This is a genomic window from Gilvimarinus agarilyticus, from assembly GCF_000832015.1.
GTDB lineage: Bacteria > Pseudomonadota > Gammaproteobacteria > Pseudomonadales > Cellvibrionaceae > Gilvimarinus > Gilvimarinus agarilyticus.
Window position 1 is genome coordinate 3,934,131 of sequence record NZ_JXCJ01000001.1, and the last position, 57,671, is coordinate 3,991,801.

Below are 57,671 nucleotides of genomic sequence, written 5' to 3' on the forward strand. Positions count from 1 at the left end.
CGTCAGGTTAACGGTGTACTCTTCGCAGGAGGATGGAATGGTCATAGCGTCTGTATCAAAACGCATTTGGTCTGTACTGTCGATGGTAATCGAGCACTCCTCGGCCTGAACCGCTGAGCCTATCAGTGCCAGAAAACCAATTGAAAACACTTGTTTTACCGCGTTCATAAACTTCTCCTTTAAGGATTAGGAAGCAATGTTACTTCCGGTTAAAGACGGCCAATGGGTGGGTGGTAATAACGCTTAACTGTACCCGGCTACCGGGTTCGGCGCGCACCTCGTGGCTGACGCGTACCTTAACTTGAGTACCATCGTCTAAGTTTACGGCAAAAAGCCGGGCACCGCCTTCGTAGCGCACCCAGCTAATTTCGCCATTACCGCCCTCTAGCACCGGCGTCAGTGCCACATCGTCCGGCCTTAGCAGAAGGTCAACCTCGCCGCTGGCGCCATCGACCGGCGTACCCGGTGCATCGCCAATAGCGGTTACCACTTTACCTTGCTCTAAGCGGCCGGGGATAAAACTGGCCTCACCTAAAAAGCGCGCCACAAAGCGGCTTAATGGCTCACAAAAGCAGGTCTCCGGAGTGTCCAATTGTTCCAGTTTTCCGCCGTTTAAAATGCCGACCCGGTCACCCACCGACAACGCCTCTTCTTGATCGTGTGTCACCCAAATGGCAGGCACGCCTGCGGTTTTTAAGGCGCTGCGGATTTCCCAGCGCAAATTATCTTTAAGGGCCGCATCGAGGTTAGATAAGGGCTCGTCCAGCAGAATAAACACCGGCTCATGAGCCAGAGTACGCGCCAGCGCTACCCGCTGCTTTTGCCCACCAGAAAGTCTGTTGGGCTTGGCATCACGCAGGCTGCTTAACCCCAGCAGATCGATCCAGTGATCGGCCAAGGCCGGATCTTTTAATCGAAAACAAACATTTTGCTGCACGGTTAAATGCGGGAAGAGCGCAAAGTCCTGAAACACCATACCCACATTGCGCTTCTCTGGCGGGACCTGATTTTTGGCGCTGGCGCTCCAGGCACCCAGAGTGATTTCGCCTTCGGTAATGGGGATCAAGCCGGCCAACGCTTGCAAAATAGTGGTTTTACCACAACCCGTGGGGCCCACCAGCATTAGGATTTCGGAATCGGCTAACGCCAGGTTGAGCTTATCCACCACGCGGGTAGAGCCGTAATCGACCGATAAATTATTCACGCTAAGCATTAGCGGTTGGAATCCTCTGTTACATCAAATTCGCCGCGACGCTCGCCCGTGAGCATCAAGGCAAGCCCCAGCCCCGACATTAACACCAACAATAAGCCGGGCACGGCGGCGCGGCCAAAATAACCCGCCTCATACACCCGCCACAAGTAAGTAGCGAGGGTTTCAAAGCCCGTTGGGCCCAACAGTAAGGTGGCGGGCAGCTCGCGCATGGCCTCTAAAAACACCAGGGCTGCGCCGGCGATCATACCGCGCAAGGTAAGCGGCAAGGTAATACGGGTAAAGGCCTCTTTGGGGCTAGCGCCCAACAAACGCGCGGCTTTTACCAAGCTTGGGTCCAGGCTTTCGGCCGACGAGCGCACCGAGCCCACCGCCAAAGGCAAAAAACGCAGCACATAAGCAAGTACCAACAGGCCCAGTGTTTGATACAAAAATGGCAGCTTGAGCCCGACATAAACCAACGCGGTGCCCATGACAATGCCGGGCACGCCAAAGCCAAAATAGGTAACCCGCTCCATCAAGCGGCCCGCTTTACCACTCACGGCGGCGTGCGCCACCGGCACCGCCAGTACCACAGCCACTAACGCAGCCAAGAGCGATGCGTAGGTGGAGTTCCAGGCATAGCTAAGCTCAAAGCCACCGGCCCCCTCACGCACCAGCCAGAGGCCAAAAATACCTAAGGGCAAAACAATCGACAGTAAAGGCACGGGCAACGCGGCCGCCAACAGCGCATTCACCTGCCAACGCGAAGGCCAAAGCGTTAAACGGCGCCCGGGGCGCTCGCGAGTGGCCTTAACCCGTGACTCCAGAAACAGCACCAGCCCGACAATCACCAATAGCTGCAGCGACAGCATAGCCGCCTGACTCAGGCCAAAGGCGTTGTACTCGACATAGATTACCCGGGTAAATGTATCCAGGCGCATAATGGCCGGCGTACCAAAATCTGACAGCGTATAAAGCGCGGCCAACAAAGCACCCGCTGCAATGCCGTTAAACACCCGCGGCAGCACCACCTTCCACAGGCTCATTCCCAGCGACATGCCCAGGGTGCGGGCGGCATTTACCAGGCTGGCATCCAGGCTCAGTAACGAGGCGCGCGTGGTGAGCAGCACAAAGGGGTAGGTGTATAACGTCATCACCAGCGCCGCGCCGGGCAAGCCGTAAAACGCCGGAGTAGGAATACCGGTTAGAGTATTGATTTCCCCCCCGGGGCCAAAGGCCGCGTACAGGGTAAAGGCACCAATGTAGCTAGGCATGGCCAACGGGGCGGCGAATAAAATGAGCCAGAGACGGCGCCAGGGCAAATAAACGTACGCGGTAAGCAGCGCCAATGGCACGCCAATCAGTACCGAACCCAGTACCGTCAGCCCCATTAACGCCAACGTGTTGCCCAGTACTTTTAGGTTGTGGGTATCAAACAGCTGGGCCGTGTCGCTTGCTAGCGACACCAGCACCCCCACCGGCACCAGCGCAAATAGCGCAATCAACAGCGCCAGTGGGTACGAACCGGGCAGTCGGGTCATAGCACCCCGACGCTGCGCATTAAGTCGAGCGTAGGGCGCAAGTCGGCCAGACGGGTTAAGTCCATTTTCGGTGGAGAAATAGTGGCCAGAGAAGGCAAGCCCTCCGGGGGCGCCACGCCGCCTACCAGCGGTATCTCATAGGCCTCGCTCGCCAGATACGATTGCACCTCACGGGTAAGCAAGTAGCGGATAAAGTTAACCGGCAGCTCGCCCTCGCTTAACGCCAAAATACCGGAGGCATTAACCAGGCAGCCAGCATCGTTTTTCGTAAACGCCAAATCGACTTTTGCGTCCGGCTTGCCGGCCTTTAAGCGCAGGGTATAGTAATGATTGGCAAAGCCCACATCGACCTCACCGCGCTCAACGGCCATCACCACACCCAGCTCGCCGGCGTAGTTTTTACCGCGCTTGTTCATGGCCTTAAGCCACTCACCCGTGGCCTTTTCGCCCTCCAGCAAACGCATGGCGGTGACAAACGACTGGAAAGAGGCGTACGCGGGCGCCCAGCCAATGGACAGCCCACTATCGGGCAGCGCCATCACACTGTCGGGGATTTGATCGGCACTGAGCTTACCGGTGTTGTATGGCAGTGTGCGGATGCGACCGGTCACCGGCGACCAGTTATCGTAGCGAAAGCCCTCTTTTAACTGACCGGTTAAATCGGCGGGCAGCTTACGGGCGAGGCCCGCGTCATTCACCAGGCCGATCGCGCCGGAATCCACCGCCCAAAACACATCTGCGCGACGCACGCCGGCTTTGGCCTCGGCCACAATGGTGTTAGCCAAAGCCGCCGTAACGCCGCGGCGAATATTCAGGGTAAAGTCGGGGTTGCGCTTTTGAATCGCCTGCAGGACATTTTCATACAAGCCGCCTTCGCCGCGTCCAAGGTACAGGGTTAGCTCCCCTTTTAAGGGCGGCAAGTCATCGACGGACAGGGCACCGGCGGTTGCCGCCAGCGCACGGCTCGCAGCCAGCGGCAGGCTGCCGAGCAAACTGGCACCCGCCAGGGCCTGTATAAAAGTTCTGCGTTGCACTTAAAAAACGTCCTTACGCTCGGATTCGGCTTTTTTCAGCAGCTCTTTAGCGCGATCTAGCTTGGCTTGCATATCGCTCACCACACCGCGCACGTCGTCGACACTGCCCTTACCCGAAATGGCTTTGGGCAGAGTGACGTTAAAGTCTTTCTCTAGCTCTTCGACCAGCTTGGCGTCCTGTTCGATCAGCGCACCCTCTACCCCTTCAAACAAGTTCAGGTAGGTATCGTGCACAATACTCGTGGCCTCTTCAGACAACTGCTCGGCGTACTTTGCCACCACACGATCCAGGCGCTGCTTTACTTCATCCAGGGTCGCGATCGGCGTGGTAGGGCCTGCGGTGGTTTTGATCTCATCCAACAAACCGCGCTGCTGATACTGGGCCGCCAGTTTAACCGCACCCAGCGCCTGCCACAACGATTGCTCCAGCTTCTCCTGCTCGGCCCACACATCCTCCACCGGCTTTTCGGCATCAATGGCTTCTTTTACGCCATACAAACCCTGCCAAATACTGGCATACACAGGCACGTAGTTAGTTTCGATGGCGGCGTGAAAGTCTACCGCCTCCCAAATTTCGATCACCTGAGCCGACTCGGCCGCTTTAGCGCCTTTGGCCTCGTAGGTATCCACCATGGTATCGATTTTACCGATCACCCAGTTCACCTCTTCGGTGTACTCACCCAGATTGTCTTGCAGGTGATTTACATGCTCGCCAATGGCACCATTGGCAGACGCCTGCACCGCAGCCAACATTAAAGAGGCCGTCAGCAGCGCTTTGTGACAGTTTCGCAATAAAACTTTCATAAAAATTTCCATTAGTAAGACTTGACCCGCTAAATGATACTTATTATCAGAAAGCAGGTAAAGAAATAGCCGCAGTAAAGATATGAAATTTGCCACCTTTAGAGGCAATAAAAGCGCAATAAGCCGCCGATTAATCGAGATCGAGGTAGGCCTCACGCTTAAGCAGCTCGCGCTTACGCTCTACCCCCCACCGATAACCAGATAAGCTGCCATCCTGACGCACCACACGATGACACGGTATCGCAATGGCGAGCTTATTGGCGCCACAGGCGTTGGCCACGGCGCGAGCCGAGTTGGGCGCGCCGATTCTCTGTGCCAGCTCACTGTAGTGAATGGTTTGACCGGGCGTAATTTGCTGCAGAGCCTGCCACACACGGCGCTGAAAAGCCGTGCCACGTATATCCAACGGCAAGGTTACCGAGCGCCCACCCGGCTGCTCTACCAATGCAATCACCTGCTGCAACAACTGCTCAAACTCGCCCGAGGGCTCCACCCGGTGGGCGTTGGCAAATTGCTGCTTTAACTCAGCCGCCAGTGACTGCGGGTTATCACCCAGGGCAATCGCACAGACTCCTACCTCGCTGCGCGCTACCAGCAACTGCCCCAAGGTAGTCTGGGCGGTGGCGTATTCAATCGTCATTGTTTGCCCCTGCCGCTGGTAGCGACGAGCCGGCATTCCCAGCTCGCTGGTAGCTTTTTGGTAAAAGTGCCCGGTGGAACTATAGCCGGCCGCCAATATTGCATCCGTTATGGCGCTACCGGCCGCCAGCGCCTGTTGCACCTGCCGGCTGCGCAGTGCCTGCGCGTATTGGTTAATGGTGATGCCAAGTGCCGCGGTAAATAAACGCTGTAGTCGCGAGGCGCTTAAGCCAACATCAGCCGCCAACTGGGCGGCGCTCGGCAACCGCTGCAAACGCTCAAGAGCGCGCTGCAGCGCTTGGCATACCGAGATCACAGCTTGGTCGTCGCGGGTTATGGCCGCCGCCGGGCAGCAGCGCTTGCAAGGCCGATAGCCGGCCAGCTCTGCACTGTAAGCGTTTATGTAAAAACTCACATTGGCTCGTTTAGGGCGTCTCGCAGGGCAACTTGGCCGACAATATACGCCGGTAGTCTGCACAGCATAGACAAACTGACCATCGGCCCGAGCATCGCGCGCCAGCACTAAACGCCATCGCTCGGTATCGGGTTCTCGTTCAATAATGGGATTGGTGCTAGTCATTACGTAGCTTACCTGTGTGGGTTTTACGCCCCGTGGGTTTTTACGCATAGTAACGAGCACCCCGTACGGATGCACTCCCGATTGTGGCGGCAAATTTTAATCCGTCGCCAAAACAACGCCGGGCTTGTAGTAAGATGATACTATCGGCTTGTTTACTTGTAACACGATAAGGAGCGTTACTTGACCCCTCACGATTATCTAAACATTGGCGCCGCGGTTTGGCTGTTTATCTGTTGGGTTGGTTACGCACGGTTTGCCCGTAAACGCGCTCGCACGGATCACTGTCTGGCATCGGTCCTGCACGTGTATCGTAAAAACTGGATGATCGAAATGCTCAGCCGGGAAAACCGCATTGCCGATACCGCCTTAATCGCGAGCCTGGAGCGCAACGTATCGTTTTTGGCATCCACCTCAATTCTGATTATCGCCGGTTTTGTGACCATCATGGCCTCTATCGACAAGGTCTATATCACCATCACCGCGCTGCCCTTTGCCAACGAGTCGATGTCGCCACGGCAGTTACAACTTAAAATTGTGCTGCTGTTAATGATTTACGTGTACGCCTTTTTTACCCTCACCTGGGCCATGCGTCAGTACGGCTTTTGCTCGATTTTGCTAGGCGCCGCCCCGGCCCACGATGCCGATATTGGCGAGGCCGAACGCCGGCGCTACGCCATCAGCACCGCTAAAATCATCGACCAAGCCGGCCATAGCTACAACTACGGGCTACGCGCCTATTACTTTTCACTGGCTATCTTGCCGTGGTTTTTTAACACCTGGTTTTTTATTGTGGCGGTAGGTGTTGTGGTGGGCGTGTTGTACCGGCGAGAGTTTCACTCGACCACCCTGCGCGCCCTGGTGCGCGACTTAACCGCGACCGAGGCTATGAAAAAGTAGCCCCTATGGCCAAACCCGCCACGATACCGCACAACCTAAAACCGGGGATTTTATTTGGTGACCACTAAGCAACCACCTATTCACATTTTTAACAACTTTCAAAACCGGTTTGGCGGAAGCGAGAACGAAGCATTAGAGCTGTATCGTGATTTGAGCAAAGCCTACGATGTAACGCTGTGGGGCACCTCGTCGCGAATAGACGCAACCCTACAGCAACAACACGGTATTACTCTCATCAACCCTCTGCGAGCAAAAGCCCCTAAAGGTGGCATCTACATTTTCGTTGGCGCTCACTGGTGCGGAAAGTGGTGGGCCTATTTGCTGCCCAAGCCACAAAGACTGATTTATTTTTACAATACCTTTCACCCAAAACACTCCCAGCTCATTCAAAAGCGGCGCCCACTGCTTAACTGGCCTGCGCCTGAGCTTATTTTTATCTCTCGCTTTCAGCGCGATGCTTTAAACCTTTGCGGGAAGATTCACCCTTCGCCAATAGATATAAACAAATTCACCCCGGGAACAGAAAAACCAGACAGCGGCCCGGTTACCATTGGCCGGATGAGTCGCGACATAGACCAAAAGCATAACTTGGCTGACATAGAAGTCTACAAGTCGCTCTTACAGGGCGGGCATCAGGTGAAGCTTCAAGGAGCCTCATGCCTGGAGCCGGCGCTTGCCGAAACCGGTGCCACGCTATACCAGGAGGGCGAGCTGGACGCGCTAAACTTTTTGCAAGCGCTCGATATTTTTTATTACCGAAGCGGGGAGCACACAGAGACCTTCGGCCGCGTTATCTTTGAGGCCATGGCCTGTGGCTTGCCGGTCGTATGCCACCGTCACGGAGGCTACGCCGAGTGGATCCAATCCGGCGAGAATGGCTTTTTATTCGACACCACCGAGCAAGCTCTTGCGATACTGAGACGGCTCTCCGAGGACCCGGGACTGCGCAATAGCGTAGGCAAGGCTGCGCGCAAAACAGTAGAATCCATCTACGCCCAAGAAGCCAAAGACATAAGACTAGCATCGCTTTTAAGCCCCGCCAAAACTCCTGCCAGCAACCCGTGACGAGCGAACACCTCGCCGACAACACCGTCGCTTAGTCGCCGCGGCTTAGCAGCTGGTACCGACGTATAAGAGCAGACAGCATGGCAATTCTCTCATTGGATAACTGCCGGTAATCCAGATAGGGCGACACCAGTAGCCGATGCTCTGGGTTAACGGCAAAGTGGTGATCGAGCCAGGTTAACCCCTTAAGACCAAGCTCGGCCGCGTAGGTTTTGCCCGCCACAATGTGCACTGCGTTGCGCTGTGTGTCCGGCTCGCTAAACAGCAACGCCACCCCACTGCCCGCTTGCAGCAAATGCTTATCGCGATAATCTTGCCAGCGCTCGGGCCAGCCGGGCTGCACGCCCAGCTGGTACATAAACTTAGCGTACACACTAAACAGCTTGCGCCAGTGATTACTGGAGTTGGCCACAATGTGTGACAGCTCGCCGGGCGCCAGCGGCATCATACAATCCAGCGTTGGGTAGTGATCCAACGCTGGGCGGTTGGCCACACAAAAGGCCAGGCGATAGTCAGGATCGCCCAGCCCTATGGCACACTCAGGCGTAGCACTTACCAAGGCAACTGCTGCCCATTGGAGTGCCAAAAGGTGCCGCTGTTACCCAGATTTAATTCATCGATACGGGCCATCAGGCGCTCGGCTGCCTCGTCGGGGGTGATATCACCATAGCCGCCAATCATTTCGGTACCCACCAGGCCCGGGTGTAAAATCGCCACCGCGACACCGCGCGATTTTAAATCGCAGGCGAGCGACATACCTGCAGCGTTTAAAGCCGCCTTAGACATACGGTAACCGTAGCGGCCACCGCTGGTGTTGTCGGCGATCGAGCCCATACGGCTGGTAATCAAAGCCACCTTGGCCTTGGCGCTTAAACGGTCGGCCAACCGCTCGGTCACGCGCAGCGGGGCCAGCGCGTTGGTTTCAAATTGGTCGCGTATCGTATCGAGGTTTAAATCCCCCAAGCTCTCGTCGCGCAAAATGCCGGCGTTATTAATCAGTAAATCAATGGTGACGCCCTGCAGCGCCTCGTCTAGTTTTTGAATACCGGCATCGCTGCCCACATCTACACCGTCAATCACCTTGGCGCCACTGGCCGTTAGTTCTGCCGATGCGCTGCGACACGCTGCATACACGGTATAGCCACGCGCTAAATACTGCTGCGTAAACGACAAACCAATACCGCGATTAGCACCGGTAATTACCACTGTGTTAGACATACATCACCTCTGTCGTGTTCGTCATAAATAAAGCTCGGTTTGTGCAACTCGCACCCGCCAGCACAGCGCGTTACCATACCAGTAAATGATGATATCCCCCACCAAGGAGTCTCCATGACGACATTGATAATCGGTGCCAATGGCCAGATCGGACAAACGCTAATCAAACAACTGTGCGCACGTGGCGAGCGGCCCCGCGCTATGGTTAGGGCGCCGGCGCCGCACCTTGCCAAACTTGGCGCCGAGGTGGTGATTGCCGATTTAGAGCAAGACTTTAGCGGTGCTTTTAAGAGCTGCGATAAAATTGTCTTTACCGCCGGATCGGGCGCCAGCACGGGGGCAGACAAAACCATTTTAGTGGATATGTGGGGCGCGATGCGCGCGGTGAATTACGCAAAGCAACACCCGGTTAAACAGTTTGTAATGATTAGCTCGCGCGGCGCTGAAGACCCAGACAACGGCCCCGCCGCCATTAAACATTACTCGGTGTGTAAAAAGCTGGCGGATGACCACCTACTCCAGAGCGGCCTGCCCTACACCATTCTACGCCCCGGCAGGCTTACCAACGAACCCGCTACCGGCTTGTTTAGCACAACCATGCCAAGCGACAAAGAGGCACAAATGATTACCCGAGAGGACGTTGCCAGTGCGACCGCCTACTGCCTCCAAACACCCGGCACAATCGGCAACATCTACCCGCTGGTCAACGGCCGCGAACCTATGGAGGCCGCGCTCGGCCACTAACCTGCGCAGACAAGTACCGCCCGCTGGGGCATAATAGGCGGCTTTACTGACCAAGGTTAACCCATGACACTGGATAACGATTTAAAGCAGCGCAGCGACGGCCGCTGCGAGCTGTGCGGCGCCGAAGCCGAGCTAGACACTTATCAGCTGACCGACAGTGATGGGCACGACGAGCGTTTAGCTCTGTGCCCTATCTGCATCGAGCAAGCAACGGCCCCGACCGACCTCAATCATCTGCGCTGTTTAACCACCAGCATTTGGAGTACCACGGCCGCGGCTCAGGTGTTGTCGTACCGGCTGTTGCACGAGCTGCGCAGTGAGAGCTGGGCGCAAGAGCAGCTCGACATGGCCTACCTGGAAGATGACATCCGCCAATGGGCCGAGGCCGGTATTCACCAAGCTGATGAGCACGCCATCGTCCACAAAGACAGCAACGGCGTAACTCTCGCCGCCGGCGATACCGTTACCATCATTAAAGACTTAAACGTAAAAGGCACGAGCTTTGTCGCTAAGCGCGGCACGGCGGTTAGAGGGATATCCCTCACCGACAACCCGGCCCACATCGAGGGCCGGGTTAACGGCACCCGCATTGTAATTTTGACGGAGTTTGTGAAAAAGAATTAATCATCAGGGAAGGTACACTCATTGTGCATTATAACATCGCGTTTATTGGCGTACGCTTACTAGGATTGTTTTTAGTGGCGTCAAATTTAGATCACGTTGCTTCCTGGATCGCTTTAATGGCGACCCCGTTGAACCCAGTAGACTCAGCGGGGATACCTATCTCCACGATACGAGCGATTAGCACGGCAACCTTGCTGCCACCGTTGGCAGGCCTGCTACTATGGTTTAGTGCAAAAAGTTGGTGCAAGGTATTACACCCTCCTAAAGCCCATGGTAACGAGAGCCAAGAAAGTGTCGATATTATTCGGGCAAGCTGCTTCATGCTGGGCTTGTATTTACTATTAAGTAGCGTACCGGCATTGATCATACAGTCGAGTCAGTTTGTTCACTATGGGCCAGAGCTCTATAACGCACACGAACTTCCCCCCTACATCGAGCCGGCCATTCGTTGCTTGTTTGGTCTTTTCTGTCTACTAGGCAGCAACGTAGTGCGCGAATTATTTAACCGATTTAGGCAATTTGGTCGTTAAATCAACGGACTAAACAGGTGAGTGATATTCTCAAAAAAGCGCGACACTCCGCTACGCTGACGCCATACATTTAAGTTTAATAGCTCGGCGTCGGCGCGATACTCCTCCAGCAGGCGGCCCAATTCGGCGGCCGTGGGCCGGTCGTAGATAATCATGGTCATTTCAAAGTTTAGCCAGAGCGAGCGCAAATCGAGATTCACGGTACCAAAAAAAGCCAGCTGCGAATCGATCACCACGGCTTTAGTGTGCAGCAAGCCGGCGCGATAACTGTATATCTCGACACCCGAGGCCAGCATTCCGGCAAAGTACGAGTGGCTCGCATGGCGCACCAAAAATGAATCGACTTTTTCAGGCACAGTTAAACGCACTCGCACTCCGCGCCGGGCGGCGATTTTTAGCGCCTGCTCCAACGCCTCGCCGGGCACAAAGTAGGGCGTAACAATATCGATCGACTCGCCCGCGGCGTAAATCGCCTGCAGCAACGCGCTTAGAATACTCTCTTGCGCCACATCAGGGCCAGAGGGTGCCGCTTGCAGCAATGCAGGCTCATCGAGCGAGACGATCTCCCGATCGAGTAGTGGCAACTGCTGATCCGTTTCGACATTCCAGTACCAGCGAAATACGCCATCAAAAATCGGCACGGTGGGCCCTTCGATGCGGGCCATCATATCGATCCATTGGCCCACGCCCGCATCCACTTTAAAATGCGCCGGGTCTACCAAGTTAAAACTGCCCATATACGCAACGCGGTTGTCGACGACGACGGTTTTGCGGTGATTGCGTAAATCGTAACGAGCCAGCTGCCAGGGCATAAACCGGATGGGGCAGGCCTTAACAACGCTAATATTGGGCACCTGCAACTGCTGCAGCGCGCTGGATGAGAAGAATACCGAGCTACCTACCGCATCCAGCATAATGCGACACTGCACACCACGGGCGGCGGCGRCCAATAACGCCTCGACAACCCGGTCAATTAACCCGCCCGACTGCCAGATATAAAACTCTAGGTGACAAAAATACTCGGCGCGGTCGATATCGGCCACAATGGCATCGATAATATTCTGAGCCCCCTGTAAAAAGCCCACCTGATTACCTCCCAGTGGAGGGATACCAGAGGTATGGTACTCAAGCCGGGCAAGCGCCTGGCTGGCCGGGTGACTATCGGCCCAGCTCTCGGGGTGGTTGTGCGGGCCGTTGCGCCGTGCGTGCAGATAGGCACGCTTTAAGCGTGCGGTACGCGCCGAGCGTTTTACGCCCAAAAAGCGTTCGCCAAATAAAAGATAAAGCCCAACGCCCACATAGGGCAATAACAACAGCACCAGCAACCAGGCGAGCGATACGCCTACCGGTAGGCGAAGCATAATCACTCTAACCGAAAAGGCGACCACCAGGAACAGGTATCCCCAAATCAGTAACTGCTGCAGCAGCTCCCACACAAATGAAACTGTTAACTCCATAGAGGGTACCTTTAATCAATCAAAGCCGCTTTCTGGGCTCGGCTCGATCCCGGTGTGCATTGGCGCCAATGTAGGCCCAGCACTGTGTGCCATAAGCAAGCAACCGGTATTGCTCACCAGAATTATTTGAGCCGCGTTACTGCGCTAACCGAAGGTTCACGTTATCATAAGCCCATACTCGGCAGCGCCAGTGTAGCACGCTTAAACCACGCGCCACCTGTGCCGCCGTCTTTCTCAGGATTAGCCCCGGAGTGACTATGAACCATCGCCTTTTTATTACCGGATTTACGCTGCTGCTGGCAAGCCAGACGGCTTGGGGCGGAAATATCCAGTTTTTAAACCACAGCGTTACCAGCGAGCTAAGCCGCGACGAGGTCGCATCATTTAAGCAGCGTATCGCCGAGGCGCTCAATGAGGCTCCCGATCTTCGTACCATAAACTGGCAATCAAGCAGCTCTAACTTACGTGGCCGCGTTAAAATAAAATACAGCTATTTAAACGATGGAGCGGAGTGTCGCAACGCCATTGTAGACTTACGCAACGACGAAGACCGCCGGGATTTTTATCACGCCGATGTGTGCAAGCAAGGCAATAAGTGGGTCATTAGCCAAACGGCCGCCAGCGAGTTTAGCCGTGAAGATTGGAATAGCCTAAACAGTACTCTCACCGAAACCTTAAACAACAATTCAGACCGTGAAGCCGGCCACTGGCAATACAATGGCCATAAAGCCACGCTCACCCCGGTTAACTCCTTCACCGATGATCAGGGCAACCAGTGCCGTTTAACCAGTGTTGAGCTAACCGATAAAAGTGGGGCGCACTCGCGGGGAGACTTTTCATTTTGCAAACAGGGTAACGAGTGGCAGCGCGCCGAGAAGCTGCAATAATCGATTGCCGCTTTTAGTCGGCGCAGCTTATCCCGCGCCGACTACCAACAAAATGCCGCTTACAGCTGAGACTCTACCGGCATAAAACGCATAACACCTGCGCTAAAGCGGCGCCACCAGCTGGCACCGGGCTCTGTATCAAACCGCTGCTGGTTAAAAGTGTCCGTCCACGCCAACTCACCATCTTGCAACTCAACCCGATACGCGACTTTATCGATCATTCCCTGCATTTTGCTTAACATCTCCTCAGCCAGCGCCGTCGAGTCGATAAGAATCCCCATCTCAGTATTGAGCCAGGCCGAACGCGGGTCGAGGTTAAACGAGCCGACAAAGACCCAGCGCCGATCTATGATAAAGGTTTTTGCGTGCAGGCTGGAGTTAGACGAAATACTCCAGGCTTTTGGGTCTACATCGGGCGACGCTTTAACCTCATAAGCTGTCACCCCGGCATCGAGTAAATCTTTACGGCGCTTCGCATAGCCGCTGTGCACGGCCACTACATCGGTGGCCGCTAAAGCGTTAGTGACCACAGTAACATCCACCCCGGCAGCCGCTTTATCAGTTAATAACCGGGTGCCTTTTTTGCGCGGTACAAAATAGGGGGACACCAAAAACAACTCTTTTTCGGCATCGCCAAACAGCGTTAGCAACCGATCAATCACAAAACTACCGCCGCCTTCACGTGCTTTCATGGCGGCTAGGTCGGGTTTATCAACCCACAGTGTCATAGGCGCCCAAGCCATAGCCAGGTCAGCATCTTTTAAGTGCTGAGCGATATCAGACTCAACCAATGCCGTGGAGTAAGGGCTACCCTCTAGCGCCGCAATACTTTCATCAACCAACGCTGCCGCGCGCTCTTTGTCTTGTTGCGCTACATGGTTGTCGCTGTTGAGCAGCGCGTAGGGAAACACCAAATCGCTGTTCCAGTAATCATCAAACGCTGCAGAAACTTCATTCACCACGGGGCCGACGGCGAGCACATCCAGGTCGCCAAAATTGACCCGCTTATTAGCATCAAAATATTCGTCACCCACATTGCGCCCGCCAACCACTGTGGCAAGGTTGTCGGCGGTTAACGACTTATTGTGCATACGGTGATTAAGCCGGCCAAATTCACCCATCATTTGTAACGCGCGGGCACTGCGACGATAAAACGGGTTGTACAACCTCACCTCGATGTTCGGGTGGGCGTTTAGCATGTTAACCGGGAAGTCGTTCGGGCGCTTTTCCAAATCATCCAGCAGTAAACGCACGCGCACACCGCGCTCCGCCGCCTGCCAGAGAGACCAGGTTAAAATCGTGCCGGTGGCATCGTGGTGAAACAGGTAATACTGTACGTCGATACTTTGGGTGGCCGCCTCAATCAGCGCCAGCCGCGCCGCATAGGCCTCGGTACCGGCACCCAGCAAATGCACGCCTGACTCTCCCTCGTTTGCATCGCCGCGGCTGCGCACCTGCGCAATCCACCGAGCCAGGTTAGTATCGGACGGCGGCGTGATAGCAAACTCATCGTTAACGCCCGCTCGATCAGGTGCTGATGTACAACCCGTCAACACACCAAGGGCTACCACCAGTAGCACAATCAGCCCATTCGTTAATGTGTTGTCGCACCGGCATTGGGTCGTCATTCAGGCAATCCTTATCATTCGTTGACCAAGCGTTTGTTTATCCATCATAGATGTCGCCGTAATACCCGGCAAGCGCCTGGCTAGAGTCAATGCCCCAATACTTGCCGACTTTAGCGTAGTCGTATCCGCCACCGCCGATAAAGCGCATGACGCAACCTGCGACAGGAGCCACCCGGCCAGCACTACCCGTGCAACCAATTGGTAAAAGATAGCTTTTTACCTATAATTGCTTTATACACAAAAAAAGAGTATAAAAATACCCATCACAGAAAATCGAAAAGAGTAATTTTTTACCTAAAAATAGACTAAAAGGGCCTTTATAGGTATTTATCTACTCATGAAAACCATCAGTGCCAGCATGACAGACAAGGTCGTTGCCGAACAGCTATTTGCCCGCATTGAGGCGCGACGCAAAGCTTTGGGGATTACTCAGGCCGACATGGCCGCGCACATCGACGTCACCCCTAAAACCTATCGCAACCTCAAAAGCGGTAGCTGCAGCCTTATGGTGTTATTAAGCCTACTGCGTCAACTCAACCTGCTCGACAACCTCAACGAGCTTGTGCCGCAACCAGCGGTTCGCCCTACCGATGTATGGCGCCAAACACAGCCGGGGGCAGGAGCGGTTAAAGAGCCATCGGGCAGCATAAGCGAGCGTCTGGCGGCTCGCCAACGCCTTAAAACTCGCGAGTAAAGAGGCCACTATGGTTGCCAATGCCTGCAAAGTACAATTTATGGGTGTCGATGTCGGCACCCTAGCGCGTACCGACGACTCCCCGTATGCCATGTTTGAGTACGATCGTGCCTGGCTTGCCGAGGGCTTTGCCATTGCTCCGCTGCACATGCCGCTGACAAAAGCGGTGTACCAGTTTCCAACGTTGGCGCCGGATACGTTTCGGGGTTTACCGGCGGCATTTGCCGACTCGTTACCCGACGATTTTGGCAACGCACTGATTAATAGCTGGCTGGCCCGCCAGGGGCTGGATAAATCTCAGTTCGGCGCCATCGACCGCTTGCTGTATACAGGCACCCGAGGCATGGGGGCATTAGAGTACCAAACGGCCATTAACCCTTTTGATAATCAGGCAAATAACCTACAGCTTGCCGAGCTGGTCGATTTAGCCCAGCAAGTTCTCAGCGCCCGCAACGAAATAGACGTTACCCCGGATAATAGCGAAGCCATGATGCACCTGTTACAGGTGGGTACTTCGGCCGGCGGAGCCAGGCCCAAAGCCGTTATCGCTATTAACAAAGCGCGCAGCCAAATTGTATCCGGCCAGGTTGCGGCCCCTGAGGGCTTTGAGCACTATCTATTAAAGTTTGATGGGGTGGTAGAGCACCACCAGGACAGAGAAACCTTTGGCGACCCCAGAGGCTATGGCTTAATGGAGTACGCTTATTATCAAATGGCAATTAACTGCGGCATCGATATGTCGCACAGCGAGTTATTGCACGAAAATGGCCGCAGCCATTTTATGACCAAGCGTTTCGACCGGGAAAACAATCAGAAATACCACGTATTAACGCTTTGCGCGATGGCCCACGCCGATTACAAACAACCGGGCTACTTTAGCTACGAAGAGCTACTAACCGTCGCGCGCCAGCTAAACCTAACGCTGCCCGAGCAAAAGCAAATCTACCGCCGCATGGTGTTTAACGTTGTCGCCCGTAATCACGATGACCACACAAAAAATACCGCATTTTTTGTCGACGATGACTTTAATTGGCGCCTAGCCCCCGGTTACGATATTGCCTACAGTTACAAACCTGGCTCGCCTTGGGTCAACAGCCACCAAATGAGCCTTAACGGTAAGCGTGAGCACTTTACCCGTGACGACTTACTGCAAGTCGCGACGCTGATTACCCGCTTTAGCCAACAACAAGCCAATGCCGTTATTGACGATATTATCGAGCAGGTTAAGCGCTGGCCTGATATTGCCGATAAAGTCGGCGTGTTTGCGCCACTGCGCGATGAGATAACGCGCAACCTACAATGCACCCAACTCTCGCGCTAGCGGCCCACAGGCGAATGCCGATACAGCACCGGATTTATCCAATTCGTGTGATCGCAGGCACTGTTGCCGTTATCGTGGGTCCGCAGGCGCAAAGCACGAGCGCCGGAGATGTTAACCAACGCGGAGGCAAGCTCGCCGCGCTTCAGCCTTTTACTGCGGTAAACCACCCGGCCATCAGCCTCCACACTAAAAGTCGCACCATTACCGCAACCGCCACCGTCGTCGATTCCCACAGCAAAAAAAAGTGCCTCATAGTTACGGTCTAAGGCAATCGTATAATCACTTGCCGCATGCGTGCCCAAGCCAAAGCCGTAGGTCGTTCCCGCCACCCTTAGCGGGCCGCCACGCACATTGCGATTAACATGCAGCGTGCCCCATCCCTGTTTACCCTTCAGGCCAAAATCGGCAAGCAGCGTTGCCGACTGCGAACTCACCAACACATCCTCCGACATCGTACTGCTGTGCACGCCGTCGACAAACACCTCAAACGTAAGCCGATTAACACCCGGCTGCAGATGAATTCCATCAAGGCTCGACACCTCCTCATCCAATGATCGCTCAGCGGCTAAAAATCGGCGCGTTGTTTTTGGCATATGTGAGCTAACCGTCACAACAACTGCAATATTATCCGCATCGCCCAGCACCCGGTACAGCAGCGGCTGCCCTTCCCCTAACCGATTACCCGCCAGTATCACCCGAACATTATCTTTATCATTGCCGGGGTAAACTCTGTCCTCCTGCAACAACACCTCATTACGTCTTAGCGTTTGAATATCCTGCCGTAACGCACCCAACGGGAGCCCCAACAATCGGGCATCGTCGTTCGCTAACAAGTCATGCTTTTCTGTGGGGTCTACGCTTAAATCAAACAAGAATTCAGCCCCCGTTTTCTGATGTTTCACATACTTATACGGGTAGCGGATCGAGGCAATATACGTCCCATCAAATGGCTGTATCAGTGGTACAAAATAGTTTTCATCGGGCGCGTCAAACAAACTTCTGCCAACAAAATGGTGGGTAGTGTCGATCGCAAGTAAATCGGTAATGGTGGGAGCCACGTCCAGCTGCGACCTGGCGGTATCCGTTTTTATTTCTGGCTCAACTTTCGCTGGCCACCAAATCAGCACAGGCGTTTTAAACAATTCATTGTAAGCCGTTTTGGTGTTATGAAAATTATTATGCTGCCCCATCGGAAAGCCATTATCCCCCAACACCACGACCACACTGTTTTGCAAATAATCCCGCGTGCGCAATTCATCGAAAAACACCTTTAGGTATTGATCGGTTAAATACATGGAGTTAGCGTAATTATCTTGGTGCGATTGCGGATCGGCATGGATATAACGATGTTCAGGCGGAATATCGTCAAACATCATATGGTTGGTGACACTCATTGTACTGACAAAAAACGGCGCCTTGCTACCTTCCGACTCTTGTAACTTATCGAGATAGGCAAACGTCTTTTGGTAAAAGATGTCATCCCTTACCCCCCAACCAATCACATACTCATCACGCTCAGCCTGAGCAACAAAACTATCATCCATACCGTGTGCGAACTCAAACCCATTAGCCCGCACAAAATTACCGGTATTTTCAAAGCCTAGACTATGAAACGCCTTCATAAACACAGTGCGGTAACCGCGCTCTTGTAAGATATGCGATAGACAGCGAAAGTTATTGTCGGGGTAACTGGTAAATACGTTAGAGCGATAACTAGGGTAAACCGAACACAAGGTAGCAAACTGCCCTTTACTGGTTTCTACCGAGCCACTAAAAAAATTATTAAGATAAAATCCTTCGTTTTTTAAAGCGTTAAAAAAGGGTGTTACCGGCCGGCCATTCTCTACTTTATCGATATATTCGGCACTAAAAGACTCCAGCATAACCACAAAAACGTTGGGCGCCTCGGCAAGCTTAAATTGATCATTGATGCCGTCGGACTGTTTTACATAGGGGTATGGGTTATCAGAGTCCCACTGCAGAGTATCGTGAGCAAAATAGTGATAAACCGACGCACTAAACTCCACCAGCTCATTGCGCGACGATGAAAATGCAGCAACCGACACAATATTTAGCAATAGCAACGCCACGACAACCGGCGCTTTAGCCGGATGCTTTAACGGCGTGTTAACCATTTCATAGCGCCGACACAACCACACCAATGCCAAAACTACCGTCAGCAATGTCGCCCAACCCAACCATGTAGCGTTGCTCAGCAGGTAACCCACGGCCTGCCAGCTAAAAATATCCGCACCATTTTTATAAATTATTAAAAACGACAAGGGCTCTAGCCGCAACCAATGGTAAACCACCATTAACGCGTATAGCGCAATCACCGCCTTAGTGACAACACCCGTCCAGCGATAGCGCAGATGCGATAACGCCGAATACCAAAGCAGAAAAAACACCACCACCGAGAAGACCGAAACCGCGACTGTATAAAAAGACTGCAACCACGACCACTGCTCTTGCAAGGCAACACGCACCACCAACAAGGCCTGCACAAGCGCCAGCACCGCAAACAGGCCATACCTTTTAGGGAGAGGAGCAATACCACCTGATACACTGAAGGGAAAGCCTCCCCGACGACCAGCTTCATCCATAAACCTTATCTCATTATTATTTTATCGATCTGCGCCTGTAGCCGAGTACAGTCCAGAACAAGCGTAGCGACATGTAACCGTCACTAATAAATCTGCAAGACCTCCACACGAATGCGTTCACATAACACACAGAAAAGTAGTGCCCACGCATACACTTTTATACGAAAAAAATCTGCATTAATGCTTTCAGGCTTACGAACTCTACAAAAACCTCGACTCGAACACATTAGAGCCGGCAGAGAATCATGCATTGTGAAAAGAAGCAGAATACAAATCATCGAATTTTAACGACAACGATGCTAATCAACACTTGGAGTCCGGTTACGACATTTCTTATGGTCACAAACTCAAGTCGCCCGAAATTAATTGAACACTAACGCGACCAATCTACGCCTCCTAACCGATGAGAAGGCTAATCATTTAGCGTCACCCGCCTCAGGTCAACTCCATTATTATTCAAGTCGGTATCGACGATTTATTTTAATCATTACAAGATAAAACATCGCTCACCTGCGCCCCTCTCAACTATCCCCTAATTGATGATAAATAGCCCGCCCCCAACAATTAGCACAAGAGCATAATTTTATTATTATAAGACTTCAGCCAACTATCGGACATAGTCTAACGAAACGGAACCCAGCTTAAAGAAAAGCTTATCATTCTCTAAAGCCCACCCCAATTATTAATTTTATTCTCTGCCTCCTGAATGACAGCCTTAATATGCTCTATACGCCCTACCGCCACCAGGGCCTTCCTATGGTGCCAATTATAGTCTGTGATTTTGTCACCTGAAGAAGCGCGCTGAGACTCAAGGTTCGCCAAAAGATTAATTAAGTTCAGCCCCCCCGGGAAGTTTGCAGTATGTCGATGGCTTATAGTCATCGTCGTTGGAGTATGAGAATAAAATGCCAAACAGGTTGTACCGTCTAAATCACTTCTATGCGTTTTGCATAACGCCACAACCTGCCCGTCTTTCTTGTGCCCCGACCCAGGAAACCAAGTTAATGTATCATTTGATCCATTAACATTAAACTCCTGAAAAGACGCTCCATCCGTGCTATAGTATGCATACCTCATGACATCGGCATAGGGAAACGCTACGGGAAATTCCGAGAGGTGCTTTCTAAGAACTTCTGCTCCAGCCTCTCTCTTTACAGACATATCTAGTATCATTGCTTGCTTCGGGAGCCCTGCCCCATCTCCCAACGTAAGGCCAAAGTTGAACCTAATAGGCGCGATTTCTCCCTCCCCCAAACAACCAGTCAGCCCCGGCTCATTGTAAAGCCTTGGAGTTACCCCCAGTAAGATTCCATTGGCAGCTGGTAAAGCCGGCAAATTTGCACCTGTCCAATTAGGTAAAACTCCTGTCAATATAGACGGATTTTGAGCACAGTCTCCACCTAAAGTGGGATTCCACAAATTTCCATTAGAGCTTCTTGCTGTGATCTGAAAATCTCCCCCCGCGTTGGAGGCAGGCATAACCTCCGAGGAGCCAATATGTAAGCGACTTATCGTCGGGTAATAATCTCCAGTAATCGGATGATAACCATTAACTTCAACCCGTATAACTCCGTTATCTTTAATATAGCTATCAGCTTGGGCGGTTATCGATAACAAGAAGGACATAGCGGCCAAAATCAAACCTATTGATACTCTAAACATAATCATCCCTAAAAATTTTAAGCTACAAAAAAGTGTGTAACCAACCAAAACAACCCAGCCAAATTACACTAAATTAACTTATAATAATTACAATCAGAAAACACAGGTTATTATTTCACTCTTGTCTCATCCATCATAGAGGAGTGATGAGAGCCAACTCTCAAATATTGCCATAATTTTCCATATCTTTATCATTTTAACGTTTTCTATTACCCTAACTTACTACTATTAAGCGTAATGTAGTACTAATAAGGACTTAGATAACATGCTCCAATCTCTATTTTCACCACAGCGCTTGTTTCGCAATCATTCATTCGCCCACAAAAGCATTGGCCACTATTATTGCTCTGAAAAACTCGGTTTGGCTTATGTGCGCATTCCGAAATGCGCCTGTACGACTATTGAACGCTGGATGGCAAGACATCACGATACATTTCAGGCGCACCCTAACCTACCTATTCACTCTGAAGAAGCCAACCAACGGTATTTCGACAAAGTGGTCGCAGAACTTCCACCACTAGAAGATTACTTTCGGTTCAGCTTTGTACGTCACCCTGAAGATCGTTTTCTATCATTCTTTAATGACAAATTAGCACGTGGAAAACCCGAAAAACCATTGCTCAAGCGATTAGAAGCTTTTGGCTTATACCATGGAATGCCGTTGAAAAAATCCCTGGAAGTATTAGCCGAGCAACCAGACACCTCCCTATTTAATCCTCACTTTGCACCACAACATCACTTTTTATTTGATGGCGCTCGGCTGCGAGTGGATTTTATAGGTCACATGGAGAACTTTTCAGCAGGTACGACGGTCCTCCAAACGATCAGCAATAGCGACATCCCCTTTCCTTACAGCAACAAAAACCCGACCCCCAAAAGTCCCTTAAGAAAATCAGAACAATCCTTACTTAGAAAGATTTATAAACGAGACTTTGAACTACTGGGTTATAAACCCAGAAAACATAACTCTTAACAAAAACGCCGCTGTACAAGCGGCGTTTTTGGGTGATCTATTTAAAACGGTTTTAATTACTCCGCAAACGGGTGACGCAAGACGATGGTCTCTACCCGATCCGGGCCGGTAGAGATAATATCCACCGGGGTATCCAACAGCTCTTCCAAACGTTTGATGTAGTTGCGGGCGTTTTCAGGCAGCTCTTCTAACGCGTGCACACCAAAGGTCGACTCGCTCCAGCCGGGGACTTCTTCGTAGATGGGCTGTACACGATCCCAGCCGTCGGCATCAAACGGAATCGGCATTGGGTTGCCTTCTAAATCTTGATAACCGATACAAATTTTGACGGTCTCGAGGCCATCCAGCACATCCAGCTTAGTCAAGCACATGCCCGTTACGCTGTTAATACGGTTTGCGTGACGCACGGCTACCGCATCAAACCAACCACAGCGGCGTTGGCGGCCAGTGGTGGCACCAAACTCGTGGCCTTTTTCACCTAAGTGCCGGCCTACTTCGCAATCGAGCTCAGTGGGGAATGGGCCCGAGCCAACACGCGTGGTGTAAGCTTTGGTAATACCCAGCACGTAGTCAAGATACAGCGGGCCAAAACCAGAGCCGGTAGCGGTGCCGCCGGCGGTGGTGTTTGAGCTGGTAACAAACGGGTAAGTACCGTGGTCGATATCCAGCAGCGAGCCCTGAGCGCCTTCAAACAAAATACTGCGACCTTGCTCGCGGGCGGTGTGTAAAATGTCGGTCACGTCGGCGATCATCGGCTTAAGCTCTTCCGCCCAGGCTTTTACTTGCGCTAAGGTGGCGTCGTAATCGACCGCATCGACCTTGTAGTACTCGGTCAGCGAGAAGTTATGAAACTCCATCACATCGCGCAGCTTAACGGCAAAGCTCTCCATATCCAGCAAGTCGCCCAAGCGCAAACCGCGGCGGGCTACTTTATCTTCATAAGCCGGGCCGATGCCGCGCCCGGTGGTGCCAATTTTATCTTTGCCACGCTTTAATTCACGCGCCTGATCCAGAGCAATGTGGTAGGGCAAAATTAACGGGCAGGCGGGCGACAAACGCAGACGCTCGCGCACCGGTACGCCACTGTCTTCCAGCTCGGCCAACTCTTTAAACAGCGCCTCGGGTGATAGCACCACGCCGTTGCCGATCAGGCAGGTAACGCCTTCACGCAACACGCCAGAAGGAATAAGGTGCAAAACGGTTTTTTTACCGTCAATCACCAGCGTGTGGCCGGCATTGTGGCCGCCCTGAAAACGGGAAACCAGCGACACCTGATCGGTCAGCAGGTCGACGATTTTACCTTTACCTTCGTCACCCCACTGGGTGCCTAATACCACGACATTCTTGCCCATGTTTTGGCCTTACTCTCTTAAACTAAACGTACATTCAATGAAATACCCAGCGGTAACTTACAGCGCTACCACTTGATACTGTTCGTCTTTTTTTACCAGCTCGCGATCGCAACCAAGCCCGGCTAACTCAGCTTTCGACTCAGCACTAACCACGCGCTCACCCTGGGCGCGCAGCGCGCCAATGGCAGCCCACTGATCGCTGCTGCCATCGTTGACTACGCCAATCAAGGTACCTTTCTCGGCGCTTAACAAACCCAGTTTAGACAGCGCGGTAATATCCACGGCAAAGCCGGTGGCCGGGCGACGGCGACCAAACACTTCGCCGATGTGGTCGTAGCGACCACCGCTGGCAATCGGGTTGCCATAACCTGGCGCAAATGCGGCAAACACCAAACCAGTTAAGTAGTGGTAACCGCGCAGCTCACCCAAGTCAAAGTACAGCTCAATCTCGGGGTAGCGCTGCTCGATCACATCGGCAATACCGGCCAGTTGATCCACAGCCGTTACAGCGTCGCTGGCGACGGCGGCAAACAACGCGCGCGCCTCAGCTAAAATCTCGCGGCCACCGGCCAAACCCGGCAACGCCAGTAAGACTTTAGCGATAGCGGGGGTCTTGATGTTATCGGCCACCCACTGCTCGATCTCGGCCACGGCTTTGCGTTGCAGCATGGCAAAAAAGGCTTCTTTTTGCGCGGGTTCGACGTCGACTTTAGCCATTAACGCGCGGTAGATACCCACGTGGCCCATGTCGACGTGCAAACGAGGCAAGCCCGCGGTGCGCAGTGACTCGGCCAGCAGAGAGACGACCTCGGCATCGGCTGGCAGGCCCGGCTCGCCGTAAAACTCTACACCCGCTTGAATGGGAGTGCGTGTGGCGAGTGGATTTTTAGGCTTGGTATGCACCACATGGCCGGCGTAGCACAGGCGATTAGCGCCTTTGCGCTTATAGCTGTGGGCGTCCATACGGGCAATTTGCGGGGTGATATCGGCGCGAATACCTAAGGTTCGACCACTTAACTGGTCGGTGACTTTAAAAGTCAGCAAATCCACATCGCGGCCGAGGCCAATAAGCAGTGAGTCGGTGTATTCCAGCAGTGGCGGAATCACCATGTCGTAACCCCAGGTGCGGTAAAGCTCCAGCAACCTGCGGCGCAATAATTCAATCGGCCGGGCCTCGGCGGGAAGGATCTCCTCCACTCCGTCAGGCAGCAGCCAGCGATCGGCGTAAGTCATAACAGACTCTGTCGGTTCGTTTTACGTTCAGCCAACAGCACGGAGCTGGATTGGCAAAAAAGGTTTTTGCAGATAGAGGCAGCAGCTATTGGTTTAAAGTAAGCCAACAACCGCGCTCGTCAGGGTGGAGGTAAAACCACCGGCCTGACACAAAAAAACCGGGCCTAACGGCCCGGCTGGGGGATTTTACCATCTTTCTGTGGCAAATGTTGAGCGATAAATCGCCTATTTATTGCCCTGGGGGTTCTTCAGATAACGGAAGAATTCGCTCTCGGGGTCGACCACCATCAAGTCACTCTTGTTGGCAAACGAGTTTTTATAGGCCGTTAACGAGCGCACAAAGGCGTAGAAGTCAGCGTCTTGCTGATAGGCCTCGGCAAAGGTTGCTGCCGCTGTTGCATCGCCCTCACCGCGAATCTTCTCAGCATCACGATAAGCGTTGGCTTCCAGTACGGCCACCTGACGATCGGCATCGGCGCGAATCACTTCGGCCTGCTCGGCACCTTTCGAGCGATATTCCCGGGCTTCTTTTTCCCGATCCGCCGACATACGATCAAACACCGACTGGCTCACGTCCTCGGGCAAATCGATACGCTTAACGCGAATATCCAATACCTCGATACCCAACAGCTCGTCGGCAGTAGCGTTTAGCTCAACCGTCAACTCGCTCATCAGCTCGTCGCGCTTACCCGAGACCACCTCGTGCAAGGTACGACCACCAATTTGGTTACGCAGCACATCGGCTACCCGGCTGGCCAAGCGGCTAGCCCCTACAGTCTCATCACCGCCAGTGCTTTTGTAGTACTTTTGTACGTCGCGAATACGCCATTTTGCATATGAGTCGACAATCAGACGCTTATTCTCGATGGTGTAAAAGCTTTCCGGGCGAGCATCAGTGGTCAGGATCCGGCCGTCAAACTTGCGCAGCTTATCGGCAAACGGAATCTTAACGTGCAAGCCAGGCGCTACGTCAGGGTTAATCAATCGGCCAAAACGTAACACTACCGCACGCTCGTACTCCGAGACGATATAAACGCTATTGGCGCCCACAAAAAATACAATGATAAAGGCGATTAAGCCTAAAAATGAACGATTAGACATTAGCGCGCCCCCCGCGTGTTGTTGTCACGGCCAAGCTGGCGCGACACATAATCACTGATTTGGCGCAACTGATCCTGGGTGATCGTCGCCCGCGTAGTGCCGCCGGAGCTATTACCCGCACCCTCCTGCATCAGTTTATCCAGCGGCAGGTACATCATGTTGTTGCCACCTTCTACGTCGACCAATACTTTAGAAGCATTGCCCATCACCTGTTCGATCGCCTCAATATACAAACGCTCGCGAGTAACCTCGGGCGCTTTTTTATATTCGGCCAACAAGTCGGTAAAACGCTCGGACTCACCTTCGGCGCGGCTGGTTACCTCGGCGCGATACGCCTCGGCTTCTTCCAGCATACGCTGAGCACGACCACGAGCGGCCGGCACAACGCCGTTGGCGTAGGCCTGCGCTTCGTTCTTCAGGCGCTCTTCGTCTTCTTTGGCTTTAATCACATCGTCAAAGGCCGCGCGCACTTCTTCAGGTGGGCGCCCCTCCTGGATGTTCACATCGCGTACCAAAATACCCGTGCCGTAGCTGTCCAGATACTGCTGCAAGCGTACTTCCACTTCATCGGCGATTTTGCCACGCCCCTCAGACAGCACTTGCTCAAGCTCGGTGGAGCCTACAACGTGACGCAGCGCCGAGTCGGCGGCGTGACGCAAGCTGATTTCGGGGTCACGCACGTTCAGCACATACGCTTTAACATCATTAACGTTGTACTGCACGGTAATGGGCAGCTCAACGATGCTTTCATCTTCGGTAAGCATTAAACCGCGGCTTGGATACTGGCGCTCTTCGGTGACGTTCTCGATAAACACCTCGGTCACCAGGGGCGCATTCCAGCTTAAACCCGGCTGCTTGATCTCGCTAAACGCACCAAAGCGCAACACCACAGCGCGCTCTTTTTCGTCTACCTGATAGATGCCGGCAAACCCGTACAGCAAGGCGCCAATCACCAAAACGGCAATCAACAAAGTGCCAAAGCTACCACTACCGCCACCATTGCCGGTGCCGTTATTTTTACCCGAGCCGCCAAACAAGCCACTGAGCTTTTCTTGCAGCTTTTTTAACGCTTCATCTAGATCCGGCGGGCCATCGCCTTTGTTACCATTGCGGTTGCCCCAAGGGTCTTTGTCACCGCCTCCCGGTTCATTCCAGGCCATAGGTTTACTCCAGTTATTAAAATAAAAGGCGGGCCCAGCAGGCTAAAACGCCCAATGTGCTCACCTAGAAATTCTGCTCTGTATTTTGCCAGTGGATTCTAGCAAATACTGCGCACCGCGGGTGAATTTACGCGCAAAATCACCCGCGAGGCCCGTTTAGAAGTTGCCCGCCAGTTGCTGCGGAGGCTCGACTTCGCCGACCCAGCGCAGTTGCTCAAAGGATACCTCTACCGCACTTAAGATACGCAGTAAATCGCTGGCGGGAATACGCACCTCCAACACGCTGGTGCCGTCTTCCCGGTAGTGCTCACCACCCACAGCATTTTGCTCAAATAAGCGCGCACGCAGGCGACCGTCAGCAGGCGACAAAATCAACTCGCCTTGGATGACCTCCTCACCCAGTAGCTCTGAGATAGCCTGATGCAGCAACTCGCAGCCATCGCCGGTTTGCGCCGACAGCCAAACGGCAATGGGGCTGCCGCTGTCATCCCGGTCAATTCTTGGCTCCATGCCCAACAGGTCGATTTTGTTATAGACGCGAATTTGCGGTAGCTCAGAGGCGCCGATCTCCTCCAGCACCTCGTCGACCTGCTCGATGTAGTGCATTCGCTCATCGGCGGCCGAATCAATCACATGCAACAATAAGTTAGAGCTGGCCGCCTCTTCCAGTGTTGCCCGAAAGGCCTCCACCAGCTTATGCGGCAGGTGACTGATAAAGCCCACAGTATCGGCTAAAATCATCGCGCCGATATCGTCCAGCTCGACCCGGCGCATGGTCGGGTCGAGCGTGGCAAACAGCTGATCTTCGGCGTAGACGTCAGAACCGGTAACCCGGTTAAACAAGGTCGACTTACCGGCGTTGGTGTAGCCCACCAACGAAACCGTAGGTATTGCGGCGCGCTGACGCGAGCGACGGCCCTGCTCTCGCTGAGTGCGCACTTTGGACAAGCGCTTTTCAATGGTGGTGATTCGCCCGCGCAGTAACCGACGATCCGTTTCCAACTGGGTTTCACCCGGGCCACGCAGGCCAATACCGCCTTTTTGCCGCTCCAGGTGAGTCCAGCCACGCACTAAGCGGGTAGACATATGCCGCAGCTGAGCAAGCTCAACCTGCAACTTGCCTTCAAAGGTGCGTGCGCGCTGGGCAAAAATATCCAAAATAAGGCCAGTTCGGTCCAGCACACGGCACTCTAAGGCCTGCTCAAGGTTACGCTCTTGAGATGGGCTTAGGGTATGGTTAAAAATAACCAACTGCGCTTCGTGCTCAATCACCAGCTCTTGCAGCTCCTGTAGCTTACCGGTACCCACAAAGTACTTGGCGTGAGGACGCGCGCGCGCGCCAAACACCATAGTGACAGGGTCACCACCGGCCGACAGGACTAATTCTTCAAATTCGCGGGGATCTTCGGGCTCTTGGCCGCTAGAGATATCCAGATGAACCAGCACCGCCAGCTCACCTGAATCGGGACGATCAAAAAACAATGACTTACCTCAAAGGTTGATTATTCGCCCTGACCTTCGTCACCCTCACCCTCGCCTTCGGCGGGGTTGAGCAGTGGCACACGAACAGCGCGCGACGGAACAACCGTAGAAATGGCGTGCTTATACACCATTTGGCTGACCGTATTTTTCAACAGCACCACAAACTGATCGAATGACTCGACCTGGCCCTGCAATTTAATACCGTTAACTAGGTAAATGGATACTGGAACACGCTCCTTACGCAGCACGTTCAAGTAAGGGTCTTGTAAGCTGTGCCCTTTTGACATCTTTTTTCTCCTTTTGATAATAAATATACGCCTAAGTCTTCCAGAATTACTCTGAGAGGGGGCGATGATAAGCATGAAAAACTGACTAGGATTTTCACAGTTATATTATATGGCCCCCGGCGGTAGGAAATTCAAGCTAAATCGTACAATTTCTTCACGGGAATAGGCTTTTCCATCGATATTTTGACTAAATAGCCAATTTGCCCCTTCCCAACCCCGCAACCAGGTGAATTGACGCTTGGCTAATTGCCGGGTGGCGATGACGCCGCGCTCGATCATTTCATCGTAATCGAGCTTCCCCTCTAAATAGTCCCACACCTGCCGATACCCCACCGCCCGAATCGCAGGCAACTCACTGTGCAAGTCGCCACGGTTGTGTAAAGCCTCTACTTCGGCCAGCAAGCCGGCGTTAATCATTGCCTTAAAACGCTGCTCGATGCGCTGGTGCAATACAGCTCGATCACGCGGGGCGATCACCAGTTGCGTCAGGTTAAATTTATCGGTAAAAGCCGGGCCGCGCTCGCGTGCCTGTTGCTGGCGCAGCTCGGTCATGGTTTGCCCCGAGCTTAGGTACACCTCTAGCGCGCGCGATAAGCGTTGCGAGTGGTTAGGGTGAATCTCGGCGGCCATCACCGGGTCCACCTCGGTCAGCTGACGGTGAACGTATTCCCAGCCATGCTCGCGGGCGTCCTGCTCGATGCGCTCGCGCACCGCCGCATCGGCCGCCGGCATGGGCGCCAGGCCATCCAGCAACGCTTTAAAGTAAAGCATGGTGCCGCCCACCAATAGCGGAATGCGGCCAGCGGCGTGAATCTCGTCGATCTCACGCTCGGCGTCGGTAACAAAATCGGCGGCCGAATAAGGCTCCGCCGGGTCGCGAATATCAATTAAGCGATGCGGCGCCGCAGCCTGCTCGGCGGCACTGGGCTTGGCGGTGCCTATGTCCATACCGCGATACACTAAGGTCGAATCGACACTCACTAACTCAACCGGCAAATGCTCGCGTAAGCCAATCGCCAAATCCGTCTTGCCGGAGGCGGTGGGGCCCATCAAAAAAATCACCGGGGGTTTGTAATCACTCACTTTTATTGCCCGCGCATAAACAGCTTGTCCAGCTCATCGAGCGACTGCAACGTCCAGGTGGGGCGGCCGTGATTGCACTGACCACTGCGCTCAGTGGCCTCCATATCCCGCAGTAGCGCGTTCATTTCGGGAATCGTTAGGCGCCGGTTAGCCCGAACTGACCCATGGCAGGCCATGGTCGAGAGTATCTCGTTGACGTGCTGACCCAAGCGCTCGCTGGCGCCGTGTTCGATTAAATCGCTCAGCACGTCACGCACCAGCTGATCGACCTTGGCGCCGTGCAAAATCGAGGGCACCTGACGAATCAGCAGCGACTCGGGCCCGGCTCGCTGCAACTCAAAGCCCAGGGTGGCAAAGGTATCCGGGTGGTCCTCGGCGCAGGCGGCCTCTTTTTCGCTAACCGCCAGGGTGGCCGGCACCAATAGCGGCTGCGCCTGAATGCGCCCCTCGGCAAACGAGGTTTTCATGCGCTCGTAGGTGATGCGCTCGTGGGCCGCGTGCATATCCACAATAATCAAACCCTGAGCGTTCTCGGCCAGAATATAAATTCCCTTAAGCTGAGCAACGGCAAACCCGAGCGGCGGCACCTCGCCGTCGGCATCGTCGATATCCTCTAAGCGGGTCGCAGCCGGCGCGGCGTAATTCGCTGTAGGCGAATAGCCTTGGGCTGGCGCCTCGGCAACCGCGGCTCCGGCATCACCCATAGCCGCGGGAAAATAGTTGGCGCGCCAGTCACCCTCCGGGCGCGACTGCTCAAACGAGCGCCCGGACAACGCCATTGCCGATTGTTGTGACATCTGCCCAGCGGCGTTATCGGGTGCCTTGGCGTGCTCTGCCCGCTCGCGCTCGAGCATCGCGCCTGGCGTCACCTCGGCCAGCGCATGGTGCAGCGAACTAAAAATAAAATTGTGCACCGTGCGACCATCGCGAAAGCGCACCTCGTGCTTGGTGGGGTGCACGTTGACATCCACCGTGGCCGGGTCCACCTCTAAATAGAGCACATAGGCCGGGTGGCGGCCGTGGTACAACACATCCTGGTACGCCTGACGCACCGCATGGCTCACCAACTTATCGCGAATAGCGCGACCGTTGACGTAAAAGTGTTGTAAATCCGCCTGTGAGCGGGAGAAGGTCGGCAGCGCCACCCACCCCCACAAACGCAAACCGGCCCGCTCGATATCCAGGTGCACAGCGTTATCCATAAACGCCGGGCCGCACACCTGCGCCACGCGGCGCTCGCGCTCGGCCTGGCCCGTGCCGGGGCGCCAGTTGTGAATCGCCCGGCCGTTGTGGCGCAGGGTAAAAGCCACGTCAAAGCGCGACAGGGCCAGGCGCTTAACCACATCTTCTAGATGGTTATACTCGGTTTTCTCGGTGCGCAAAAACTTGCGCCGTGCCGGGGTGTTAAAAAATAAATCGCGCACCTCAACAGTGGCGCCGCGCGGATGTGGCGCAGGCGAGAGCTCGGTTTCCATATCGCGGCCTTCGGCGACCACCTGCCAGCCGGCCCCGGTTTCGTCCGTGGCACTGGTAAGCGCGAGCCGCGCCACCGAGCTGATACTGGCCAGCGCTTCACCGCGAAAACCCAAGGTCGCCACCGCTTCAAGGTCGTCCAGATCCATAATTTTGCTGGTAGCGTGGCGCGACAGTGCCATGGCGAGGTCTTCTTTATCGATGCCCGAGCCGTTATCGCGCACCCGCATTAACTTTACGCCGCCGTCTTCGACCTCTACGTCCAGGCGTGTGGCGCCGGCATCCAGGCTGTTTTCCAATAGCTCTTTAACCACGGAGGACGGCCGCTCGACCACCTCGCCGGCGGCAATCTGGTTGGCGAGGCGGGGGCTTAATAGCTTAATTTTAGCCATATTTAAAAGGTTACTGCCGGTTAAGAGGCGGGGATACGCAGGGTTTGCCCCACCTTAATGACTTGAGAGTTTAAATTGTTCAGTTGCTGAATTTGGCTAACGCTCACATTAAAGCGCTTGGCGATCTCGCTTAAGGTATCGCCGCGCGCAATAATGTACTCGGTTACCCCACCGCCAGAACCAAACCGCTGGTTGGCAAGATAAGTTCCGGCGGGTGGAAACTGATTAAAGTACTGCTCAATCCCCTTCAGCAACTGCTTCGCGAGCTTAGTACGGTAATTACTACTGGCCAGATTTTTAGCCTCGGTGGGGTTAGAGATAAAACCCGTCTCCACCAAAATAGAAGGCACATCGGGCGACTTAAGCACCGCAAACCCCGCCTGCTCGACCTGATGCTTGTGTAAGTGCGCCACTTGCCCCATGGACTTTAAAACATAATCGCCCACTTGCAGGCTCGCGCCCAAGGTGGCCGTCATGGATAAATCCACCAGCACGCCGGCCAGCACTTCGTCTTTGTCCTCTAAACTGACGCTGCCCACACCACCGATTAAATCCGATTCATTTTCCCGCTGGGCTAAAAAACGCGCCATTTCACTGGTGGCACCGCTGCGTGACAAGGCAAATACCGAGGCGCCCTTGGCCGAGGGCTTGGTAAAGGCGTCGGCGTGGATCGAGATAAACAGGTCGGCCTGCATTTTACGGGCAATGTTGCGCCGCTCGCGCAGCGCCACATAGTAGTCACCTGTACGCACCAGCTTGGCGGTATAGCCGGGGCGCGCATTAATGGCGCGGGCCAGCTCTTTAGAAATTTGAAATACCACGTCTTTTTCGCGCAGGCGGTTGGGGCCCAGAGCCCCCGGGTCTTCACCGCCGTGGCCGGCGTCGATGGCGATAATAATATCGCGCATACTGCCGGTGGCCTCAGCCGGCGGCTCAGTAACCGGTGGCGGCGGCCCGGATGCGGTTGGCACCCGGTCTTTTAAATCAACCACTAAGCGGTCAGCGGCACCCGCCTGACGCTGCAAAAAAAAGCTATCGGGGCTAACCGAGGTCGACAAATCGAGCACCACCCGTAAATTGTTGCCATCGCGCGGGGCGTAACGAATCTCTTTAATGGGGGTTTCGGTTAAGTTAAGCGACGTTAAATCCGCCCGAAACCGGGTGTCGGTTACGTCGATGACGACCCGATCGGGGTTGTCTAAAGTAAATAWGGTGTGCTCTACCGGCCCGGATAAATCAAACACCAAACGGGTGTGGTCGGGCGCACGCCACAGCCTAACACTATCGACATCCACTGCCTGTGCCAACAGTGGCAACCACAAAGCACAGGCGATTAGCAGCTGCACTAAACGGCGTCCGCTGGCGGGCTTACGTGATGACAATACAGTTAGCGGCATAAAGTGATTCTTAGAATGTAAGGTTCGTCGAATGTAAGACTCGCCGGGTTTAGTAGGCCTGCCTAGCACGAACTTAAGTCGGTGTTTGCGCTCAAGCGCTCCAGCACCGCTCGCCCCGCACCCGAGTAGGCCTCCAGCATAACAAGACGCCCACCCGCTTGCACCTTAAGCGAGGCGGCCAAATCCGGCTCGGGCAAAATACCCGCGCCGCGCACCGGCCACTCAATTAAGCAAACGCTATCGCCGGCAAAATAATCGCGAATCCCCATGTACTCCAGCTCTTCAGGGTCGCCCAGGCGATACAAGTCAAAATGGTACAGGGTACGACTGGGCAACTCGTAGCCCTCTACTAGCGTATAAGTAGGGCTCTTAACCGCGCCTGAATGACCAAAATAACGCAGTACACCACGGGTCAAGGTGGTTTTGCCCGCGCCTAAATCGCCTGCCAGATGCACGCTCACGCAGCCTGGGCAAAGCGCCAGCTGCGCCCCTAGTTGCTCACCAAACGCTACGGTGGCGGCCTCGTCAGCCAGCCAGGTAGACCACTCAGTCACCTAAAAACTCCCCGATGTAACCGACAATGTCAGTCGCCAACAGACTCACCTGGCCGCCATCGGCCGCCGCTAGATCAGCCGCGTGCGCGTGCACGCTAGCCCCGAGGTTGGCCGCATCGTATGCGCTCAAACCCTGCGCCAATAGCGCCCCCAGCAGGCCGCTTAGCACGTCCCCCATGCCGCCACTGGCCATTCCCGGGTTACCACCGCTAATTATATTGATGGGCTGTCCGGCGCCGGCCACCAAAGTGCCCGCGCCTTTTAACAGCGCGACACCGCCGTACTGCTGCTGCAGCTTTTGTACGCTGGCAAAGCGCTCGGCCTGTATTGCGGTCGTTTCGCACCCAAGTAAACGGGCGGCTTCGCCGGGATGCGGTGTTAATAGCCAGTTATCGCGGGTAATACCTGCGGGCCACAGGCGGCCTTTGGCAATTAAATTAAGAGCATCGGCGTCTAACACCAGAGGCAAATCGGTGGCTAACGCCTGCTGCAGCATTTGCTCGGACCAGGGCGATTGCCCCAACCCCGGCCCCACTACCAATACTGTGGGGCGCGCAAGCCAAGGCTCGAGCTCCTGCCCCGAGATCACACCGCAGGCCATGACTTCGGGCTGGCGCGCCAGCATCGCCGCCACGTGCTCGGGGCGGGTGGCCAAGCTCACCAGGCCTGCGCCTCCGCGTGCGGCGGCCTCGGCGGCCATTAACGCCGCCCCACCGTGGCCCACATCGCCACCAATCACCATCACGTGACCAAAATCACCTTTATGAGCATCGGCTTCACGCTCGGGCAAAGCGCCTCGCAAGGTAGCAAAATCCTGCTGAGTCACCTCGGCGGCTAGCGATTGGTAAATGTCGTCCGGCGCGCCTAAATCGTCAAACACTAACTCACCGGTTAGCGCGGGGCCACGACCGGTAAACAGACCACGTTTTTTACCGATAAAGGTCACGGTTATATCCGCTTTAATCGCCACACCCAGCTCGGCACCGGTATCGGCGCAGAGGCCCGAGGGTATATCCAGCGCCAACACCGGCAAGTTGGTGCTGTTGATTTGCTCAATCACCTTGCGGTATTCGGGGCGCACCTCGCCGTTAATACCAATGCCCAGCAAACCGTCGACAATAACACCACTGGTAGGCGCGGGGCCCGGCGGCATCATAATCACGCCCTCCTGGCGGGCGTACTCGTAAGCGGCGCGCGCGGCGTCACTAAACTTTTCCGGCTCGCCCATAAGAACAACGTTAACCGGCATACGGCGAGCGGCCGCCAGCGCAGCCACCACAAAGCCATCGCCCGCGTTATTGCCCGCACCGGCAAACACGGTAATTTCGTCGGGCTCGCCATAGCGCTCACAAAGTAGCTCAAACGCCGCGCGACCGGCACGCTTCATTAAAGCGGCCGCCGGCACACCGGTGGCGATAAACGCACTGTCTAAATCGCGTACCTGAGCCGCGGTATAGAGCGCGGTAGATCGAGTGATGGCTGTCATAAAGTCAGTAAATCCGCAAAAGTTAAGGCAAAAATCAGTACAATAAGCCGACAAATCACCGGCCGGCTGCGTAAAAAACGCCATTATAGGGGATGCACGCAGGCAACACTATGTGGTGCCCGCTGTGTGCCACCACTAACCGGCCGCATAACCATCGCCGCCCAACCAACCAAGAGCCGGGAGTTGCTTTGACCACCGCCTTTGACTGGAATCAACTTGCCCGCGATATTAAACGCTGGGGCCGCGAGCTGGGCTTTCAGCAAGTGGGCATTACCGATACCGATCTCGCGCAACAAGAGCGGGCGCTGCAACTGTGGCTGGCCAAAGGCTATCAGGGCGATATGCAGTGGCTGGCCGAGCACGGCAATAAGCGCTCGCGCCCGGCCGAATTAGTGCCCGGTACGGTGCGGGTAATATCAGCGCGGATGGACTACCTACCCGGCGACACACAACAAATCAAAGTTTTAAAAAGTCCCGACAAGGCTTATGTATCGCGCTACGCCCTGGGGCGCGATTACCACAAGCTCATTCGCAAACGTTTGGCGACACTCGGCCAGCGCATCGAAGCGGCCCTGCCCGACGAGTTAAAAGCCCAGGGCGAGCAGCAAATGCGCGCCCTGGTAGACAGCGCGCCGGTCATGGAACGCCCGCTGGCCGATAAAGCCGGCCTCGGCTGGACAGGCAAACACACGCTAATACTGAACGACAAAGCCGGAAGCTGGTTCTTTTTAGGGGAGCTGTACGCCTACCTGCCGCTACCGGTGGATGTAAGTGAACAGCCCAACCGCTGCGGCGACTGCACCGCCTGCTTAAAGGTGTGCCCCACTGACGCCTTCCCAGAGCCCTACACGCTGGACGCCCGACGCTGCATCTCGTATTTAACCATCGAGCACAAAGGCGCCATTGCTGAAGAGTTTCGCGAGCCTATGGGCAACCGGGTATTCGGCTGCGACGATTGTCAGGCCATATGCCCTTGGAACAAATACGCCACGCCTACCCTTGAGCCCGACTTTTTACCGCGCCACGGGCTGGACAACACCGACTTGCTGACGCTGTTTAAATGGGACGAGGCGACGTTTTTAAAAAACACCGAGGGCTCGGCCATTCGCCGAATCGGGTTTGAGCGCTGGCAGCGCAACCTCGCCATCGGCTTGGGCAATGCTCCATCACAAGCAGACATTATCACCGCCCTCGAGCAGGCACTGGGTCATGTTAGCCCCATGGTCGATGAACACATCCAATGGGCCCTTGCGCAACAGGCCAACCCCAACCGGCGCCGGCGGCGTAAAATCAAACAGCCGTCCAGTAAGCGATAACACTCCCAAAGCAACCGGTTTCAAGGCCTTATTAACCCCTCACTATTGCCGCCATAGTCAATAAAAATAGGCCCTGACAAGCAAAAGCCCAGATTTTCGGGTACAATTGCCGCCCTCTGTGGCCCAGCCGCAAATGCCCAGCAACACCTGACGGCGTTACCCGGTCGCACAGCTCTCTTATACTAACCACTGAAAAATACGGTCCGCTATGAAAACACTGTCTGATATCGGTTTAGTCGGTCTCGCCGTTATGGGTGAGAACCTTATCCTCAACATGGAAAGCAAAGGCTTCACAGTAACGGCGTACAATCGCTCTGTGGACAAGGTCACCAACTTTATTGAAGGTCGCGCAGCGGGCAAAAACATTCGCGGCGCCGAATCGATTGAAGAACTGGTAGCATCGCTCGAAAAGCCCCGCAAAATTATGCTGATGGTAAAAGCCGGCGCACCAGTTGACGCCTTTATCGAACAGCTGATTCCGCATCTGGACAAAGGCGACATCATTATTGATGGCGGCAACACCCACTTCCCCGACACCAACCGCCGCGTTGAATACCTGCGCGAGAAAGGCCTGCACTTTATCGGTGCCGGCGTATCCGGTGGTGAAGAAGGTGCCCTGATCGGCCCATCCATCATGCCCGGCGGCGCACCCGAAGCCTGGGAAGCGGTTAAGCCGATCTTTCAGGGCATTGCCGCCAAAGTAGAAGACGGCTCACCTTGCTGCGACTGGGTTGGCGAAAACGGCGCTGGCCACTTTGTTAAAATGGTGCACAACGGCATCGAGTACGGCGACATGCAGCTGTTGTGTGAAGCCTACCAAATTATGAAAGAGCTGTTGGGCATGAGCGCCGACGAAATCCACAAGGTGTTTGCCGACTGGAACAACACCGAGCTGGACTCGTACCTCGTTGAAATCAGCCGCGACATCATGGCCTACAAAGACGAAGACGGCGAGCCACTGGTTGAGAAAATCCTCGACACCGCTGGCCAAAAAGGCACCGGCAAATGGACCGGTGTTGTCGCACTGGACTTTGGCGTACCCCTGACTCTAATTGCCGAGTCGGTATTTGCCCGCTGCATCTCAGCGCTTAAAGACGAGCGCGTAGAAGCCTCTAAAGTACTTACCGGCCCCGCGAAGAACTTCACCGGCGATAAAGCCGCGTTTATTGAAGACCTGCGCCAAGCGGTACTGGCGGCTAAAATCGTTTCCTACGCACAGGGCTACACTTTAATGCGCGAAGCGGCGAAAGAGTTTGGCTGGCACTTAAACTACGGCGGCATCGCCCTGATGTGGCGCGGCGGCTGTATTATCCGCTCTGCCTTTTTGGGTGACATCAAAGCAGCCTTCGATAAAAACCCAGAGCTTAACAACCTATTGCTGGACGATTACTTCAAAGATGTAGTGGTTAAATCACAACAAGGCTGGCGCAACGTGGCGGCCACCGCCATTACCAACGGCGTACCTGTGCCTTGCTTAACCGCAGCACTGAATTACTTTGACGGCTACCGCACCGAGCGCTTGCCCGCCAACTTACTGCAAGCGCAGCGCGACTACTTTGGCGCCCACACCTACGAGCGTTTAGACAAGCCACGCGGTGAATTCTTCCACACCAACTGGACCGGTCGTGGTGGAGATACGGCGTCTACGACTTACGACGTCTAAGTGCAGTAGCCTAAACCACAATAAAAAAGGGAGCTATAAGCTCCCTTTTTTATTGCTCAAGACTAATTGACGAGCCAACAGCTCTGAGGAAATGCACAAGCGGCATACCTGAACAGCACCGTTACTTCTGTATGCTTTTGGCCTCCCGCCCTAAGGAATAGTACGGCAACGCGCCGCCGGGAAGCTCCGCTTCACCGGCTTCCATCCGCCGCATTTGGTAGCGAAAGCTTTGCATAACTTGCGCTAGCAAGTGCTCGCCAGAGTTAACCGTCTTCACCTTTTCACCGTTGCGAAAGTTTTCTAATGGACTAATGACGGTTTCATAATCCACAGTAAAAAACATCGGAAACGAATAGCGCTCTTCTTTAACCTGCTTCACCCTGTGACTGGTTGCCACATAATAGCCATTTGTCCACAGCTCTAATAAGTCACCAATATTCAAAACCAATGCGTCGTCCCGGTAAGGCACAGGAATCCATGTCCCTTCAGCGCTAAACACTTCAAGACCCGGCGCTGTGGGTTTGAGCAACGTAAAGCATTCATAATCAGTGTGCTCACCGATACCCGGACGGTCTTGTGCATTGCCATTGTAAGGGTAATGCAAAAGCCTTAACTGTGACGGGGGGTATTTTACATGCCGCAGAAAAACGTCAGGTTCGAGCCCTAACCCAATTGAAAATGCTACGAAGATTTCTCGGCCTAACGAAGCCGCAGCGTTGTAATACGCATTGACCGCCGCTTTAAACCCTTGAACGTCAGGCCATTGATTGGGCCCGAGTAACGGCACCCCAGCCAGCACAGCAGGATGTTCAGCCGATAAGTCCAGCGATAAATCAAACGCCTCTTTGGTGTCGGGCATACCCGACGCCATTATTTCTTCACCAAAGGGTACATAACCGCGATGGTTATTAGAATTACCAATATATATTTCTCGCTTAACGTCGTCCGGCAAAGCAAAAAAATCCTGGCTTACCTGCAACAGCTGATCTTGCAACTCTTCTAATCCGTGCCCCACCAACTGCATAAATCCCACTTGGTGAGCGGCATCGGCCATCGCTTTAACCGTCGTTTCATATTGCGAATGCTCTGCCCCCGCCACTAAGGGACTCACATCCAGAACAGGAATTTCTGTGAATATTTTCTGCGACTTACTCATAACTCTCCGGCAGCCGCTTGGCCCACAAAACTATTATCAAAACGAAGAGTCACATTTGCCGGATTACCCCACACCTTCCCACCGGGATAGGCAATGCCAACATTCTCGGCCGACGCGGCACCATCACCTAATAGCCCTTTCTCGAACGAAAATTCAGCAATACTGCTCATTGATTCTTGTAACGCAGGGCTGCTCATTAACGCCTCCACCGCACTAGGCTGGTAATACAAATGAGTATCTTTAAGTTGCTGCTCATAACCTTCTAAGTTCGTACCAGCCGCAATTCCCATGGACTCGCGAGCGACGCGACCTGCATCATTATCCAGACTCATTACCGCTAAGGTTTCATACCAGGCACCGATCAGTGCCTTACCCAGCTCTGGGTGATCAGCCAAGGTTTGGCTGCTGACAACCAGGCTGTCCGTTAGCTCACCGGGCATCGTGCGGGAACTCAGAATGCTGGTGGCATCGTCGCGCTTAAGAATCTCACTCGCCATTGGGTTCCATGTCACCATCGCTTCGACACTTGGTTGTGCGTATAACGCCACCATGTCCGCATCCGAAGTATTCACCAAAGTTAAGTCTCGCTCACTCATGCCAACCTCCTCTAATGCCCGAGCCAGAAAGTAATGAGAGACCGAGTACTCAATGAGGTTAACCTGTTTGCCGTGCAAATCTTTAACACTGTCACCCTCTTTGAGAATAATGACATCATTGCCATCGGAGTAATCTGTTACGGCGATAATCGTAGAGTCCACCCCCGCAGCCGCCGGGATAGTGTAAGCGTCCATTGTCGCCATCATGGCGGCGTCGAATTGCCCTGCCGAGTACTGATTTATCGCCTCAATGTAATCGTTAAGTTGAACAATTTCGATTTCGATATTATATTTTTTAGCCCACTTCTCCATAATGCCGGAAGTTCTGGCATAGTCCCACGGCATGTAGCCTGGATAGAGCGTCCAGGCTAATCGAAACGATTCAGCTGAAAAAGCCGAGCTGCTTTGCAGACACACGAACAAACTCAAAAAAACAAATGTAAACCGGCGAAATAAAGGCAGTAACTTCATTGGAGTATCCTAATTGAATTAATGGGTACGCTGGCAGGCCTGCCAGTGCTTAAAGTGGTTACACTCAGTATTGCCAATCCAACGGTTAAGTTCCCATAGATCGGCTACCGGCTGATCGGTATAAGGTAAAGTATGTAAGTAGCGGTCAGGGCCGAATTCTGGCGTCATGCTTGTATGGGTGTATCCCCGAGCGGCTTGTGATTGCCACACGACGCCCCAAAAGCGTTGATGAAACTCTAAACAATCGGCATATTCCGGCGCTGCCGGGTGCGGCACTTGAGGTCCCTGCGGATATCCCACACGGGCGTGCACATGATGAACCCGCTTGGCAAGCTCGACTAAAATCTCCCAGTCCTCGCCATCTAATAATCGCTCGGCCACGCAAACCCAGTGACTGATGTCTGCAGTGATTTGCAAATCCGGAAGCCGCTCAACCACCGCCTGAGTGACCCAAGGAGTAAACAAAGACCGGGAGCGATGGGTCTCAAAGCTCAGGCATAAATTATAGCGTGCGCCTAAATCCATAGCTGCCGCAAAAAAATCATACTGCTTTTGCAGCGACCAAGCGTCACACCCCGCCATTACATTGCATAGCCGAGGATTTAAAGGTAGCACTGCTTTTAGCTTAATCTCCAGATCCTGCAAATGCTCAGCGGGGGTTAGCTTGCGCTCAGGAACATAACCTCCCCCGGTACAGATCTCAGCGATATAATCGAGTTGGTACGCCTCTAAAACCTCAGCCAAAGTGTCGGGCTGAGCAAAAAAAGCAGGCCCCTCAATACCACCGAACCCCGCACTCAATGCACTTTGTGCGGCTTCAACTAGTGTGCCGTTAAAGCCCCACAATGTTTTGTATAACGTTAATTTCATTGTAACCTCGCAATCATTGCCCAAGCGGACTCAATGATCGAGAGCAATCGTCGTGCCACTGATATTAAATGCAAATAAACATGCAGATTTTCATACACTTGCAAAGCTATTACACCTACACGCACCCCGGATAAACATGCAAAACTGCACTTAAATCAAGCAGAACATGTAATTTTGCACTATAATAAGCCGGTCATTTCATGAGGACCTAGAGTGAAAAAAAGCAGCTCAAGACGAAGTCACGAAAGCGTTGCGAGGGCAATTGTCGCAATGGATGACATCTGGATTCGTTTATTTAGGGACATTGGCTTAAGTGATCTCAGCTACTGCGACCTCTTAATTCAAATGTGGCTCAAGCGTGGCCACGAACTGCATAAAACGGACTTATACGACTTCATGCCAAGCGTAAGCCGACGCACAGCGGTAAAGTACGTACAGCGCGCCATTGATGAAGGGCACTTGAATGAGAAGAGCACTAAACTAGATAAACGAGTGCGTCGTGTCGAGCTGACCCCGTCTACGGTCAAGCGTCTTGAGCAGTTCTTCGAACTGACGACGGACCAATTCTTCGGGACAGTTAGCGATAAATAAGCAGGACATACATTCTTTGTTTGACCCATTCTTAGGTTGGCGCCACTAGCTTTGACGTACCCTGCCTAGCCACGGCACTTAACTACGTTAATGACTATCTTACCGAGCGTTTAGGAAAACCAAGCAGTGAGCTTTCCATACCAATTAGAGCTGTCACAGTGGGGGTACCGCGTCTACTACTTACGATGTGTAAGTAGTCCGGAAAACGGAGGGCGAGGAATGGTGAACGGCCGCTGAGATTAGAAACAGGGAGCTTTTAGCTCCCTGTTTTTGTGTTGTGGCGCCTAGTCCGTTCACGCTTAAAAGTAGAACCACCTTCGCCCCCCAGTCGTCCAAGCACGTAGTCTCTCACTAGCTCAGCGTATCCTACAAAACACCCGGACAGCTCTTGGTACAGATCAAAGTGGTGGCCAGACACCCTCGATCCCGGAAACGACCTCTCCAAAAAGCTCAAACTTTCGGGCAATAAAGGAGAATTTTGTGTAGTTACAAAACCACATGCAAAATTATAAACCCCCGCCCTTTTATCAGGCCCTTCCCACCCTGCTTTATACATCACCTTATCAACAAATGTGTCAAGGTTAGATAGCTTTCCAGCCTCATGTACAATTATATTTCTAAACTCAGACAGCACCAAGATCGCCACATCAAGCTCAATATCAATATGTGACTTTCTCAACAGTGATTTAAAATCAGATTCTTGGTTCAAGGAAGCAACTAATTTATCAACTCTACTCCGCCGAACCAGCTTATCCCCGCACTGTTCGCATAGTCGGGTAGCACTACCACCTAACCTTTTGCCGCCATCAACTAAGATAAATCGTTGAAGAGCTTTTAAATATTTGTCAAAAATTTCATAGCAATCAACAATAAGCCAGCGGTACATTGCGTTTTGTTGCTCTGAAAGAATTGCTCGATACTCTGACTCGCCTTCGATAGCGTGCGCGCTGTACTCCTCTTTTTTTCCATCATAAGGGCTTCTGTAAACCGGAGACAATTCACCTCTCACCCAGGTGGCCGAACGTCGTTTTTCTTGAGCCTCATGGTTAAGAAGCAGTTGGCGAAAGTGTAAATCGCCTATTCTTTTTTTAGTTGATCGAACTCTTCATTCAAAAAATCAACCTCATCAACCACCTAAAAAACTCCTTTGCTCTCAATCTAAGTTGATCAAGCAAGTTTAGATTGAATACAGATACGTAGCTCAGGCCACATCCTATAGGTCTCAATAGTAGTTGAGTCGAGCGAGACAAGTAGGCATGAAAGGCCTATTGCCCGAAAGCTGCTCTCAATCACTTCCCTCTGCCGTAAAAATAGTTAAACCGGATTTCGACAGAGATCACCCAACTTGAACAACGATGTGAGCATGGCTACTTTGCGAAGTATAACGACTCTGTCGTCACCCCAAATCAATAAACGTCTCCCGGTAATGTGCCAACTCCGCAATCGAGTCTTTAATATCATCCATCGCCAAGTGCGCACCGGATTTTTTAACGCCGGCGAGTACGTCGGGTTTCCAGCGGCGGGCGAGTTCTTTGAGGGTACTCACGTCTAGATTACGGTAGTGAAAGTAGCGCTCGAGTGTGGGCATACCGCGGGCGAGAAAGCGGCGATCCTGGCAAATGGAGTTTCCACACATGGGGGATTTGCCCGCGGGCACCCACTGCTGCAAAAACTCGATGGTTTCGGCTTCGGCCTGGGCGGCGCTGATTTTGGAGTTTTGCACCCGCTCGGTGAGGCCCGATTTACCGTGCTGGCGGGTGTTCCACTCGTCCATACCGTCTAAAAAGCTCTGGGCCTGATACACCGCGTGCACTGGCCCTTCGGCCAGAATATTGAGATTGGCGTCGGTGACGATGGTAGCAATTTCGATGATAACGTCGGTATCCGGGTCGAGGCCGGTCATCTCGAGATCGATCCAGATAAGATTGTCGTCGCTGGCAGTAGGGCTCATAGCGTGTTTTCCTTTACAATGTCGATTATTAACCCTTGTATGTTAACACCTACCGACTGAGACGTGCCGTTGAGCAAACGCAAACTGACAAGACGCCAATCGTGGCGGATCGAGAAGATTCAGAAAGAGCGCGAGAAGCGCGTCTCACGCCGTGATGATACCGCCGACGCCAAACTAGGCGAGAGCGACCTGGGCCCTGAGCAGGATGGCCTGATTGTGACCCACTATGGCACTCAGGTGATGATTGAGGATGCCGAGCGTGCGCGCAAGCGCTGCCACTTTCGCAGTAACCTGGGCGGTCTGGTAACGGGCGACAAGGTGATTTGGCGCGACGGCAACCCCTACGGTGTGGTGGTAGCTAAACGCGAGCGCGAGTCGGCCCTAAGCCGGCCCGACCCCTACGGCGACATGAAAACCGTCGCCGCCAACATCGACCGCATTGCTATTGTGGTGGCGCCCTACCCCGAGCCGCACTTTAACCTTATCGACCGCTACTTAGTGGCCGCCGAGGCCATTGGTATTCAACCGGCGCTCGTCATCAACAAGGTTGACCTAATCGATGATGAACAGCGTGCCAAAGTTGAGGCGATTGCCGCGTTGTACACCGACTTGGGGTATCAGGTGTTGCGCGCCTCGGCCAAGCGCGATGAGGGGCTGGAGCCACTGCGGGAGTACCTGGCCAACTTTACCAGCGTGTTTGTGGGGCAATCGGGGGTCGGCAAGTCGTCACTGGTAAACGCCCTGCTGCCCGACAGCAATATGCGCGTAGGCAGTTTAAGCGAGCGTCAAACCGGCACTCACACCACCACCAGCGCGCAGCTGTTTCATATACCCAGCGGCGGCTGTTTAATCGACTCGCCGGGCATCCGCGAATTTGGCCTGTGGCACATTGCACCGGACGACGTGCTGGCCGGTTTTAAAGAGTTTCGCCCCTATATTGGATACTGCAAATTTCGCGACTGCTCACATACCCACGAACCCGGCTGTGCTATCTTAAAAGCGCTGGAAGCCGGCGAGATTAGCCCTGGCCGGCTGGCCGGTTACCGCCATATATTGGCCGATTTGCATCCGGGCCGCGGCGGCCAGTAAGCTGCCCGGCACACAGCACCCGAGACCAGATAAACGTTACGAACAGAAAGGATCATCGTATGCCCACCCTCCCCCTTATCGTCGAGCCCGCCGAACTGCTGCCCCTGCTGGGAGGGCCAGATGCCCCATTGATTGTGGATTTATCCAGCGAGGCCAATTACCGTCGCGGGCACATTCCGGGCGCGGCGCATGTGCCCCCACAAATGCTGTTGTGCAATCGCCCGCCGGCGCCGGGGCGCATCGCGCCGGTCGAGCAACTCAATCGATTATTTACTTACTTAGGTTTATCTCCCGACACCCACTTAGTGGTGTACGACGATGAAGGCGGCGGCTGGGCCGGCCGCTTTATCTGGACGCTGGACATGATTGGCCACCAGCATTACAGCTATTTAAACGGCGGCTTGCACGCTTGGCTAAACGAAGAGCTGCCAGTCACAGAGGCCGTGGAAGACCCCAACACCACCCCCATTGATGTAGAAATTAACCCCAAAAACTTGATTGAAATCCCCGACATTCTGGCCGGGCTTGAGAACAATTCCATCCAAGTGTTAGATGCGCGCAACCCCGCCGAGTACAACGGCGAAAAAGTATTGGCACAAAAAGCCGGACACATACCGGGGGCCATAAATGTCGAATGGACCGAATTGATGGATCGCCAAAACAGCTTGCGTATCCGGGCCGACGCCCGCGAGTATTTAGCCGAGCGCGGCATTACCGGGGACAAAACCATTATTACCCACTGCCAAAGCCATCACCGCTCAGGCTTTACCTATTTGGTGGGCAAATCGCTAGGCTTTGATATTAAGGGCTATCACGGCTCCTGGTCTGAATGGGGCAACCACCCAGACACCCCGGTGGAGGTGTAACGCTTGACACAGTGGCTGGATATTACGCTGATTAAAGTCGGCGATTACACGTTAACGAGCGGCGAGCTGCTCGCCAGTGTATTAGTGCTTATCGGGACCTTTGTGGTCGCCTCACTGGTGAGCCGGGCCTTTACCCGCGTGGCTCTGCATCGCGGCCCCAGCGTCGCTCACCAGCTGTACACCATCAACCGTATTGCCTATTACTTTTTAATTGTGCTGGGCTTTATTGGCGCGCTCTCGGTACTAGGGTTACAGCTCGATAAGCTGGTTATTATTGGCAGTGCACTGGGTATTGGTATTGGCCTCGGGCTGCAATCGATCGTCAACAACTTTGTCTCAGGCATTATTATCTTGCTAGAAAAGTCCATTAAGGTGGGCGACTTTATCGAGCTGGAGTCAGGCCTGATGGGCGAGGTGCAAGAGATAAAACTGCGCTCGACGCTGATCCGCACTGCCGACAACGTAGACATTTTAATTCCCAGCTCTGAGTTTATCAGCGGGCATTTAATTAACTGGACACTGGAAGAAAACATTCGCCGTTTTCGCATTCCGTTTGGGGTGGCCTACGGCTCAGATAAAACGTTAGTTCGCGACTCGGTACTCGACGCCGCCAAAGCGTTGCCCAGCACGCTAAGCGACGAAAAACACAAACCCGTTGTGTGGATGAGCGGCTTTGGCGACAGCAGTTTGAACTTTACTCTCGGTGTGTGGGTCGATCCAGTCGCGGTAAAACGGCCTACCCAGGTCACCTCAGATTACGTGTGGGCCATCGACGACGCCCTGCGCAAAGCCGGTGTCGAAATTCCTTTCCCGCAGCGAGATCTGCATTTGCGCTCGAGCGATATTGAGCTGGGTGGGAGCAAGAAGAGCCCGACGTCAGATGACTGACGTCAGGCGAAACCTTTCCCGCCTCCCGTTACCCAGCCCTTAAATTCCCGCCATCGCTTTGGCGACAATTTCCAGTGAGCGCAGACGGTCGCTTTGCTCGTAAAAGCTACTGGCAAAAATAAACTCATCGGCGCCGGTTTGTTCGGCCAGCTGTTCGAGCTTGCTTTTTACCGTGGTGCCCCCCCCCACGGCGGCAAGCTGGTGAAACTCGCGAATATGCTGCGCCTCGGCCGGGTTCCACAGCGCCTCCATCGACTCAACCGGCGGGCGTAAACGCAAATGCTCGCCGCGCAATAGCGCCAAAATACTCTGCTGTGCCGTGGTAAATAAAAACGCAGCCTCGGCATCGGTTTCTGCTGCGGCCACGGGCACACCAACAGCCGCGTAGGGTTTGTCTAGCACCTCAGAGGGCTGAAACCCTGTGCGATAAACGTGCAATGCCTCCATCAGTAAGCGCGGTGCAAAGTGCGAGGCAAACGCAAAGGGTAAGCCGCGCTTAGCGGCCAACTGCGCGCTGTACAAACTAGAGCCCAACAGCCAAATAGGTACGTGACTGCCCTGCCCCGGCACCGCCACTACGTTTTGCCCACTGCGGGCATCGCTTAAAAAATACTGCAGCTCGGCAAGCTGCTCGGGAAAGTCGTCCACACCGCTGCTGATATCGCGGCGCAGAGCGCGCATGGTGGCACCGTCGCTACCCGGGGCACGGCCCACACCTAAATCAATCCGCCCCGGGTAAAGCTCCTCTAGCGTGCCAAAGTGCTCGGCAATAATCATGGGGGCGTGATTAGGCAACATAATGCCGCCGGCCCCCACACGAATTCGCTTGGTGGCTCCGGCAATGTGGCCAATCAATACGCTGGTGGCCGAGCTGCCAATACCCTCCATACTGTGATGCTCGGCCATCCAGTAGCGCCGGTAACCCAGCGCATCGGCATGTTGTGCCGCGCTTACCATGCCAGCATAAGCCTCACCATAACTGGCATCAACGCGGGCGTGGGCTAAATCCAATACAGAATAGGCAATATCATTGAGGGGCATGACAGGCTCCGGCAAACAACGAACGGGGCCCTCAGCATAACGCGCAACTAAGCTACAGGGGTAAAAGATTCGTAAAGCGGGTGACCGGTTTAGTCACCCGCCAGCACTTAGGCAGGCTGAGCTTTTAATGACAGACAAGTAACCCCGACTTAATGGCGTCCAGCAAGCGCGTTTGATAATCCGAGGTGTACTGCCAAAACATCACACCGGCTAAATCGTTGTCACGTATGTAGCGCGCCTTTTCCACCAGCGATTGCGGATCGTCGTAGCTGATAAAAATACGGTCAGTTTCGCTCCACAACCAGGGCGCTTTTGCCACATCGTCCCAATAACGGACAAAGCCGTTTTTATTGATTAAGTTGGGTGCCAAATTATTAAAGCGCGAGCTACCGTAGGGGTTATCTCCCGCGTTGGCGGGTTGCTGAAACCCGCGCTTCTCAGGGTTAACCTCCGTCCAGTGACGACCGTAAAAGGCCACCCCCATCACCAGTTTTTCGGCGGGAACCCCAGCGGCCATATGATTTTGCACCGCCGCGTGGGCCGACTGGCCGGACTGATCATCCGGGTGGGAGTAGAGCGCGGCGTGGTGCCCGGTTGTGCCGCCATCGGCCGGAAAATTAAAGTCATAGGCCATGATGTTGATAAAATCGAGATACTTTTGCCACTGGCCAATATCGCTTTTAGTCAAGTAGTCGGGGAAGCCACCTGAGGCAATGGTTAGCAACAACGGGCGAGCCAATTCGACTTCAAGCGCATCAAACGCGGTGCGCATATCTTTTAGCAACAAGGTAAAGTTAGTGCCGTCTTCAGGGCGGTGCGTATTACCCGCTCCAGGCAACCCGGGATACTCCCAATCGATATCAATACCATCGAGCTGGTGGCGCTTTACAAAAGCCACCGCGCTGTCGATAAACACCTGACGCGAAGCCGGGGTTAACGCGACGTCGGAAAAGTCTCCCGACCAGGTCCAGCCTCCCACCGACGATAATATTTTTAACGCCGGATTGCGCTTTTTAAGAGCCTGCAGCGCTTGATAATTTTTATCGTCAAACTCGAAGCCGTTAACAATTTTACCGTCCTCGATGTTTGAAAACGCATAATTAATATGAGTGAGTTTTTCAGCCACAATAGTGTTCGGATCGAGTGGATGATCGGGGCTAAACACGTAGCCTATAACCACTTTATCGGTGGCAGCAGGCGCAGCATGTGAATCATGGTGCGCCGAGTGATCTGTCGATGTCGAAGCGTTTTGATGGTGCTCGTGTGAGCTGTGAGTATTAGTGGCGCCGTACACCGTCGCAGCCGGTAACAGCCACAACAGTAATGCCGCCAACATCGGCAAACTTATTTTTTGGGTCATGGTGATTTCCTATAAAGAGAGTGAATCACCTATCAGTGCTCACGCCGGTGGTTTTACACCAACGTGAGACACGGGCTCGATATTATTGTGTCGCAGCGCCTCTGTGGGAGCTGTTGTTATTAAACCTTAATCGCCAGCTTTAATGGGTTTAACCCGGTCACCTTTCCAGACCATACGGTACAAATCGTGCCGGCGATCTTTTAGGTTTTGTACCGTGCCACTGTTGCGCGCCATTAATAACGATTCGGGCCGCAAATCGGCAAAAGCTACCGTCTCGACGTTGGGCGTTGTATCGGCGGCAATACCGTCACGGGCAAAGGCGAAATCACAGGGCGTCAAGATACAGCTTTGGGCATACTGAATATCCATGTTCGCCACGTTGGGCAAATTGCCTACGTTGCCCGACATTACCACATAAAACTGGTTTTCTACAGCGCGCGCCTGACACGAGTAGCGCACCCGCAAATAGCTTTGACGCTCGTCGGTACAAAAAGGCACAAACAAAAATTGAATACCCTGATCAGCCAAATGACGGGCCAGCTCGGGGAACTCTGAATCGTAGCAAATCAGTACGCCGATCGGGCCGCAATCGGTATCAATGGCCTGCAAGGTGCTGCCGCCCTCGATATCCCACCAGTACACCTCGTTTGGGGTGGGGTGAATTTTAGGTTGCTCGAACACACGGCCATCGCGCAAAAATACATAGGCGATGTTCTCGATACGGCCATTTTCAACCCGCGTTGGGTGCGAGCCGGCGATTATATTCACGTTGTAGTGCAGCGCCATATCGCGAAACGCCTCTTTCAGGCGCGGTGTGTACTTGGTGAGCGCCTCAATCGACTCGTGGGGCGACAGCTCCTGATCTTCGATCGACAACAGCTGCAAGGTCACCAACTCCGGAAAGACGACAAAATCGCTTTTGTAATCGGCCACCACATCGACAAAGTATTCGATGTACTTAATAAACTCATTAAACGAGCTGACCCGCCGCTGCATATACTGCACCGTAGCCACACGCACTACCTCTGGCATACGCACGCCAAATTGCTTGGTGGGCATGTCGTCGCTACCGGGCACCTTGGGGTTCTCCCACTTCATGTGCGCGGCGTACCCAAGCGACTGTTTATCTTCATCCAGGTAATTGGCGATAATCCCGATGATCTCAAAGCCGTTGCGCAACTGAAACGACAGCACCGGATCTTTCGCTTTTTTGTGTATCACCTGATCGATGTAATTTTCGACGGTTTTAAACTTTTTAAGGCGGCGCGCCAGATTGGGCATGCGCCCGGCAAACACCACACCCTTAAGGCCCAACGACTGACACAGCTTTTTTCGCTCGTTATACAGACGCTGACCAATACGGTAGCCACGATAATCGTTGTCGATGCACACTTCCATGCCGTACAGCCAATCGCCATTAATATCGTGCCGCGAGGCGTAGCCGTTACCGGTAATCTCGACCCAGGTATGCGGCTTGAGGGCAATTTTGCCCGAGATACGAAAAGTCGCGCTATAGCCCACCAGAACATCGCCCACCATGACCACAATTTGCCCCTGAGGGAAGTTGTTAATCTGCCCAACAATGGCCGAGCGGGCGTAGGCATCCATATCCACCGGGGTGTAGACCCGATCGGATAACTCAACGATCGCATCGACATCCGCCAAGGTAGCGTTGCGTACCGTTAGGTGCGCTTTAGGGTCTTCGAGCTTATTGCCAGGAGAATTTGCCATGATGTACCTATTGCAGTGATTGGGTCTGTGGCTCGGCGGGGCTCAACCGTTATTACGCCCGGCCATGCCAGAATATTACGACACTTTAAAACAAAGTCGCTGTGTTATGCTATGGCGGTTATCGCCTCTATTTTGGTACTGCTGCCCGGATCATCGCTATGCTCTCTCGTCGCTTTATTTTCCTCGCCTCGCTTTTCGTCGTTGGCTGTGCCGCCTTGGGCGTATCAGAGCTAAACAAGCGTTACGGCGAGCCGCAACCCCGTGAGCTTGGCGCCGGCTGGGACGCCGATGAGTACCAACACAACATTCGCCCGCTGCTGGAAAAACGCTGCACCGTTTGCCATGGCTGCTACGACGCGCCCTGCCAACTAAAACTGGACTCTTACGAAGGCCTGTTGCGTGGCGCCAACCAAGAAAAGGTGTACGACGGCACCCGGCTGATGGGGGCCAACCTAACGCGATTATTTGAGGACGCCGAGACGACCGACGAGTGGCGTGACAAGGATTTCTTCCCGGTGATTAACGAGCGCCGTAAAACCCCCGAGGCCAACCTTAACGCCGGGGTTATGGCCCGTATGCTCACGCTCAAAAGCGCACACCCGCTACCTACCGCCAAAGTGCTGCCCGATACCTTTGATTTTTCTACCGGGCGCAGTCAGCAGTGCCCCAAAATTGAAGACTTTGACAGTTTTGCCGCCGACTTTCCCCTGTGGGGCATGCCCTATGGCCTGCCCGGGCTACCCGCGGATGAACACGCTACTTTAATGAACTGGCTGGCTCACGGTGCCCACGGCGGCCCCGCCCAGGCCGCCTCCGCTGCCGCACTGGAGAATGTCGATCGCTGGGAAGCGCTTTTAAACGGCAACAGCCTGAAACAACAACTGTTTGCCCGTTATATATACGAGCATTTATTTATTGCCAGCGTACACTTTGGCGACGACAGCAAAGATACCTTCCGCTTGGTACGCTCGAAAACCCCGCCCGGCGAGCCCATTCAACGCATCAGCACCCGACGGCCTTTTGACGACCCGGGCGTCGAGCGCGTTTACTACCGCTTCTGGCTCGACCCTTCAAGCCGGCTGGCCAAAACCTACCTACCCTACCGTCTGGATAACCAACGCATGCAGCGTTGGCGCGAGTGGTTTATCGAGGCCGATTACGAGGTGACGCAATGGCCCGGCTATGAGCCCGAAGTGGCGGCAAACCCATTTGTCGCCTTTGTGCAAATTCCGGTGCAATCGCGCTACCAGTTTTTACTCGATGAAGCGCAATTTACCATTATGAACTTTATTAAAGGCCCGGTGTGCCGTGGTCAGGTGGCTCTGAATGTCATTCAAGATCACTTTTGGGTGTTCTTTGTCTCACCCGAGGCCAGCCGCACTCAGCGCGAGGGCGAGTTTCTGGCCAACAACGGCCAGTTTTTGCAGCTGCCCGCCGAAGCTGGCAACACCTTTCGCCCACTATCACGCTGGCTTAAGTATGCCGACTTACAGCGCGACTATTTGGCTCGCCGCGCCGAGCATATCAGCGCCGTGATTGAACAAACCGGGGAGGTGAGCCTTGATTCCGTCTGGACTGGTGATGGCCACAACGACAACGCTGCATTAACTATTTTTCGGCACAATGACAGTGCCTCGGTAGTGAAAGGTCTGGTGGGGCAACAGCCCAAAACCGCTTGGCTAATCAACTATTCACTGCTGGAGCGTATTCACTACCTCTTGGTAGCGGGCTTTGATGTCTATGGCAACGTCTCGCACCAGCTACTCAGCCGATTGTACATGGACTTTTTACGCATTGAGGGCGAAATGAACCTCGTGGCCTTTTTGCCTAAAGAGCATCAGGATGACGTGATTGACTACTGGTACCGGGGCGCTGAAGATGACATCAGTAGCTTTTTGGATCACTACCTGAACCGTTTACCCCCAATACGCGGGGTTGACTACCACACAGACAATCCTAAAACCGAACTGCTCGAGCGCCTTGCCGAGCAGCTCGCCCCCGTATACAAAAACAGCGCCCCCTACCAACAATTGCAGTGGCCCAAAGCGCAAGCCGACGCTCTTAGCAGGCTGCAAAATATCACCGGATACGCAGCCAACATCATGCCCGAGGCCAGCCTACTGCTAACACCGCAGGGGGAGCTGTACACGATTTTACGCAACAGTGCTCACAGCAGCCTGACCTCGCTGCTGCGCGAGGGCGAGTACCGCCTACCGGACGAAGACAACTTAACCGTTACTGCCGGTGTGGTGGGTGCCTACCCCAACAGCTTTTGGCTGGTGGATAGGGACAAGCTCGGCGAGTTTGCCCGCGACGTGGCTCAGCTTAACAGCGAGGAGGATTACCGCCGACTAAAAAGCCTCTACGGCGTTGGCCGCTCTGACCCTAACTTTTGGGCAATCAGCGATCAGGCGCACGCGCGCTATCAAGCCCACCAGCCTCAATCGGCCGGGTTGCTGGACTATAACCGGCTGGAGAACCGCTGATACGGCTTACCCCGTGGCTCTACAACCGCGCTACCGATCAATGCTAAAGTGCTCCCTATGACATCGACCCTGCTACCCGAAAAACCGTTACTGTTATCGCCCTCGCTGGCCGCCACCATAGGTCTGGAGGAGGCGATAATGCTCAGTGCGCTGGGCGAGCTGGCCGCACCCGGCAATGCCACCAATACTGTGTGTCTAAACGCCGACGCCGCGGCCGAGCGCCTCGGCTTTTGGGGGCCCGACGACATACAACGCATTGCTAAAAACCTGCAGGAGAAAGGCCTGATTGATATTATCAGCGCGCCTTTTACCAGCAGTGGCGAGCTGCGGGTTCGTTTCGCCGCGGGCGTGCTAAGCCAGCCGGTCACGGCGCCGGCACCGCCGGCACCAACGCCGGCGCGGCGCCAAAGCAATACCATCGGCGCTCTGTGGCAGCCGGATGCCGAGCTAATGGCGCAGATCGCTCAATACAATATTCCGGATTATTTTATTCGCCAGCAGTTGCCCGAATTTGTCACCTATTGGCGCGAGCGCGGCGAGCCGCATCACGCCTGGGGCTCTAAGTTTTTAAAACACGTGGTACGCCAGTGGCGCGAACACGAAACCGGCTTATTCAAGCGCGACCAAGACACCACCGTGCCCGCTGACTGGCGCCCCTCGGGCGATGCGATGCAGCTGTTGGTACGCAACGCCGGCATCAGCCAGGCCTTTGTCGAAGATGCCATTCCCGAGTTTGTGCTTTACTGGCGCGAGCGCGGCGACGTTGGCCGCACCTGGAACAGCAAGTTTATTCAGCACGTAAAGCGCCAGTGGGCACGCTACACCAGCGCCCTGGAGCACGATACCGCACCGCAGCGCATTGCCGCCGACTGGCAACCAAGCCGCGACGTGTACGATGTGTTAAAGCTGGCGAATATTGATTTAGACTTTGCGCGCAAACAAGTACCCGAGTTTGTGCTCTTTTGGCGCGACAGCAACCAGCTTAATGCCTCCTGGAACACCAAATTTTTGCAACATGTTAAACATCACTGGGCGCGTCAGCACGCACTTAATGCTCAGCCGACACAGGTACATAGCCATGCAGGACAGCAACAAACTACTGCAGCAAGCACAACGCGAGATCGAAGCCTCATCCAAGACCTCACCGACCGCAGCTGGGCAAGCTGAGGCGCGCTCTGCAGCTCCTAGCGACGCTCATATCGACGCCTTAAACGAGGTGTTTGCACTGTTTCGCATCAATTATCACAACCAGTATTACAAAGCTTACAGCGACGGTGCGGTACTGGGGCAAATTAAAAAGCTTTGGCTCGAGTCGCTGCAAAAATTTGACCCGGATACCATCCGCCGCGGCGCCCGCGAGGTAATTGAAACCTCCGACTACTTGCCAACCCTAAATAAAATGATGGTGGCCTGTCAGGGCGACCCGCGTAAACACGGTCTAAAAGATCCCCACGCGGCCTACGTTGAAGCCTGCCAAGCGCCCTCACCCAAAACGGCCTTTAACTGGAGCCATCCGGCGGTATATCACGCCGGCCGCGCCAGCGACTGGTACTTTTTAAGCAGTAGTACCGAGCGCGCGGCCTTCCCGGTGTTTGAGCAACACTACAAGCGCCTCTGCGAGCGCGTCATTAACGGTGAGACTTTGCCCTCACCCGACACCCCCGCGCTGCCAGAGCACACCGAAACACCCCTAAGCAACGAAGAAAACCAGCGCCGCATGCAAGCGCTGCGCGACTCTCTGGATATTTAAAGAAAAAAGAGAACAAAATAATGCAACAACGTAAGTTTCAGCTTATCGCCGCGGCACTGGTTATCTATGCGTTAGGCACTTTGGCTCTGGCCTTATTTTTTGCCAGCACTCACTACAAGCCAGCAAGCTTGGGGAGCATTAGCGGCGATACTGTTTTACCTAACATGCGAGCCATTGATGACATTCCCACTCGCAAGCAAACCTTTATCCAGCTCATAGCGCCCATGGCCTCGGCCAAAAACGACGCTATTATGCAGGCACGGGCTCGGCTTACTGATATGCTCAGTGCACTAGCGCAAGGCAAAGCATTAAGCTATGTGCAAAAGGAGCAGTTACGCCGCTTAGGAAAGCGCTATCAGGTTGACACTGACGCGCAGGCCGCCCCGCAAACGCAACAAATCAAAAAGCTGTTAAGGCGAGTTGATGTCATCCCCACCTCGATGGTGGTAGCGCAAGCGGCCACGGAGTCAGGCTGGGGAACGTCGCGCTTTGCCCGGCAAGCACAAAATCTGTTTGGTCAGTGGTGTTACACCAAAGGTTGCGGGCTGGTTCCCAAAAGCCGCAACAAAGGCGCCACCCACGAGGTGCAAAAGTTTCCCAGCCTGGAACAAGCGGTTAACGCCTATTACCACAACATCAACACCCATCGCACGTACGCGGCGGTGCGCTCGCGCCGGGCGGCGCTGCGCGACGCCGGGCAACCCATTACCGGGCCGGAGCTGATTCCAGGGTTAGTGGGGTACTCGAGCCGTGGACAGGTTTATGTCGACGAGCTCGGCGAGTTAATTCGCTACAACAAGCTGGAGCTGCTCGATCAGAGCAATGCACTACCGAGCGAGCATTAAAACGACGATCCGGGCTGGCGTAAAAAGGCCAGCTCTTCCTCTGTCGACTCGCGCCCAAGAATATGGTTGCGGTGTGGGTAGCGACCAAAGCGGGCGATAATATCCCTGTGCTTGCGCTCAAACGTTACGTTATTGGCAAACCCCAACGCACTAAAAAGCTCGAGCGCCTGATCGTGCACGGCTAAGTCCTCGCTGTGCATATAGGGCATATATAAAAACACGCGCCGCTGGGCCGACAGTTGTTGATCGCGCCCCTCGGCGACCAGTTGTTGCGCCAACGTTAACGCTTTTTCATCGGCGGCAAATGCCCTCACCTGATCGCGATAAATATTACGCGAAAATTGATCCAACACAATCACCACCGCCAACACATTACTTGCCGTCGCCGTGCTAACCGCTAAAGTTTCATCCAGCAGGCGTTTATGCAGCGCGCCAAAGCGCCGGGCAATGTCAGCGTCCAGCGCGTCGCTTTTGCGAAACCAATCGGAAGGGGTAAGCTCGTCAAACCAATAGGATAAAACGGCGTCTAGCTCTCGTGCTGCCACTGCCCGTCCTCCCCGGTAACTAACCATGGCTGGGAGTACCAATAGTAGCGCCCGTCTTCGGCGCGAGCAGTGCAATTAAAACGCGAACGTCCCGGAGCCAACCCCTGCCCCGCCTTAACCGTCACCTTTGAGCCGTCGACCTCTAGCTGTAGTTGCTCGCCCTGCAAATAACAGCGCAAGTGCGAGGTGAGCGATGCTTGCGCCAGAGTTAACAGCAGTGCCGGGCGCGATCCCGCCGTAATCACAGCCTCTTGCAGCGGTCGGTTGTCGTCGTCCAGCAGCTGCCACTCGTTAACCGCTAGCGGGCGCGTATTAACCTTGGTGGCAAAGCTGTCTAGTTCCCCAAAATTGGCCCCCATGGGAAATCGCGGCAAACGTAAAACATCCGCGCCCACACCCACGGCCCCGGAGTGCTGACCAAAGCCGGTAAAGCCAAGCTGCTGCACTAACGCTGTCACTTTTGCATCAAACTCGCCGTAAGGGTACGCTAATAACTTCTCCGACTGTCCCAGGTTTTCGGCAATCGCTTTTTGCGCCGCGGTAATTTCCCGAGCCATTCGCTCTTGCCACTGTTTTACGGTTTCATCTTCTAAAAGGCGCACCATATGCGGGTGAGTGGTTGTGTGATTGGCGATGGTGCCACCAGCTTGTGCCATCTCCTTAAGTTCGTCCCAGGTAACAAACTCACTTGCCCCGCGATCGAGCGGCTCAGTGTTAACAAACACGGTAAACGCAAAGCCGTATTGACGCAGCAATGGAAAAGCCTCTTCGTACACCGAACGGTATCCATCATCAAAGGTAATCGCGACGATCTTGTCATCGGTCAACACACCGTTTTTTATACGCTTAATGAGCTCGGGTAAAGGGACAACGTGAAACTGCTTTTGCTTTAAGTAATCGAGGTGTTGCTTAAAACGTTCGGGCGAGGTGGAGGTAGCACTGGGGGTTTGTTCGCTAATATGGTGGTACTGCAAAATAACCGCGCTATACCCAGGCGCACTCACTAACATGCTCAGCAGCAATATCGCCGACAACACTCGTTGACACATAAAATAACCTGTTTCCTAAACGTTAAGGTGCAACACCTATTGCAGAACACAATGGCAGTTGCGTGTCGAGGCTGGTTTCGCAGTGCCACTCAATCAAGGTAAAACCCTGACTAACCTGCGGAATTAACTCGACAAAATGACCAGCGGGAAACGTGCCAGCATTCAGCTCGGCATGTATAACACCTGGCGCCTGCATGTGCAGTGCCGAAAAATAGCGACTGCTTTGCGCTTGCTCTGCGCCAACACCCATCGCCGCCATCGACAAAGGCATCACTCCGCGCACCTGATAATACTCAGCAACCATTACCTTTAGC

General features: G+C 54.0%; 52 protein-coding genes (2 of these 52 cut by a window edge). 18 read left to right on the forward strand and 34 right to left on the reverse strand.

What is annotated here, in order from left to right; genetic code table 11:
• The 6 genes from azu to ada all read right to left on the reverse strand — a co-directional run.
• Window positions 1-168, reverse strand: partial view of an azurin gene (gene azu / locus SD69_RS16920; protein ID WP_041524147.1) — the start only. 285 nt of this gene lie to the left of the window's left edge; only the first 168 of its 453 coding nucleotides appear in the window; its start codon is at window positions 166-168; its stop codon lies beyond the left edge, outside the window.
• A gap of 31 nt (window positions 169-199) precedes the next feature.
• Window positions 200-1,213: an ABC transporter ATP-binding protein gene (locus SD69_RS16925; RefSeq protein ID WP_041524148.1), complete on the reverse strand. Its 1,014-nt coding sequence runs from the start codon at window positions 1,211-1,213 to the stop codon at window positions 200-202.
• On the reverse strand, window positions 1,213-2,733 hold the full coding sequence (locus SD69_RS16930; RefSeq protein ID WP_041524149.1) for an ABC transporter permease: 1,521 nt from the start codon (window positions 2,731-2,733) through the stop codon (window positions 1,213-1,215). The genes SD69_RS16925 and SD69_RS16930 overlap by 1 nt, the downstream gene beginning before the upstream one ends.
• Entirely contained in the window at window positions 2,730-3,767 is a 1,038-nt protein-coding gene (locus tag SD69_RS16935) for an extracellular solute-binding protein (RefSeq protein WP_041524150.1), read from the reverse strand. The genes SD69_RS16930 and SD69_RS16935 overlap by 4 nt, the downstream gene beginning before the upstream one ends.
• On the reverse strand, window positions 3,768-4,571 hold the full coding sequence (locus SD69_RS16940; protein WP_041524151.1) for a hypothetical protein: 804 nt from the start codon (window positions 4,569-4,571) through the stop codon (window positions 3,768-3,770).
• A gap of 130 nt (window positions 4,572-4,701) precedes the next feature.
• Entirely contained in the window at window positions 4,702-5,790 is a 1,089-nt protein-coding gene (ada, locus tag SD69_RS16945) for a bifunctional DNA-binding transcriptional regulator/O6-methylguanine-DNA methyltransferase Ada (RefSeq protein WP_041524977.1), read from the reverse strand.
• A gap of 180 nt (window positions 5,791-5,970) precedes the next feature.
• Between ada and SD69_RS16950 the strand changes: the two genes are divergently transcribed.
• Both SD69_RS16950 and SD69_RS16955 read left to right on the forward strand, forming a co-directional pair.
• Window positions 5,971-6,687, forward strand: coding sequence for a DUF599 domain-containing protein (locus SD69_RS16950; RefSeq protein ID WP_041524152.1), 717 nt, complete (start codon window positions 5,971-5,973; stop codon window positions 6,685-6,687).
• Between the two features lie 57 nt (window positions 6,688-6,744).
• Window positions 6,745-7,752, forward strand: coding sequence for a glycosyltransferase family 4 protein (locus SD69_RS16955; RefSeq protein WP_157471746.1), 1,008 nt, complete (start codon window positions 6,745-6,747; stop codon window positions 7,750-7,752).
• A 31-nt stretch (window positions 7,753-7,783) separates the two neighbouring features.
• On the opposite strand, the gene SD69_RS16960 is transcribed toward SD69_RS16955, so the two are convergent.
• Both SD69_RS16960 and SD69_RS16965 read right to left on the reverse strand, forming a co-directional pair.
• Window positions 7,784-8,338: a DUF6942 family protein gene (locus SD69_RS16960; protein WP_408606042.1), complete on the reverse strand. Its 555-nt coding sequence runs from the start codon at window positions 8,336-8,338 to the stop codon at window positions 7,784-7,786.
• Complete coding sequence (locus SD69_RS16965) at window positions 8,305-8,970, reverse strand: SDR family oxidoreductase (protein WP_041524155.1); 666 nt, start codon at window positions 8,968-8,970, stop codon at window positions 8,305-8,307. The genes SD69_RS16960 and SD69_RS16965 overlap by 34 nt, the downstream gene beginning before the upstream one ends.
• Before the next feature lie 114 nt (window positions 8,971-9,084).
• Between SD69_RS16965 and SD69_RS16970 the strand changes: the two genes are divergently transcribed.
• Together SD69_RS16970 and SD69_RS16975 are read left to right on the forward strand one after the other, a co-directional pair.
• Window positions 9,085-9,714, forward strand: coding sequence for an SDR family oxidoreductase (locus SD69_RS16970; protein ID WP_041524156.1), 630 nt, complete (start codon window positions 9,085-9,087; stop codon window positions 9,712-9,714).
• Window positions 9,715-9,777: 63 nt separating this feature from the next.
• Window positions 9,778-10,338: a PhnA domain-containing protein gene (locus tag SD69_RS16975; protein ID WP_041524157.1), complete on the forward strand. Its 561-nt coding sequence runs from the start codon at window positions 9,778-9,780 to the stop codon at window positions 10,336-10,338.
• Window positions 10,339-10,864: 526 nt separating this feature from the next.
• Here the strand turns inward: SD69_RS16975 and cls are convergent.
• Window positions 10,865-12,325, reverse strand: coding sequence for a cardiolipin synthase (cls, locus tag SD69_RS16985; protein WP_041524159.1), 1,461 nt, complete (start codon window positions 12,323-12,325; stop codon window positions 10,865-10,867).
• Window positions 12,326-12,582: 257 nt separating this feature from the next.
• On the opposite strand from cls, the gene SD69_RS16990 reads away from it, so the two are divergent.
• Entirely contained in the window at window positions 12,583-13,212 is a 630-nt protein-coding gene (locus SD69_RS16990) for a hypothetical protein (RefSeq protein ID WP_041524160.1), read from the forward strand.
• Window positions 13,213-13,271: 59 nt separating this feature from the next.
• On the opposite strand, the gene SD69_RS16995 is transcribed toward SD69_RS16990, so the two are convergent.
• Window positions 13,272-14,840, reverse strand: coding sequence for a phospholipase D family protein (locus SD69_RS16995; protein WP_041524161.1), 1,569 nt, complete (start codon window positions 14,838-14,840; stop codon window positions 13,272-13,274).
• A gap of 337 nt (window positions 14,841-15,177) precedes the next feature.
• On the opposite strand from SD69_RS16995, the gene SD69_RS17000 reads away from it, so the two are divergent.
• Entirely contained in the window at window positions 15,178-15,534 is a 357-nt protein-coding gene (locus SD69_RS17000) for a helix-turn-helix domain-containing protein (protein ID WP_052481308.1), read from the forward strand.
• A gap of 10 nt (window positions 15,535-15,544) precedes the next feature.
• Window positions 15,545-16,855 carry a type II toxin-antitoxin system HipA family toxin gene (locus SD69_RS17005; protein WP_041524162.1) on the forward strand — a complete coding sequence of 437 codons (1,311 nt, stop codon included), beginning with the start codon at window positions 15,545-15,547 and terminating at the stop codon, window positions 16,853-16,855.
• On the opposite strand, the gene SD69_RS17010 is transcribed toward SD69_RS17005, so the two are convergent.
• A complete protein-coding gene (locus tag SD69_RS17010; protein WP_041524163.1) occupies window positions 16,852-19,458 on the reverse strand; it encodes a sulfatase-like hydrolase/transferase in 2,607 nt (868 codons plus the stop codon). The two genes, SD69_RS17005 and SD69_RS17010, sit on opposite strands and share 4 nt — an antisense overlap.
• A 663-nt stretch (window positions 19,459-20,121) precedes the next feature.
• A complete protein-coding gene (locus SD69_RS17015; RefSeq protein WP_157471748.1) occupies window positions 20,122-21,120 on the reverse strand; it encodes a hypothetical protein in 999 nt (332 codons plus the stop codon).
• 265 nt (window positions 21,121-21,385) lie between these two features.
• On the opposite strand from SD69_RS17015, the gene SD69_RS18620 reads away from it, so the two are divergent.
• Window positions 21,386-22,093, forward strand: coding sequence for a sulfotransferase family protein (locus SD69_RS18620; RefSeq protein ID WP_084591637.1), 708 nt, complete (start codon window positions 21,386-21,388; stop codon window positions 22,091-22,093).
• Between the two features lie 56 nt (window positions 22,094-22,149).
• Here the strand turns inward: SD69_RS18620 and SD69_RS17020 are convergent, their stop codons facing one another.
• The 11 genes from SD69_RS17020 to SD69_RS17070 all read right to left on the reverse strand — a co-directional run bounded on the left by SD69_RS17020 (window position 22,150) and on the right by SD69_RS17070 (window position 35,093).
• On the reverse strand, window positions 22,150-23,445 hold the full coding sequence (locus SD69_RS17020; protein WP_041524165.1) for an adenylosuccinate synthase: 1,296 nt from the start codon (window positions 23,443-23,445) through the stop codon (window positions 22,150-22,152).
• Window positions 23,446-23,502: 57 nt separating this feature from the next.
• The gene (locus tag SD69_RS17025) at window positions 23,503-24,678 is read right to left on the reverse strand and encodes an ATP phosphoribosyltransferase regulatory subunit (RefSeq protein WP_041524166.1); all 1,176 of its coding nucleotides are present in this window, start codon (window positions 24,676-24,678) and stop codon (window positions 23,503-23,505) included.
• Between the two features lie 225 nt (window positions 24,679-24,903).
• Entirely contained in the window at window positions 24,904-25,779 is an 876-nt protein-coding gene (hflC, locus tag SD69_RS17030) for a protease modulator HflC (protein WP_041524167.1), read from the reverse strand.
• Window positions 25,779-26,939, reverse strand: a complete 1,161-nt coding sequence (gene hflK / locus SD69_RS17035) for an FtsH protease activity modulator HflK (protein ID WP_041524168.1) — start codon at window positions 26,937-26,939, stop codon at window positions 25,779-25,781. Before hflK ends, hflC begins: the two co-directional genes overlap by 1 nt.
• A 156-nt stretch (window positions 26,940-27,095) precedes the next feature.
• Entirely contained in the window at window positions 27,096-28,421 is a 1,326-nt protein-coding gene (gene hflX, locus SD69_RS17040; protein ID WP_041524169.1) for a ribosome rescue GTPase HflX, read from the reverse strand.
• A gap of 20 nt (window positions 28,422-28,441) precedes the next feature.
• The gene (hfq, locus tag SD69_RS17045; RefSeq protein ID WP_041524170.1) at window positions 28,442-28,708 is read right to left on the reverse strand and encodes an RNA chaperone Hfq; all 267 of its coding nucleotides are present in this window, start codon (window positions 28,706-28,708) and stop codon (window positions 28,442-28,444) included.
• Between the two features lie 105 nt (window positions 28,709-28,813).
• Window positions 28,814-29,758, reverse strand: a complete 945-nt coding sequence (gene miaA, locus SD69_RS17050) for a tRNA (adenosine(37)-N6)-dimethylallyltransferase MiaA (protein ID WP_052481418.1) — start codon at window positions 29,756-29,758, stop codon at window positions 28,814-28,816.
• Between the two features lie 35 nt (window positions 29,759-29,793).
• Window positions 29,794-31,656: a DNA mismatch repair endonuclease MutL gene (gene mutL / locus SD69_RS17055; protein WP_041524172.1), complete on the reverse strand. Its 1,863-nt coding sequence runs from the start codon at window positions 31,654-31,656 to the stop codon at window positions 29,794-29,796.
• Window positions 31,657-31,676: 20 nt separating this feature from the next.
• Window positions 31,677-33,053 carry an N-acetylmuramoyl-L-alanine amidase gene (locus tag SD69_RS17060; protein WP_084591639.1) on the reverse strand — a complete coding sequence of 459 codons (1,377 nt, stop codon included), beginning with the start codon at window positions 33,051-33,053 and terminating at the stop codon, window positions 31,677-31,679.
• 62 nt (window positions 33,054-33,115) lie between these two features.
• A complete protein-coding gene (gene tsaE / locus SD69_RS17065; RefSeq protein WP_041524173.1) occupies window positions 33,116-33,607 on the reverse strand; it encodes a tRNA (adenosine(37)-N6)-threonylcarbamoyltransferase complex ATPase subunit type 1 TsaE in 492 nt (163 codons plus the stop codon).
• Window positions 33,600-35,093 carry a bifunctional ADP-dependent NAD(P)H-hydrate dehydratase/NAD(P)H-hydrate epimerase gene (locus SD69_RS17070; protein ID WP_041524980.1) on the reverse strand — a complete coding sequence of 498 codons (1,494 nt, stop codon included), beginning with the start codon at window positions 35,091-35,093 and terminating at the stop codon, window positions 33,600-33,602. Before SD69_RS17070 ends, tsaE begins: the two co-directional genes overlap by 8 nt.
• Window positions 35,094-35,281: 188 nt before the next feature.
• On the opposite strand from SD69_RS17070, the gene queG reads away from it, so the two are divergent.
• Window positions 35,282-36,409 (forward strand): tRNA epoxyqueuosine(34) reductase QueG, encoded by a 1,128-nt coding sequence (gene queG, locus SD69_RS17075; protein WP_041524981.1) that lies wholly within the window; start codon window positions 35,282-35,284, stop codon window positions 36,407-36,409.
• A 208-nt stretch (window positions 36,410-36,617) separates the two neighbouring features.
• Complete coding sequence (gene gnd, locus SD69_RS17080; RefSeq protein ID WP_041524174.1) at window positions 36,618-38,072, forward strand: decarboxylating NADP(+)-dependent phosphogluconate dehydrogenase; 1,455 nt, start codon at window positions 36,618-36,620, stop codon at window positions 38,070-38,072.
• 121 nt (window positions 38,073-38,193) lie between these two features.
• On the opposite strand, the gene SD69_RS17085 is transcribed toward gnd, so the two are convergent.
• The 3 genes from SD69_RS17085 to SD69_RS17095 are packed head-to-tail and all read right to left on the reverse strand — an operon-like array spanning window position 38,194 to window position 41,165.
• Complete coding sequence (locus SD69_RS17085) at window positions 38,194-39,228, reverse strand: isopenicillin N synthase family dioxygenase (protein ID WP_041524175.1); 1,035 nt, start codon at window positions 39,226-39,228, stop codon at window positions 38,194-38,196.
• Window positions 39,225-40,295, reverse strand: a complete 1,071-nt coding sequence (locus tag SD69_RS17090; protein WP_052481309.1) for a putative urea ABC transporter substrate-binding protein — start codon at window positions 40,293-40,295, stop codon at window positions 39,225-39,227. Before SD69_RS17090 ends, SD69_RS17085 begins: the two co-directional genes overlap by 4 nt.
• Window positions 40,296-40,313: 18 nt before the next feature.
• Entirely contained in the window at window positions 40,314-41,165 is an 852-nt protein-coding gene (locus SD69_RS17095) for a sugar phosphate isomerase/epimerase family protein (protein WP_041524176.1), read from the reverse strand.
• Between the two features lie 213 nt (window positions 41,166-41,378).
• Between SD69_RS17095 and SD69_RS17100 the strand changes: the two genes are divergently transcribed.
• Entirely contained in the window at window positions 41,379-41,756 is a 378-nt protein-coding gene (locus SD69_RS17100; RefSeq protein ID WP_052481310.1) for a hypothetical protein, read from the forward strand.
• A gap of 256 nt (window positions 41,757-42,012) precedes the next feature.
• On the opposite strand, the gene SD69_RS17105 is transcribed toward SD69_RS17100, so the two are convergent.
• Together SD69_RS17105 and orn are read right to left on the reverse strand one after the other, a co-directional pair.
• Entirely contained in the window at window positions 42,013-42,753 is a 741-nt protein-coding gene (locus SD69_RS17105) for a hypothetical protein (protein ID WP_157471750.1), read from the reverse strand.
• 399 nt (window positions 42,754-43,152) lie between these two features.
• Window positions 43,153-43,707, reverse strand: coding sequence for an oligoribonuclease (orn, locus tag SD69_RS17110; RefSeq protein WP_041524178.1), 555 nt, complete (start codon window positions 43,705-43,707; stop codon window positions 43,153-43,155).
• Between the two features lie 69 nt (window positions 43,708-43,776).
• Here orn and rsgA point away from each other — a divergent pair, with 69 nt between their 5' ends.
• The 3 genes from rsgA to SD69_RS17125 are packed head-to-tail and all read left to right on the forward strand — an operon-like array spanning window position 43,777 to window position 46,550.
• Window positions 43,777-44,796: a small ribosomal subunit biogenesis GTPase RsgA gene (gene rsgA / locus SD69_RS17115; protein ID WP_041524984.1), complete on the forward strand. Its 1,020-nt coding sequence runs from the start codon at window positions 43,777-43,779 to the stop codon at window positions 44,794-44,796.
• Window positions 44,797-44,855: 59 nt separating this feature from the next.
• Window positions 44,856-45,662 carry a sulfurtransferase gene (locus SD69_RS17120; protein WP_041524179.1) on the forward strand — a complete coding sequence of 269 codons (807 nt, stop codon included), beginning with the start codon at window positions 44,856-44,858 and terminating at the stop codon, window positions 45,660-45,662.
• A gap of 3 nt (window positions 45,663-45,665) precedes the next feature.
• Complete coding sequence (locus SD69_RS17125; RefSeq protein ID WP_041524180.1) at window positions 45,666-46,550, forward strand: mechanosensitive ion channel family protein; 885 nt, start codon at window positions 45,666-45,668, stop codon at window positions 46,548-46,550.
• A 39-nt stretch (window positions 46,551-46,589) separates the two neighbouring features.
• Here SD69_RS17125 and SD69_RS17130 read toward each other — a convergent pair whose 3' ends face one another.
• The 3 genes from SD69_RS17130 to SD69_RS17140 all read right to left on the reverse strand — a co-directional run bounded on the left by SD69_RS17130 (window position 46,590) and on the right by SD69_RS17140 (window position 50,682).
• A complete protein-coding gene (locus SD69_RS17130; protein WP_041524181.1) occupies window positions 46,590-47,591 on the reverse strand; it encodes an LLM class flavin-dependent oxidoreductase in 1,002 nt (333 codons plus the stop codon).
• A gap of 124 nt (window positions 47,592-47,715) precedes the next feature.
• The gene (locus SD69_RS17135) at window positions 47,716-48,951 is read right to left on the reverse strand and encodes a glycoside hydrolase family 18 protein (protein ID WP_052481311.1); all 1,236 of its coding nucleotides are present in this window, start codon (window positions 48,949-48,951) and stop codon (window positions 47,716-47,718) included.
• Between the two features lie 126 nt (window positions 48,952-49,077).
• Window positions 49,078-50,682: a carbon-nitrogen hydrolase family protein gene (locus SD69_RS17140; RefSeq protein ID WP_041524182.1), complete on the reverse strand. Its 1,605-nt coding sequence runs from the start codon at window positions 50,680-50,682 to the stop codon at window positions 49,078-49,080.
• 158 nt (window positions 50,683-50,840) lie between these two features.
• Between SD69_RS17140 and SD69_RS17145 the strand changes: the two genes are divergently transcribed.
• Genes SD69_RS17145 through SD69_RS17160 form a run of 4 tightly spaced genes read left to right on the forward strand, consistent with a single transcriptional unit; the run spans window position 50,841 to window position 55,763 of the window.
• A complete protein-coding gene (locus tag SD69_RS17145) occupies window positions 50,841-53,168 on the forward strand; it encodes a fatty acid cis/trans isomerase (RefSeq protein WP_041524183.1) in 2,328 nt (775 codons plus the stop codon).
• A gap of 57 nt (window positions 53,169-53,225) precedes the next feature.
• Window positions 53,226-54,335 carry a DnaT-like ssDNA-binding domain-containing protein gene (locus SD69_RS17150; RefSeq protein WP_041524184.1) on the forward strand — a complete coding sequence of 370 codons (1,110 nt, stop codon included), beginning with the start codon at window positions 53,226-53,228 and terminating at the stop codon, window positions 54,333-54,335.
• A complete protein-coding gene (locus SD69_RS17155; protein WP_052481312.1) occupies window positions 54,247-54,918 on the forward strand; it encodes a replication protein P in 672 nt (223 codons plus the stop codon). The genes SD69_RS17150 and SD69_RS17155 overlap by 89 nt, the downstream gene beginning before the upstream one ends.
• Window positions 54,919-54,938: 20 nt before the next feature.
• Window positions 54,939-55,763 (forward strand): glucosaminidase domain-containing protein, encoded by an 825-nt coding sequence (locus SD69_RS17160; protein WP_052481313.1) that lies wholly within the window; start codon window positions 54,939-54,941, stop codon window positions 55,761-55,763.
• Here SD69_RS17160 and SD69_RS17165 read toward each other — a convergent pair.
• The 3 genes in view from SD69_RS17165 to SD69_RS17175 are tightly spaced (at most 22 nt apart) and all read right to left on the reverse strand, a layout consistent with a single transcriptional unit that may run on beyond the window.
• Window positions 55,760-56,308, reverse strand: a complete 549-nt coding sequence (locus SD69_RS17165) for a DUF924 family protein (protein ID WP_232301230.1) — start codon at window positions 56,306-56,308, stop codon at window positions 55,760-55,762. The genes SD69_RS17160 and SD69_RS17165 overlap by 4 nt on opposite strands.
• Window positions 56,290-57,357 (reverse strand): polysaccharide deacetylase family protein, encoded by a 1,068-nt coding sequence (locus SD69_RS17170; RefSeq protein WP_041524186.1) that lies wholly within the window; start codon window positions 57,355-57,357, stop codon window positions 56,290-56,292. Before SD69_RS17170 ends, SD69_RS17165 begins: the two co-directional genes overlap by 19 nt.
• 22 nt (window positions 57,358-57,379) lie before the next feature.
• Window positions 57,380-57,671, reverse strand: partial view of a DUF4124 domain-containing protein gene (locus tag SD69_RS17175; protein WP_041524187.1) — the 3' portion only. Its footprint extends 890 nt past the window's final position; 292 of the gene's 1,182 nt are visible here — the last part of the coding sequence; its start codon lies beyond the right edge, outside the window — the gene reads right to left on this strand; it ends in the stop codon at window positions 57,380-57,382.

Coding starts and splice junctions, on each gene's coding strand:
- SD69_RS17135 (WP_052481311.1), bottom strand. CDS start 48,951: ATGACCCAAAAAATAAGTTTGCCGATGTTGGCGGCATTACTGTTGTGG.
- hflC (WP_041524167.1), bottom strand. CDS start 25,779: ATGTCTAATCGTTCATTTTTAGGCTTAATCGCCTTTATCATTGTATTT.
- SD69_RS17130 (WP_041524181.1), bottom strand. CDS start 47,591: ATGCCCCTCAATGATATTGCCTATTCTGTATTGGATTTAGCCCACGCC.
- SD69_RS17070 (WP_041524980.1), bottom strand. CDS start 35,093: ATGACAGCCATCACTCGATCTACCGCGCTCTATACCGCGGCTCAGGTA.
- SD69_RS17090 (WP_052481309.1), bottom strand. CDS start 40,295: ATGAAGTTACTGCCTTTATTTCGCCGGTTTACATTTGTTTTTTTGAGT.
- ada (WP_041524977.1), bottom strand. CDS start 5,790: ATGACTAGCACCAATCCCATTATTGAACGAGAACCCGATACCGAGCGA.
- SD69_RS17085 (WP_041524175.1), bottom strand. CDS start 39,228: ATGAGTAAGTCGCAGAAAATATTCACAGAAATTCCTGTTCTGGATGTG.
- hflK (WP_041524168.1), bottom strand. CDS start 26,939: ATGGCCTGGAATGAACCGGGAGGCGGTGACAAAGACCCTTGGGGCAAC.
- SD69_RS17010 (WP_041524163.1), bottom strand. CDS start 19,458: ATGGATGAAGCTGGTCGTCGGGGAGGCTTTCCCTTCAGTGTATCAGGT.
- SD69_RS16990 (WP_041524160.1), top strand. CDS start 12,583: ATGAACCATCGCCTTTTTATTACCGGATTTACGCTGCTGCTGGCAAGC.
- SD69_RS17145 (WP_041524183.1), top strand. CDS start 50,841: ATGCTCTCTCGTCGCTTTATTTTCCTCGCCTCGCTTTTCGTCGTTGGC.
- SD69_RS16930 (WP_041524149.1), bottom strand. CDS start 2,733: ATGACCCGACTGCCCGGTTCGTACCCACTGGCGCTGTTGATTGCGCTA.
- SD69_RS17095 (WP_041524176.1), bottom strand. CDS start 41,165: ATGAAATTAACGTTATACAAAACATTGTGGGGCTTTAACGGCACACTA.
- SD69_RS17005 (WP_041524162.1), top strand. CDS start 15,545: ATGGTTGCCAATGCCTGCAAAGTACAATTTATGGGTGTCGATGTCGGC.
- mutL (WP_041524172.1), bottom strand. CDS start 31,656: ATGGCTAAAATTAAGCTATTAAGCCCCCGCCTCGCCAACCAGATTGCC.
- SD69_RS17170 (WP_041524186.1), bottom strand. CDS start 57,357: ATGTGTCAACGAGTGTTGTCGGCGATATTGCTGCTGAGCATGTTAGTG.
- SD69_RS17020 (WP_041524165.1), bottom strand. CDS start 23,445: ATGGGCAAGAATGTCGTGGTATTAGGCACCCAGTGGGGTGACGAAGGT.
- SD69_RS17015 (WP_157471748.1), bottom strand. CDS start 21,120: ATGTTTAGAGTATCAATAGGTTTGATTTTGGCCGCTATGTCCTTCTTG.
- SD69_RS16970 (WP_041524156.1), top strand. CDS start 9,085: ATGACGACATTGATAATCGGTGCCAATGGCCAGATCGGACAAACGCTA.
- SD69_RS16975 (WP_041524157.1), top strand. CDS start 9,778: ATGACACTGGATAACGATTTAAAGCAGCGCAGCGACGGCCGCTGCGAG.
- orn (WP_041524178.1), bottom strand. CDS start 43,707: ATGAGCCCTACTGCCAGCGACGACAATCTTATCTGGATCGATCTCGAG.
- SD69_RS17150 (WP_041524184.1), top strand. CDS start 53,226: ATGACATCGACCCTGCTACCCGAAAAACCGTTACTGTTATCGCCCTCG.
- SD69_RS17120 (WP_041524179.1), top strand. CDS start 44,856: ATGCCCACCCTCCCCCTTATCGTCGAGCCCGCCGAACTGCTGCCCCTG.
- SD69_RS16940 (WP_041524151.1), bottom strand. CDS start 4,571: ATGAAAGTTTTATTGCGAAACTGTCACAAAGCGCTGCTGACGGCCTCT.
- hfq (WP_041524170.1), bottom strand. CDS start 28,708: ATGTCAAAAGGGCACAGCTTACAAGACCCTTACTTGAACGTGCTGCGT.
- gnd (WP_041524174.1), top strand. CDS start 36,618: ATGAAAACACTGTCTGATATCGGTTTAGTCGGTCTCGCCGTTATGGGT.
- SD69_RS16925 (WP_041524148.1), bottom strand. CDS start 1,213: ATGCTTAGCGTGAATAATTTATCGGTCGATTACGGCTCTACCCGCGTG.
- SD69_RS17025 (WP_041524166.1), bottom strand. CDS start 24,678: ATGACTTACGCCGATCGCTGGCTGCTGCCTGACGGAGTGGAGGAGATC.
- SD69_RS17155 (WP_052481312.1), top strand. CDS start 54,247: ATGCAGGACAGCAACAAACTACTGCAGCAAGCACAACGCGAGATCGAA.
- SD69_RS17140 (WP_041524182.1), bottom strand. CDS start 50,682: ATGGCAAATTCTCCTGGCAATAAGCTCGAAGACCCTAAAGCGCACCTA.
- SD69_RS17000 (WP_052481308.1), top strand. CDS start 15,178: ATGAAAACCATCAGTGCCAGCATGACAGACAAGGTCGTTGCCGAACAG.
- miaA (WP_052481418.1), bottom strand. CDS start 29,758: ATGGGCCCCACCGCCTCCGGCAAGACGGATTTGGCGATTGGCTTACGC.
- SD69_RS16965 (WP_041524155.1), bottom strand. CDS start 8,970: ATGTCTAACACAGTGGTAATTACCGGTGCTAATCGCGGTATTGGTTTG.
- SD69_RS18620 (WP_084591637.1), top strand. CDS start 21,386: ATGCTCCAATCTCTATTTTCACCACAGCGCTTGTTTCGCAATCATTCA.
- SD69_RS16995 (WP_041524161.1), bottom strand. CDS start 14,840: ATGACGACCCAATGCCGGTGCGACAACACATTAACGAATGGGCTGATT.
- SD69_RS17160 (WP_052481313.1), top strand. CDS start 54,939: ATGCAACAACGTAAGTTTCAGCTTATCGCCGCGGCACTGGTTATCTAT.